The following is a 55508-nucleotide window of genomic DNA, read 5'->3' on the forward strand; positions in this document are numbered from 1 at the left end:
CGATCATGTCGTGCATGTCCGGGACCTCGTTGCGGAACATGAGCGTGCGCTCCACGCCCATGCCGAACGCGAACCCGGAGTACTCCTCCGGGTCCAGGCCCGCGGCGCGCAGCACGTTCGGGTGCACCATGCCGCAGCCGCCCCACTCGATCCAGCGGGGCCCGCCCTTGGCGCCGGGGTGCCAGATGTCCAGCTCGGCGCTGGGCTCGGTGAACGGGAAGAAGTTCGGGCGCAGGCGGATGGCCGCCTCGGCCCCGAACATCTGGCGGGCGAAGTACTCGAGGGTGCCGCGCAGGTGGGCCATGGTCAGGCCCTTGTCCACGGCCAGGCCCTCGAACTGGTGGAACACCGGGGTGTGCGTGGCGTCCAGCTCGTCCGTGCGGAACGTGCGGCCCGGGCACAGCACGTAGGTGGGGGCGCCCCGCTCGAGCAGGGAGCGCATCTGCACCGGGGAGGTGTGGGTGCGCAGCAGCAGGTGGGCCTCGGCCGGGGCCACGAAGAAGGTGTCCTGCATCTCGCGGGCCGGATGGTCCGGCGCGAAGTTGAGGGAGTCGAAGTTGAACCACTCGGACTCGAGTTCGGGGCCCTCCGCGATCTCCCAGCCCATGCCGACGAAGATCTCCGAGACGCGGTCCATCGTCAGCGAGAGCGGGTGACGGGCGCCGACGCGGCGGCGACGGACCGCGGTGGTCACGTCCACCGTCTCCTCGCGCAGGATCCGCGCGGCCTGCTCCGCCTCGAGCACCTCGGTGCGGGCGGCCAGGGCCTTGCCCAGGCGGCCGCGAGCGGCGCCCATGAGCTTGCCGGCCTCCGCCTTGCGCTCCTTGGGCAGAGCGCCGATCGCCTTGTTCGCGAGAGTCAGGGGGGCCCGGTCGCCGGTGTGGGCCAGGCGGGCGGCCTTGAGCTCATCGAGGTCGGCCGCGGCCTCGTACGCGGCGAGTGCGGCCTGCACGGCGGCCTCCACCGCCTCCGCGTCCACGGGGGAGATCTCCGCCACGGGCGCGGTGGGCTCCGCGCCGGTCTCGGGGCTGGGTGTCATCAGGGCAACGACCTTCGCATGGGGGACGGTGGGACGCCCGTCAGTCTAGTGTCCGCCCCGGGTCTGGTCGGCCTAGGTGTGATGTCCAGGGACGTTGTTGCGTGAATAGCTGACAGGCGAAGGCCTCCTGTTGCGAGAGTGGAGTTGTCGAGAAACCGCTCACGCGAACAGAAGGCCTTCATGCCCCACGCTAACGCCGCCCTGACCCCTCGCGCCCGCCTACGCCTGGCCAAGCTCATCGTCGAGGAGCACTGGCCGGTCGCCACCGCGGCCAAGATGTTCATGGTCTCCCCACCCACCGCACGCAAATGGGCCACACGCTTCCGGGCCGAGGGACCTGCAGGGATGGCAGACCGGTCCAGCCGGCCGTCCACGATGCCGACCAGAACACCGCCGGCGGTGGTGAAACAGATCGTGGCCGCCCGATGGCGCCGACGCCTGGGGCCGGCACAGATCGCTGGAGAACTCGGGATGCCGGCCTCCACCGTCCATGCCGTGCTCGTGCGCTGCCGGATCAACCGCCTCGCCCGTCTGGACCGGGTCACCGGCGAGCCGATCCGCCGCTACGAGCACCCCCACCCCGGCTCGCTGATCCACGTCGACGTCACCAAGTTCGGGCGCATCCCCGACGGGGGCGGACACCGATTCGTCGGGCGCCAGCAGGGCATGAAGCACCGCGCGGCGACCTCGGACCGCGAAGGAACCCGTGATGCCCGATACCAGCCCCGGCTCGGGGTGGGCTTTCTGCACACCGTGATCGATGATCACTCCCGCTTCGCCTATGTCGAGATGCACTCCGATGAACGCAGCCAGACGGCCATCGCGGTGTTGCGCCGCGCGGTCGCCCACTTCGCACGCCTGGGAGTGGAGGTGGAGCGGGTGCTCTCGGACAACGGCTCGGCCTACCGCTCGCATGCCTGGCGTGATGCCTGCACCGAGCTCGGGATCAAGCCCAAGCGGACTCGGCCCTACCGGCCGCAGACGAACGGGAAGATTGAGCGGTTCCATCGCACGCTCGCTGACGGGTGGGCCTACGCCCGGTTCTATAGCTCAGAGACGGAGCGCAGGGCCGCGTTGCCTGGATGGCTGCACTTCTACAATCATCATCGCGTCCACTCCGCGATCGGCGCCGCGCCTGCCACCCGGCTCAACAACCTCCCTGGACATCACACCTAGGCTGAGGCGCATGACCGCCCCGGACTCCCTCGACGGCACCGACCCGCTGCTGCGGGGCGTGGGCCTGGACGCGCAGACCCGCTGCGCCCATTACGCCACGGCGCGGGACGTCGTCGCCCTGCGCTTCGCCTGCTGCCCCGCGTACTGGTCCTGCCACCGCTGCCACGCGGAGCTCGCCGACCACCCGGCCGTGCCGGTGCCGGCCGGCGACTTCGACCGGCCGCACGTGCTGTGCGGGGTGTGCCGCACCGAGCTGAGCGTGACCGCCTACCTCGCCCTCGAGGCCACCGCCGATCCCGCGTGCCCGGCCTGCGGGGCGCCGTTCAACCCGGGCTGCGCCGCCCATGCCCCGCTCTACTTCGACGTCTCCGCGTCCGGGTCCCCCGCCGGTGACGCCGCTCCCGCGGCACAGCCATGACCGCGGCCCCCTCCCGGCCGACGCCTCCGGTGCACGTGCGGGCGCGCGGGCTGTGGAACCTGCTGAACCTGGCGACGCCGCTGGGGCTGGTGGGCGCCGTCGTCGCCGGCTGCGCGCTGCGGCCCGGACCGCACGGGCTGATCGAGGCCCGCGGCTGGACGCACCGGTTCCCGGGCGGGGCCGCGTTCACGGTCGGCGACGTCGTGTTCACCCGCCCCGGCCTGCGCATGACGCCCGCGCTGTGGCGGCACGAGGCCGGCCATGCGGACCAGTACGCCCTCCTGCTGGGCCTGCCCTTCCTGCCGGCGTACGCGCTGGCGGCGGCGTGGTCGACGTGGCGGACCGGGGATCCGGCGTCGCGCAACGTCTTCGAACGACGCGCGGGCCTGGCCCTGGGCGGCTACATCGAGCGGCCCGTGGTCCGCGGCCTGCGGCGCCGCCGCTGACGGGCACGGGTGGTCGCGCCGACGCGGACCCGGGGTCCGGGGTCAGTGCAGGGTGCCGCCGGGGACGTCGAGGTCGGGGCCGCCGGCCAGCGCCGTCAGGGCGGCCTCGGCCACCGCGCGCGCCAGGTCGGCCGCGGGCAGGGCCGGGGTGTCCGGCGTCGGGCGGTGCTCGGCGTCCCAGGGCACGTGGATGAAGCCGGCGGCCCGGGCGGTGCCGGGGGCGTCGAGGAGCGAGTACATGACGTGGTTGCACACGAACGCGCCCGCGGACAGGGACGGCTCCGCGGCGACGCCGGCCGCCCGGATCGCGGCGACGGCACGCTTGGCGGGCAGGGTGGCGAACAGGGCCGCGGGCCCGTCGGCGCGCACGGGCCGGTCCACGGGCTGCTCCCCCGCGTTGTCCGGGATCCGGGCGTCCTGCAGGTTCACGGCCACCCGCTCGACCCGGACGGCCGCCGTCCCGCCGGCCAGCCCGACGGCGATCGCCACCTCCGGCCGGACCCGATCGAGGGCCGCGGTCAGGGCCGGCCCGGCCGCGCCGAACGCGCACGGCAGCTCGACCGCCTCGGCCGTCACACCCCGGTCCGCCAGGACGCCCACGGCGTCCCGTGCGGCGGCGATCGACGGATTGTGGACGTCTCCGCCGAAGGGCTCGAAGCCCGTGAGCAGGACGCGGGCGGCCGGGGCGGGTGCACGGGAGGTCATGGCGACCACGGTAGGCGCGTCTCAACGCCCGCGCCACGCCCGGACTCGAACACGCTTGCGGGTCCGTTCGAACATGTGTTCTACTTCTGGCCATGCGATGGGAAGCGCAGACCCTGCGGTCCGAGGGCGGAGCCCAGCGGGCGACGGCCGGCACACCGGCCGGCTCCGCCGCCCTGCTGCCGCTCTCGGACCTGCAGCGGAGTGTCACCACCCCGGAGTTCGCGGGCGTCACCTTCCATGAGGTGCTCGCCAAGACCGCACTGAACTCGGTGCCGTCCGCCTCGGCCATGCCGTTCCGCTGGACCGTGAACCCGTACCGCGGCTGCACCCACGCCTGCCGGTACTGCTACGCCCGCAGCACCCACACCTTCCTCGAGCTCGATGCCGGGGCCGACTTCGACCGGCAGATCGTCGTGAAGGTCAACGTCGCCGAGGTGCTGCGCGCCGAGCTCGCCCGCCCCACGTGGGGCCGCGAGGCGGTGGCGTTGGGGACCAACACGGACCCGTACCAGCGGGCCGAGGGCCGCTACGCGCTGATGCCCGGGATCATCCGGGCCCTGGCGGATTCCGGCACCCCGTTCTCCGTGCTGACCAAGGGGACCCTGCTCGCGCGTGATGTGCCCCTGCTGCAGGCGGCCTCGCGCCAGGTGCCCGTGCAGGTCTCGCTGTCCCTGGCGATGCTCGATCCCGCCATCGCCGCCGCGGTCGAGCCGGGCACGCCCTCGCCGACCGCACGCCTGCGCCTGATCGAGCGGCTCGCCGCCGCGGGTGCGGACGTCACCGTCATGGCCATGCCTCTGCTGCCGTGGCTCACGGACGGGGACGGCGAGATCGATGCCCTCATGCGTGCGCTGGCGGACGCCGGAGCCGCGCGGGTCATGCCGGGCGCCCTGCACCTGCGGCCGGGCGCGAAGGAGTGGTACCTGGACTGGATCCGCCGCGAGCACCCGGATCTGCTGGCCGGCTACGAGCAGATGTACGCCCGGTCCGCCTACGCGCCCGAGTCGTACCGTCGCATGCTCACCCGGGTGGCCGGGGAGGCCGCCGCCCGGCACGGCCTGGCCCGCGGCGGCGCGCACGGCATCCGGCGCGAGGACGGTCCCCCGGCCCGGCGCACCCCGACGTCCCGGCCCTCCGCTCCGGCGGCGCAGCCCGCGCTGTTCTGACCCGTCCGCGGGGCGCGGCCGGCCGCGTGCCGGCTCAGCGCCCCGCCGAGAACGCCGTGGCGGCGCCGCGGACCACCTCGGCCACGATCGGCCGGTCCGCCGGGATCCAGTCCAGGTGCTGCACGCCCGGCCCGGCGAGCGGCAGCCACGCCAGCAGGTCGTGGTCCTGCAGGGCTCGGGGCGTCGCCCCCTCCTCCGCCAGGACGCCCCAGAACACCCGCATCCGGGCGCCGTTGGCCAGCTCCCACCCGTCGGGCTCCGGCGCCGCCACCTCGGGGCCGAGCCGCACGGCGACCCCGAGCTCCTCCCGACACTCCCGCAGCAGCGCCTCCTGGGCACCCTCCCCCGGCTCGACCTTGCCCCCGGGGAACTCCCAGAGTCCCCGCAGCGCGGCGGGCGCGCTGCGGCGGGCCGCCAGCAGGCGGGTCGGCGCGGCCGCATCGTCGAGCAGCGCGAGCCCCACGACCAGCCGCGGTCGCGCCCCGTCCCGGGGCGACGTCGTCGGGCTGGCGGCGGGCGCGGGGCGAACAGGTGTGGCGGAGGTCATGAGCCCAGGCTAGCGAGGCCCCCGCCCCCGCAGACCGGAGTCCGTAGGCTGAGTCGGTGCCCATCCCCACTCCCGCCGCCGACGGCGCCCACGACCGTTCCCCCCGTCCCCCGCGTCCGACGCGCCCGGACCCGTCCGTCCCGCCGACCGTGCCGACGGGCCCGGGCGCGCTGCTGGGCGGCCGGCGCGTGCGTCTGCTGCCGGCCATCCTCGCGCTGGCCCTGGGCAGCTTCGCGATCGGCACCACGGAGTTCGCGATGATGGGCCTGCTGCCGCAGGCGGTGGCCGACCTCGGCGTCGGTCTCGAGGCCGGCGGCGTGCTCATCTCCATGTACGCGCTGGGCGTCGTGATCGGCGCTCCCCTGCTGGCCGCGTCCTTCGCCCGCGTCGACCGGCGGGTCACGAGCATCGTGCTGATGCTGCTGTTCGTCGTGGGGCACGTGGCCGCGTTCCTCGCCCCGGACATGGGGAGCATGATGGCGGCCCGGTTCGTGTCGGGCCTGCCCCACGGCGCCTACTTCTCCGCGGCCGCCCTGGCCGCGGCGGACCTCGCCGGGCCCGCCCGCCGCGGCCAGGCCGTGGCGTGGGTGATGGCGGGGCTGTCCGTGGCCAACGTGCTGGGCGTGCCGGGCGCGACGGCGCTCGGGCAGGCCGTCGGCTGGCGCTGGATGTTCGTCATCGTGGCGGTCTGCGCGGCCCTGTGCGTCGGGGCGACCGCGTGGCTCGTCCCGTCCGTGCCGGCCCCCGCGGGCGCCTCGGTCGGCCGCGAGCTGCGCGGTCTGGCCTCCGGCCGCCTGTGGGCGACGGTGGCCGTGGGCGTGATCGGCTTCGCCGGCATGTTCGCGCTCTACACCTACATCGCGCCGCTGCTGACGGAGGTCGCGGGCCTCGAGGAACGGTGGGTCCCCGCCGTGCTGGCCCTCTACGGCGTCGGCATGGTGATCGGCACGCTCGTCAGCGGCGCCCTCACGGACCGGGACCCGGTGGGCACCCTGCGCCTGAGCTTCGGGCTCAGCGCGGTCTCGCTGGCCGCCGTCGCGTTGACGGCCCCGTGGGCGCCGGTGATGATCGTGTTCCTCTTCTGCGTGGCCGTCAGCGGCTCCGGGATCGCCCCGTCCCTGCAGGTGCTGCTCGTGGACTCCGCGCCCACCGCACCGCAGCTGGCCGGTTCGCTCAACCACTCCGCGCTGAACATGGCCAACGCGATGGGCGCGTGGGTCGGGGCGGCCGCGATCGGGGCCGGTGCGTCGCTGCGGACCCCGCCGCTGGTCGGTGCGGGCATCGCCCTGGCGGGTCTGGTGCTGGCGTTCCTCCTCGTGCGCCGCGACGTCGCGGCCCCACCCGGCGTCCGGGCTGACGACGGCGGCTCGCCCCGCTGAACGTCCCGAACCAGGCCGGGGCGAACCTCGTGACGGCGGAGAATCCCGAAAAAACCGGGGCGCCAGAGGTGGCCCCCTTGAAAGCCCCTTGCTACGTTCCTTCTCGTACGTCAGATTCGCAACCTGAAAGGAATCATCATCATGGGCTTCATTGCTTGGATCGTTCTCGGCCTCATCGCGGGCGCCATCGCCCGCCTCATCCTCCCGGGCCGCCAGGGCTCCGGCTGGCTGGGCGCCCTGATCACCGGCATCCTCGGCGCCCTCCTCGGCGGCTGGATCGGTCGCCTGATGGGCTTCAGCACCAACGACTCGTTCTTCGACCTCGCCACCTGGATCTTCGCGATCATCGGCGGCGTCATCGTGGCCTTCATCTGGCAGGCGATCACCGCTCGCCGCACCGGCACCCGTGCCTGAGTGAGCTGAGCGGCCCGGGTTCCACCCGGGAACACGCAGAAGGGGCGGGGATCCACTCGGATCCCCGCCCCTTCTGCGTGTCCGGACGGCTGGCGCCGCCTCGCACGCCCCGTCAGCCGGCGCGCCGTGCCCCCGCCATCGCGGACGAGTACAGGCACACCGTGGCGGCGGTCCCCACATTCAGGGACTCCGCGGCCCCGTACAGCGGCACCGCCACCCGGCGGTCCGCCAACGCGAGCTCGCCGTCGTCCAGGCCCTGGGCCTCGTTGCCGAACAGCCACGCGGTCGGCGCGGCGACCAGGCCGGGGGCGAGGGCGTCGAGCCGGTCCGCGCCGTAGCCGTCGGCGGCCCACACCTGCAGGCCTGCGGCCCGGGCTGCGGCCGCGGCCGCCTCTGCGGGGACGGCGGTGACCACGGGCAGGTGGAACAGCGACCCTGCGGTGGACCGGACCACCTTGGGGTTGAACGGGTCGACGGAGCCCGGCGTGAGGACCACCGCGTCCGCCCCGGCCGCGTCCGCGGCCCGGATGACCGTGCCGGCGTTCCCCGGGTCCTGCACGCGGCACAGCACGGCGGCCAGGCGCGCCTCCTCGAGGACCGCTTCGACGGTCTGCGGCTGCGGCATCCGCGCCACGGCGACGATGTCCTGCCCCGTCACGGCGTCGGCCATGGCGGTGAGCACCTCGTCGCTGGCCTCGCGCACCAGGACCCGCTCACCACCCGGCGTCGGGCGGTCTCGGACGCGCGCCACGAGCTCGGCCAGCGCGGGGTCCCGGTCCACGAGACCGACGGACACGTACACCTGGGTCAGCACCTGCCCCGCACGCCACTGCCCCGCGGCGGCCGCCGGCCCCTCCCCCAGGTGGGCGCGCAACGCCTCGCGGCAGGCCTGCGGCCCCTCGACGAGGAACGTGCCCGTCCGGCGTCGGGCGGAACGGCCCGCCAGGGCTGCCACCGCGCGCACGCGCTCGGCGCGGGGATGGGTCATCGGCTCGGCGTGCGGGGTCATGGGGTCTTTCTGGTCGGGGCTCGGCTGCGGGTGCGCAGACGCCGACGGGGCGGGCCTCGGTGGAGGACCCGCCCCGTCGGCGGTGGTGCTCACGCCTGGGGCGTGGTGGTGGGGCCCTCAGGGCCCCGGAGCCGGCTCAGCGGGAGGCGGCGGGGGCGTTCACGTCCGCGGGCAGCGCCTCGCGGGCGGTCTTCACCAGCACGGCGAAGGTCGCGGCGTCGGAGACGGCGATCTCGGCCAGCATGCGGCGGTCCACCTCGACACCGGCCAGCTTGAGACCCTGCATGAAGCGGTTGTAGGTCATGCCGTTGGCGCGGGCGGCCGCGTTGATGCGGGTGATCCACAGGCGACGGAAGTCACCCTTGCGCTTGTGGCGGTGCTGGTAGTTGTAGGTGAACGAGTGGAGCATCTGCTCCTTCGCCTTGCGGTACAGGCGAGACCGCTGGCCGCGGTAGCCGGAGGCGCGCTCCAGCATGGTCCGACGCTTCTTGTGGGCGTTCACTGCCCGCTTCACACGTGCCACGTGCGTACTCCAATCTGTGTGGTCCCCGGGGCGCGCACTGGCGCGTCACGGCCGAGGAGGAAGGGGTTCCGGCGAGGCCGGAGGGGGTGTCAGATGCCGAGCATCCGCTTGATCTGCTTGATGCTGCCCTTGGAGACGAGCTGGTCGCCCTTGAGACGGCGGGTCAGGCGCGAGGACTTGTGCTCCAGGTAGTGGCGGCGGTTCGCCTGCTGGCGCATGATCTTGCCGGAGCCGGTCACGCGGAAGCGCTTCTTGGCACCGCTGTGGGTCTTCATCTTCGGCATGGCTGCCGTTCTCCTTCACTCATCGCTGCCGTGCGCGGCGCGCACGGCAGTGCTGGTCACCCCGGTCCGTGCGGACCGGGCTGGTCTGTGGCGACCCCGGGGGGTCAGGCCCGAGGACCGGGCTTGGGGGCACCGCCGCGGGGGGCGGCGGGCTTGGGCGGGGCCGGCATCGGCTTGGCCGCCGGCTTCGGAGCCGACGACGGCGCGGCCGGCGTGGCGGCGGACCGCGGCTTCGGTGTCGCGGCCGGCGCAGCCGAGGACCGCGGCTTCGGCGTCGCGGCCGGCTTCGGGGCAGATGCGGGCGTGGCCCTGGTGGCCGGCTTCGCAGCCGGGGCCGGGGTCTTCGGCGCCTGCTTCGTCTCGGCCGGGGCCGCGGAGGCGTTCTCCTGCGTCCGGGCGGCCATGGCCTTCAGCTGCTCGGGGAACGCGTCCCCGATCGAGTTCCGCACCGGGGCGGAGTCGGACGCCGCCTTCTGCGCGGCGCGCTCCTTGGCCTCTCGGGCGGCCTGGTCGCGACGCGAACCGCCGCCCTGACGCTCGCGATGGCTCTCGGTCGAGTTCTTGCGCTGGTCCGCGCGCGCATCGGCCTTGGTGCGCAGCGGGGCGACCACCATCACCATGTTGCGGCCGTCCTGGCGCGGCTGCGACTCGACGGTGCCCAGCTCGGCGACGTCCTCGGCGAACTGCTGCAGCAGCTTGATGCCGAGTTCGGGACGCTGCTGCTCACGGCCGCGGAACTGGATGATGGCCTTGACCTTGTCGCCCTGGCTCAGGAACTTCTTGGCGTGGCCGGTCTTGGTCTCGTAGTCGTGCTTGTCGATCTTCAGGCGGAAGCGGACCTCCTTGAGGACCGTGTTCACCTGGTTCTTGCGCGACTCACGGGCCTTCACCGCGGCCTCGTACTTGTACTTGCCGAAATCCATCAGCTTGCACACCGGAGGCTTGGCCGTGGGGGCCACCTCCACGAGATCCAGGTCCGCCTCGGCGGCGAGCCGGAGGGCGTCCTCGACGCGGACGATGCCGACCTGTTCGCCGTTCGGGCCGACCAGGCGGACTTCCGGAACGCGGATACGCTCGTTGATGCGGGGATCGCTGATGGTGCTGCTCCTCTGTGCGAGACGACGGGTGATCCCGCGCCCACCGGAGGGGCCCTCGGAAACGAGGAAGGCCTCCCCTGCGCGGACGCAGACGGAGGCCTCGACACGGTCCCGCAGACGGGACCCTCGGTGCGGGCTGCGCGCCACGAAGCGGCGGTCCCGACCGGCGACCCGGCAACTCGGTCCGGGGCGAACCGGACATCCTGCTGACGCGGGTGGGAGAGAGGCCTCCACTTTGCTGCTCCTGGCCCGTGCATGCCCGCCCCGGGGTCACCGGATGACGAGGACGTGCGCGGACCACGAGTGGTCTGTGGGAAGCTTACCACCATGACAGACGAACGTCAGGCCCAGGACGCCACCCCCATGGACGCCCCCGCCGAGATCCGCGACATCCACGAGGTCCCCGCCGTCGAGGTCATCACGACCACCGCCGTGCATGTGATGACCGCCGCCGCCGTCAAATGCGGCCTGGCCGACTCCCCCGACGCCCGCGAGCTCATGGATCTCGACGAGGCCCGCAAGCTCATCACCGCCCTCGCCGGGCTGGTCACGGCCGCGGCGCCCGAGATCGGCAGCCAGCACGCCGGCCCGCTGCGCGACGGCCTGCGCTCGCTGCAGCTGGCGTTCCGCGAGGCCTCCCCGTTCCCGGACGCCCCGGGCAAGGGCCCCGGCGAGAAGTTCACCGGCCCGGTGAACTGAACCACGCCCCCGACGACGACGGCGCGCCCCCGACCGGGGACGCGCCGTCGTCGTCGGAGCCGGGCTCAGGCGTCCGTCGACGTCTCCGGGGCGGGGGCGAGATGCCGGGTGACCGGCGTCGTGAAGAGGGTGAGCAGCGCGACGCCGGAGACCGCGAGCAGCGGCCCACCCAGAGCAGCGGCGTCCACGCTGAAGAGCCACGAGGACAGGAGCACACCGAAGAGCTGGATCGCGACGGCGGCGCCGCGGCTCCACGCCCGACCGCGCAGCAGGGCGACGGCGGTCGCGAGGATCCACAGGGCGAGCAGCGCGTAGATGACGATCAGCATCACGCGGGCCCCGGCCGGGAGCACCCCGTCCGCCGCATGCACCACCGCGTCCACGGCGAGCCAGAGGAGCGCGCCCCCCTCGAGCACGAGCGCCGCGGCGACCACGAGGACGGCCACCGGCAGGCCCCGTCCGCGGCGGGGCGGGAGCGTCGTCGCGTCGGCGCCCGCCGACTCGGACGGGGCGACGGGGTCGGGGCGGCGGGACTGTGCCATGGGGCCTCTCCTGCGGGACGGCTGCGGGGACGGACGTGTCCCCCACGGTACGCCGGGCGGCGCGCGGACCACGTCCGCGACGGCGCCTCGGTCAGGGCATGGTGTGACGAAGGACTCGCCGTGCAGCGCGGTGATGCACCTCATTCACCTCTTGTTCACTCGTGAGGGCCGTGCGAGGATGGCACGCGAAAGATTTCCGGGGGCCGCGTTCGTACGAAGGCGGTCCCCGTTGCAATGACCAGGGTCGCCCTCCGTATCGGTCGTGCCGCGCGTCGTCCGCGCAGGCCCCCGCGCCCGCCGCCGGCGGAGGCCGTGACCACCGGCGCCCGCGGGCTCCGGCTCTTCCGACAGAAAGTGAGCGGACCGATGGATTGGCGCAGTAAAGCAGCGTGCCTGGACAAGGACCCGGAGCTGTTCTTCCCCGTGGGCAACACCGGCCCCGCCCTCCTGCAGATCGAGGAGGCGAAGGCGGTGTGCCGCTCGTGTGAGGTCGTGGACACGTGCCTGAAGTGGGCCATGGAGTCCGGCCAGGACTCGGGCGTCTGGGGCGGCATGAGCGAGGACGAGCGGCGCGCCATGAAGCGCCGCGCCGCGCGCGCCCGCCGCGCCTCCTGACCCACCCGAACCACCGGCCCCGTCGACCTCGTCGACGGGGCCGTCCTCAAGCCCGGCCGGGTTCACGTCAGGGGCAGTCGCAGCACGACGCGCGTGCCGCCGTCGTCGGACCGCTCCCAGCGCAGGGTGCCGCGCAGGTCCCCCTCCACGAGCGAGTGCACGATGCGCAGACCGAGCCCCGATCCCTCGCCCGCGCGGGGGGACTCCCCCGGCACCCATCCGTCGGGGGCGGCAGGGCCGCTGTCCGTCACGGACACGACCAGCACCGTTCCTGCGGGGGTCGACTCACGGTCGGCGTGCAGGCCCACGCAGCCACCGCCCGGCGCCGTGCCGTGCTCGACGGCGTTGGCCGCCAGCTCATTGAGCACCAGCGCCAGCGGCGTGGTCACGTGGGAGGGCAGTTCACCGAACTCACCCGTGACCGCGACCTGCAGCGGCCTCCCGTCCCCGGCCACCTCGACGGCCAGGCGGAACTGCCGCTGCAGCAGACCGTCCACGGGGACCTGGTCCTCGATCTCCTCGCTCAGCGTCTGGTGGACGAGGGCGATCGTGTCCACGCGCTGCATCGCCTGACGCAGCGCACGCTCCGCCTCGGGCGAGGACGTGCGCCGCGCCTGCATGCGCAGCAGCGATCCCACGGTCTGCAGGTTGTTCTTGACGCGGTGGTGGATCTCGCGGATGGTCGCGTCCTTGGTGAGCAGACGCTGCTCCTGGCGGCGCAGCTCGGTCACGTCGCGCAGCAGCAGCAGCGCCCCCTGCCAGCCGTCCGGACCGAGGAGGGGGACGGAGCGCACCGTCAGCGACACCCCGCCGGACTGCACCTCCCGACGTCCGGCACGCAGCCCGGTGAGCACGGCCCACGTCCCCTCGTCGGTGGGCACGCGGGCGGCGTCGGTGCTGGCCAGGACGTCGGTGAGCCGGTGCCCCTCGAGGGTTGAGGCGATGCCCAGCCGGCGCAGGGCGGAGACCGCGTTGGGACTGGTGAACTCGGCGACCGAGTCCGGCCCGAGCACGACGAGGCCGTCCCCCACCCGCGGCGTGCCGCCTGCCCAGAGGCCGGGGGGCTCCTCGGGCGCCGGCCAGCGGCCGTGCTGCATCATGTCCAGCAGGGTGCTGGCCGTCCGGCTGTAGTTCTCCTCGATCACCGAGCGCGCCGGCCGGCCGTTCGGGTCCGCGTGCGCGGAGACGACCGCGATGACCCTCCCGGCGCGGACCACCGGCCACAGACGCACCTGCAGCGTGCCTCCCGGGGCCTCGACGGGGCCGGCCCCCTCGGCCCGTTCCCCGCCGTGCCACGTCTGCCCGACGACGGCCCGCAGGTCCGCGCGGGCGCGCGAGCCCACGATGTCGCGGTGGAAGAGGGTGGGAGCGGTGAAGGGCCGGACCTGGGCGAGCGCGACGAACCCTCCGGCCTCGTCGCGGCGGGGCACGGGGCACCAGAGCACGAGGTCCGCGAGCGCCAGGTCTGCCACAAGCTGCCAGTCCCCCACGAGCCGCTGCAGCCAGGCGCGGTCCTCGTCCCCGATGTCGGGGTGCGACGTCAGGGGGTCCTGCGCGAGCGAACTGACCATGGGATCAGGGTACGGCGACGTGCCGGGCGGCCCGTGTCCGTGGCGTCGCGGGCGGTGTCGGAGGACGCGGCGGCGATGGCCTGCGGGGGCCGGGCGCGGTGCCGTCCGCGGCGGGCGGGGCGGGCGGGGACACCGGCCAGCGTGGCGAGGGCGCGACGCAGCGGGCTGTTCGGAGCGGCCTCGGCGAGCACCTGGCCGGCGAGCAGCGCGGGGTCCGCGGCGGCCGGGTCCCACGGCAGGAACGCCTCCAGCGGCGTGGCGGGCGAGGCGTAGCGGTTCCAGACGGCCTCGACCTGCGCGCGCGGGGCGACGCCGGCGGCCGCGGGCCGGAGCCGGTTGACAACGACGCGCAGCCGTGCCGCCGGAGCCATCTCCGCCAGTTCCTCGACCCCGCGGACCAGGCGGGGCAGCGCGACGGCGTCCGGCCCTCCGACCGCGATGACCTCGTCGGCCGCGGCGAGCGCCGCCCGGGTCGCACCGTTGCGCTGTGGGGCGGGCACGTCGAAGGACAGTTCCTCGTCCTGTTCGAGACCGAACCCGACGTCGACGACCACGCGGTCCCACCGTTCCCTGGCGGCCGCGATCAGCGCGGTGACGGCGGCGGGGCGCAGCTCCGGCCACCGGTCCACGCGGGTGAGTCCCGTCAGAACCGTCAGGTCCGCGCCGGCGACGCGGACGCGGACGCCCGCGGCCGCCAGGTCGGCGGCGCCCAGCCGGCCGTGGTCGGCCCGCCGCACGGCCCGCGCCACGCCGGCCGACTCCTCCGTCAGCCCCAGGTGCACACCGACGGCGGGGCCGTACGTGTCCAGGTCGATCAGCAGCGTGTTCCGGCCGGCCACGGCGTGCTCGGCGGCGAGGTTCACGGCGACGGTGGTGCGTCCCGGAGCGCCGGTGGGGCCCCACACCACGGTCACCAGGGACTCCCGCGCGGGTCCGGCCGGTTCGCCCTCCTCCGGAGAGGGTGCGGGGTCGGCTCCCTCGTCCGCGGTGGCGGGGCCGCCGCCGGGCGTGGCCGCGGCGGGGGCGGCACCCGGCCCGGCGTCGTTGGGCTCGTCGGCGTCGCGCCAGGGGTCCGTGAGGCCGGGCACCTCGTCCGCGCCGAGCGTCTCCAGGGTGATCGGCAGGTCGTCGAGGTCCTCGGCCTGATCCAGGGCGTGGTCGGCGTCCTCCCCGTGCGAGGTCGCGGGCCGGCGGCCCTCCGCGGCCGCGCTCGCGGACTCCACGACGACGGCCGCGATCTGCTCGGCGTCGGCGTCGGCGCGCACGCAGGGCACCCCCATGCCGCGGAGGCGACGCCGCTCGGCACGGACCTCGCTGAGGGCCGCCACGCCCACGGGTCGGGGCAGCCGGGCCGTCTCCTCGAGGAAGGCGGCGGTGAGGGACTCGGTGTCCCCGGCCACGAGGACCGCGTCCACGAGACCGGAGCGGGCGATCGCGAGCAGCTCGGCGAGGTCCTCGGCCCGGCGGAGGACCGTGATGTCCGTCTGGTGCCGCTCGAGCGGGCCGATGTGGTCCAGGCCCGGCTGGACGGTGGTGGCCAGGGCGATGCGCACGGTCAGCGCACCCCGTGGGCCGGCACGAGGGTGACCCGCGCGTCCTTGACCTTCGCGTCCACGATGCGCGGCAGGGTCTCCTCCGGTGCCAGCAGCTGCACCCGGGTGGTGCCCGAGCCGCCGAAGCCACTCTGCTCCGCCGTGACCTCGGAGATCTCGAGCGCCTCGGCCAGCCGGGCCGGGTCCGCATGGCCGCGGCCTCCCTCGGCGGGCATGGCCACCCAGACGTCCACGCGGTCCCCCACGCCCACGCCGGACGGCAGCGGCTCGTCCAGGGCCACCCCGACGGGACGACGGCCGTCCGGGTCCGCGTCCACCAGTGCCGCCGCCGGCAGCAGCTCGCCGGCCCGGACCGTCCCGGAGACCATCCGCCCCTCGGGCGCCGGAGCATCGGCGCTGAGGTACCGCTCGCCGGCCTCGCTGAGGTTCACCTCCACGGGCCGCAGGTCCCCGGCCGCGATGGGCGTTCCCGGGGGCAGGTCCTCCGCGGCCGTCCAGTACGCGGCGGTCCGCTGCGAGGAGGCGACCAGCGCCACGACGCCGGCGATCGAGGCGAGGACGAGCACGAGACCGACGAGGAGCCGGGGATCCCGCCAGCGGGGCCGGCGCAGACGGCCGCCCTCGGCGGACGCGGACATGGTCGTGGACACCGGATGTTCCCCCTTCGGACCGGCCTCTCGGGCCGCCGCGGCCCCGGCACCCCGTCGGTGTCGGCCCCTCCGCGCTGCGCCCAGGGTAACCGCCGCTGCCGTGGATCGCCGGATCCGCCGCGTGCGCTGTGGAAAAGTGTCGCCTCGGGGTGATCCCGGGGTTGAATGGGTCGACGTCGTGGGCCGACCGCGACCGTCCTGGACGCCTCGACCGAAGGAGCACCGTGCAGCGCTTTCTCACCCTGACCGATGTCGCGGAGACCCTGAACATCTCCGGTCAGGCCGCCCGCGCCCTGGTCCGCTCGGGTGAGTTGCAGGCCATCCAGGTCGGGGGCCGCGGCCAGTGGCGCATCGAGGTGTCCTGGCTCGAGGACTACGTGGAGCGTCAGAAGGAAGTGACTCGCGCCCGCGTCCGGGAATGGACCGAGGCGGACGCGAAGGCCCGCTGAGCCCACACGATCTGCTCAGGCAGGACGCAGCGCGGTCCGGACCGTCCCCAGCGCCCCGAACGGGATGATGAGCCGCCCGCGGACGGCCGCGGCCCGCCGGGCCTCATCCCGCGGGTGGCGGGCGATGTCGAGGTGATCGCCGCCGACCCGGTCCACGGTGCCCTCCGCCAGTGCCGCGCCGAGGCGCCCCGTCACTGCCACCGGCTGGCGCGTCCGCGCGATGCCGCGCAGCACCGTCCCCCAGCCGGCCGCAGCGAGCTCGGGCGCGAGAGCGGCCCGGGTCAGGTCGGCCTCCACGGCCGCCACGCAGTCCACCGCGACGATCGCCGATCCCGAGCCGTCGACGTGCACGCCGACCCAGCCCTGGCCCACCGTGTGCACCACTCCGTCCACGGCCTCGCCCCAGGCCAGGTGGAGCCGGACCTGCCGCCCGCGGGCTCCGCGCAGGCGGTCCGCCAGGGACAGCGCCATCCACTCCGCTCGGGTCAGCTCCGCGGCCTCGGCCACCGTCTCCTGCCATCCGAGGTCGACCCAGTGCGCCTCCAGGTCGTCGAAGAGTCCGTTCCACCGCATGCGCTCAGCATAGGAGGCTCAGCAGCCGTGCCGGGCATCGTCAAACATCATCAAACATCACTCTTGACACCCATCGGGCCGTGCAGTTCACTGTGGTCATCATCACCGGCCTGATCGCGGGATCCCGGCCGGACGAACGCACAGGAGGGGAATCCATGGAGCGCACGACATCACCGGCCGGCCCGGCCCCGACCCGGCCGGTCGACGCGGCGGACGCCGTCGGCCTCACCGTCCTGCTTCTGGCCGGACCCGGCCTGCTCGCCTGTGCCGCGGCGCTGCTGCAGACGGACCCCAGCGCGCCGGCGGCGGAACTGACCCGCGTGCTGGGCCTCGGTGCCGGTCTCGCGGGGCTCGGACTGCTCGCGTGGTGGGCGGTGGGCCTGCTCGGGCTGGCGCTTCTCGCGCTGGGGCGCCGTGCGGGTCGGCCGGCCTGGGCCCGCCTGGGCCGGAGCCTCACTCCCGCCCTGCTCGGACGCGTGGCCGGCGCCGTCGTCGGTGCCCAGCTGCTCGCGGCGCCGGCCGCGTGGGCGGACACGGCTCGTCCCGTGCCGGACGCCTCCTGGACCGTGGCCGCGTCCCCCGCGCACGCCACCGGCGTCGAGGCCCCGGCGCCGGACGCCGCGTGGACGCCCCGGCCCCCGGCGCCGGCCCCGCCGGGTGCCGGCACCGGCCGCGCAGATCCGGACCACCCCACCGTCACCGTCCGGCGCGGCGACTGCCTGTGGCACCTCGCCGCCGCCGAGCTCGGCCCGGACGCGACCCCCCGAGAGATCGACGCCCGGTGGCGCCGCTGGTACGAGGCCAACCGGCGAGTGATCGGCGACGACCCGCACCTGCTGCTGCCCGGCACCGTGCTGACCTCTCCCGTGTTCGCCCCGCACGCCGGCGTGGACGGACCACGGCCATGACATCCACGACCCTGCACTCCCCCGCTTCGCCTCGTCCTCAGGAGACCGCCATGACCGCCCTCGCCACCCGCCCCCGCACCGCTTCCGCCCGGCGCACCGCCGACACCCTCCTCCACGGGCCCGCCCACAGCCCCGCGGTCCTGCCCCGCGGGGAGGAGATCGCCCGGCGCGCCCGCACCGAACAGGGGCGCGAGGAGCTGCGCCGCGTCCGCTCGCTCGCCGCCGTGATCGCCGTCGCCTGCGTCGAGGTCGAGACGGGCCGCCGTGCCCTGCGGGACCTCTCCGCCTGGCTCTCGCCCGAGGTCCTGGACAAGTTGACCCGTCGCATGGAGCTGCTGGGCGCCGTCGCGCCGACCGGGCCCGGTCGACGACCCGCCGCGGCCGTCCCGCCCCGGGCGTCCGCGTCCGCACCCCGCCCGGTGGGCGCCCGCGTGTGCGAGGTCGCACCCGGCCGGGTGGAGGCCAGTGCGACGGTGCTGTGGGAGGGCCGGGCCCGGGCCTTCGCACTCCGACTCGAGCGGCGGCTCAGCCGGTGGAAGGTGACGTCGGTCGAGATCGGCTGAGCCGGATCGTCCCGTCGGACTGACGATCGAGGGCCCGGAGACCAGGAGGTCTGCGGGCCCTCGTCCTGCGTCGTCGCGGGATGCCGGTCAGCCGCGGCGGCCGCGGCGCTCCGCCTGACGGCGGGAGCGGCGGTTCGTGCCCGCCGCGACCGTGGCGCCGGAGTCCGTGCCACTGCGGGTGACCGCACTCTGCCCGTCCTCGGACGGACCGGTGAAACGCAGCTGCGCCGGGCGCTGCGGGGCGTCGATGCCCTCCACCGAGATCTGCGGGGCCATCGTCACGGCGCGGGCGTCCTGGACGCCGGGCAGCGACGTCGGCGCGGGGGCCGCACTGATCTGCGCCTGGAACAGCGTGCGCACGGCGTCCTCGCGGATGGCGGCGAGCATGTTCTGGAACATCGTGTAGCCCTCGCGCTGGTACTCCACGAGGGGCTCGCGCTGGGCCATCGCGCGCAGCCCGATGCCCTCCTTGAGGTAGTCCATCTCGTAGAGATGCTCCTGCCAGCGGCGCCCGATGGTGGCGAGCACCACGCGACGCTCCGCCTCCCGCAGCGCCTCAGATCCCACCTGCGCCTCCCGGTCCTCGTACGCCAGGAGCGCATCGGAAACGAGTTCGCGCTTGAGGACCTCGGCCTTGAGCCGGCCCCGGCCGCCGACCTCGTCGAGGACGTCCTCTTGCGAGATGCCCACGGGGTAGAGCTCTGCCAGGTCCCGCCACAGCTGGTCGAGGTCCCAGTCGGTGGCCTGGCCCTCCTCGGTGGCCGCGTCCACGATGTTCCCGACGGCGTCCTCCACGAAGCGGCGCACCCGGTCCTGCAGGTCCTCCCCCTCGAGGATCGAACGGCGGTCCGTGTAGATGGCCTCGCGCTGGCGGTTCATCACGTCGTCGTACTTGAGCACGTTCTTGCGCTGCTCGGCGTTGCGCCCCTCGACCTGCGCCTGCGCGTTCTGGATCGCCTTCGAGACGAAGCCGAACTCGAGCGCCATGTCGTCCGGGATCGACGGGCTGTTCATGATCCGCTGGGCCACACCCGGGTTGAAGTTGCGCATGAGCTCGTCCGTGAGGGAGAGGTAGAACCGGGACTCGCCCGGGTCGCCCTGACGGCCGGAACGACCGCGCAGCTGGTTGTCGATACGGCGCGAGTCGTGGCGCTCGGTGCCCACCACGTACAGGCCGCCGGCCTCGATGACCGCGCGGTGCGCGTCCTCCACGGCGGCCTCGGCCTGCGCCAGCACCTCGGGCCAGCGGGCCTCGTACGCCTCCGGGTCCTCGGCGGCGTCGAGGCCCAGCTCCTGCATGCGGGCCACCGCCGTGAACTCGGCGTTGCCGCCGAGCATGATGTCGGTGCCGCGGCCGGCCATGTTGGTGGCCACGGTGACGGCGCCCGGGCGGCCGGCCTGCGCCACGATGGCGGCCTCGCGCGCGTGGTTCTTCGCGTTCAGGACCTCATGGCGGACGCCGCGCTTGGCCAGCAGCGTGGAGAGGTACTCGGACTTCTCCACCGAGGTGGTGCCCACCAGGACCGGCTGGCCCTTCGCGTGCCGCTCGGCGATGTCGTCGACGACGGCGTCGAACTTGACCTTCTCGTTCTTGTACACCACGTCGTTGCGGTCCACGCGCTGCCGCTCCCGGTTCGGCGGGATCACGACGACGCCGAGGCCGTAGGTGGACGTGAACTCGGCGGCCTCCGTCTCGGCGGTGCCCGTCATGCCGGCGAGCTTCTCGTAGCCGCGGAAGTAGTTCTGCAGGGTCACCGTGGCCAGCGTCTGGTTCTCGGGCTTGACCTCGACGCCCTCCTTGGCCTCGATGGCCTGGTGGAGCCCCTCGTTGTAGCGGCGTCCCTTGAGCACGCGGCCCGTGTGCTCGTCGACGATCTGCACCTCGCCGTCGAGGACCACGTAGTCCTTGTCCCGCTTGAACAGCTCCTTGGCCTTGACCGCGTTGTTCAGGAACTGGATGAGCGTGGTGTTCTGCGTCTCGTACAGGTTCGTGATGCCGAGGTGGTCCTCGACCTTCTCGATGCCGGGACCGAGGATGCCGACGGTGCGCTTCTTGTGGTCCACCTCGTAGTCCGTGTCCGCCTCGAGTCGGCGCACCAGCCGGGCGAACTCGCCGTACCACCGGTTGGCCTCGCCCTGGGCGGGGCCGGAGATGATCAGCGGGGTGCGGGCCTCGTCGATGAGGATCGAGTCCACCTCGTCGACGATCGCGTAGTGGTGTTCACGCTGCACGAGCTCGTCGAGGGACCAGGCCATGTTGTCCCGGAGGAAGTCGAAGCCGAACTCGTTGTTCGTGCCGTAGGTGATGTCCGCGGCGTACTGCTCGCGCCGTACGGCCGGGGTCTGGCCCGCCACGATGACGCCCGTCTGCATGCCGAGGAAGCGGAACACGCGGCCCATGAGGTCGGCCTGGTACGAGGCGAGGAAGTCGTTGACCGTCACCACGTGCACGCCCCTGCCGGACAGCGCGTTGAGGTAGGCCGGAGCGGTGGCCACGAGGGTCTTGCCCTCGCCGGTCTTCATCTCCGCGATGTTGCCCTGGTGCAGCGCGATGCCGCCGAGCAGCTGGACGTCGTAGTGCCGCTGGCCGAGCGTGCGTCCCGCGGCCTCCCGGACCGCGGCGAACGCCTCCGGCAGGAGCAGGTCCAACGACTCGCCGTCCGCATGCCGGGCTCGGAGCGCGTCCGTCTCGGCGCGCAGCTCCGCGTCGCTGAGCGCCCGGAAGTCGTCCTCGAGGAGGTTCACGGCGTCCACCGTGGCCTGCATGCGCTTGAGGACGCGATTGTCCGAGATCTTCAGGACGCGGTCGATGATCGAAGGCACTGGTTCTCTGCTCCCTTGCGGTGTGGCCGGGGCGGGACGGGGTGCCCCTCGCGCTCGGCCGTGGCGCGGTCTCCGGGACAGTGTACGGGCCGAGTCCGGACGGGCCGCGGCGCCCGTCCCGGAGGGGAAGGGCGCCGCGGCGTCAGCAGGTCGTGGTCGACGTCGGCGGGGCGGTCAGTCCTCCCGCGCCTGGTAGGCCCGCTCCCCCTCGGAGGCGGAGACGTGATCCTGCGGGAGGGACTCGTCCAGGCGGATCACTCCGTAGCTCCAGCCCCGGCGGCGGTAGACCACGGAGGGCACGCCGGTCTCGGCGTTCTGGAAGAGGAAGAAGTCATGACCCACCAACTCCATCGCGTCCACGGCCTCGTCCACGCTCATGGGGGTCGCGGGGAACGCCTTCTGGCGGATGCGCACCGGGGTGCCCACCTCGGGGGCATCCTGCTCGGCGGCCTCCTCCGCGGCCAGCGCGGCACCCGACGGCGGCAGCGGCGGCACGAATCCGACCTCGCCCGCACCGCGGGAGGCGCCGAGCTTGCCGTGGCGGCGGTCCTTGCGGCGGTCGCGCATGCGCCGCAGGCGCTCGGTCAGTCGGGTGGCGGCCTGGTCGAAGGCTGCCAGCTTGTCGTCCGCGTCGGCCTCAGCCCGCACGACGTCCCGCGGGCCGCGGACCGTCAATTCCACGCGGACCGTCTCGTCCGAGTGCTTGTGGTGGGAGGCCTTCGTCACGCGGACCTCGAGCGTGTCGGCGCCCTCGGCGAGCGGCTGGAGGCGCTCGGTGCGCTCGACGACATGGTCGCGGAAGCTCTCCGGGAGCCTGAGGTTGCGGGCGATGTAGCTGACATCCATGGTCATGGCGTCCTCCTGGTCCGACTCTCACGGGTCCGGCCTCGGGAGGGGAGGTGCGCCTCGGTGTCGCGTCCGCAGGGCGGCGGCGGGTCCGAGGGGGCGACCTCCTTCCAGCCGTCGGCAGGACGGGAACCGTAGGGGCGATTCCGTGCCGTTCACCCTACCCGGGGGCCTGGCCGGGGGCCAGGCTCGGCGGGATCCCGCGGCGGGGCCACGGCCGCGAGCACGACGGCCCCGACAGGGTGCCCGCCGGCGCGGCGCACCGCCTCCGCGAGCGCGGCGAGGGTGGCGCCGGTGGTGAGGACGTCGTCCACGAGCAGGACGGGCGCGCGGGCCGGCAGCCGTCCGGCGACGACGCGCCAGTCCCGGGCCCGCCGGCGGCGCTGGCCCGCCCCGGCGCCCGCATGGGACGGGCCGCCACCCCGGAGCGTGCTCGCGCGGGGCAGCAGCCGAGCGCGGACGGCGTCGGAGACCAGCCACGGCGCCGGCAGCGCCCGGGTGAGCTCGACGAGCGGGTCGTAGCCGCGCCGTCGGAATCCGACCGCGCCGCCCGGGACCGGGACGAGCAGGGCGTGCGGTGCCCCGGGCAGGTCCGGCTCGAGGCGCGCCGCGGCGACGGTCCGGCAGAGGGCCTCGCCCAGCACGCCGCGCAGGTGCAGCGCGTGATGGTCCTTGAACGCGAGCACGGCGGCCGCCAGCGGTTCTGCGTAGCGACCGGCCGCCATCACCGGCAGGGGAGCGCCGCCGGGGCCCAAGGGCAGGGCCGGGGCGTCCTGCTCCGCCCGGAAGGGCAGGGACAGGGCGGCGGTCAGTCCCTCCGCGCAGGCCGGGCAGAGCCGGTGGCCCGGCGCCGCGCACACCGCGCACTCGGCGGGCAGGACCAGGTCGGCCAGGGCCCGACCGAGGGCGCTGAACGCCGACGCCGGGGACGGGGAGGACGGCGGGGAAGGCATGCGATGAGTCCACCGCACGCCACCGCCGTCCGGGCGCCGGGGCGGGCCGCTGTGCGGGACGGGGCGGCTGTGCAGGAATGGACGACGGGCGCCCGGCGCGGGCCCGGCTCAGTCCGGGAACGAGAGGTTTCGCACCCCGCGGTCGAGCTCCTGCGCCCGCCACGAGGAGCCCACCAGCAGGAACACGAACTCCTCCGTCTCCGCGTAATAGGCGCCGTCGTCGCCGGCGGAGATCCCCCGCAGACCGCCCAGCGGGTTGAGCTCCCGGACGGTGCCGTCGATCGAGACGATCCGCGGCACCACGCGCTCGTCCGGCTTCTCGGCGTACGCCGAGACGAGCAGGTTCGTGTCGCCGGCCCACTCCACCGAGTCCTCCGACCCGGAGGAGGGCAGCAGGATCGGCTCGGTCAGGGCGTTCGGCACCCCGTCCGAACCGCGCACGACGCCGGACACGCGCAGAGTGGTCCGCTGGCCGTCGTCGACGAGCATCGCGGCCCGGGCCCCGCTCCGGGACAACCGCAGGTCGACGATCCGCTCGCCGGGCCGCAGCCACGTGGCCGTCACGATGCGCTCCTGCCCGCCGGGCTGGGCCGAGACGGCGCGGATCCGCGAGGTCGTCCCCCGGTCGGCCGCCCACACCCAGCCCAGGAGGTCCAGCGACGGGACGGTGAGCCCGGTGCCGCGCAGCACCTCCCGCAGGGAGCCGTCCGTGCCGGCGATGTGGACCGCCGTCCGGTCACGGGTGACGAACGCGAATCGGCTGCGGTCGCCGGACATCGTCGGGCGGACCGGATCGAGCGCGGTGACGTCCGGGGCGCCGCCCACCGGCGTGACGCTGGTCCCCTGCACGTACACGAGTCCGCCCGTCGCCGTGTCGATGCCCACCTGGACCGATCCGACGGCGGGGTCGGTCTGGACCGGGGCGGGGCTGTCGTCTCCCGACGTGGACAGCTGGGCGCCGGCGACGGTCACCTCAACCTCCTTGACCGACTGGAGGCCCGTCAGGGTCAGCTTCAGCTGCTCCCGCATGCGGTGCCGCCGCTCGGAGTCGGCCCCTTCGGCGGCCGCCTGGGTGAGGTCGACGTGGGCCACGCCGTCGTCGTCGACGGGCACCGTGGGCGCGGCCAGGTCGGTGCCGGTGCGCAGCGGGAAGGCCGTGTCCACCGCACCGGCCAGATACGGTGCCGGCCCGCGCAGTAGCGCTCGCGTCACCGCGGTCACGGTGGTGCCCCGATTGACGAACCACCGCACGTCCGGCACGACGTAGCGCTTCGCGGTGTCGTAGAAGGCGAGCTCGTGCGGGGCGAACAGCTGTCCGAACTGCGCCTGGGAGAGCAGCGTGCCGTTCTCCGTGGACGTGATCCGCATGCCCTGCGGCCGTTTCTGCACCGTGACCGCCCAGGCCCGCGTGGTCCCCGGCGGCGCGACGGTCCGCAGGCCGTACTCGTCGATCTCCGAGTCGACCTCGACCTGGATCTGGTAGTCCCCGTCGCCGTCACCCCGGGTGATGCGCGGCTCCGCCGAGTACACGAGGGTGCGCTGCCCGGGCGTCCACTGGGTGGCCGCGGGCCCGTCGAGGAACTCGCGCGCCACCGCGTAGTCGTCCTGCGGGCTCGTCCCCGCGAGCAGGAAGCCCCGGATGGCCTCCTCCGCCGTGTCCGACTCGGCGGGTCCCGGCGGATGGAACTGCGGCGCGTCGGCGGCCGCGCTGGCCCCGTCGACCGGGTCGGCGCTGCGCACTTCGGAGCTCTGGGGGATCTGGGTGCAGCCGCTGAGGGCGAGCACCAGGGCGACGATCACCGCGAAGACGGCGACACGCGGCGGGCGGGGCGGCTGTGGATCCACGGTGGTCATCGGGCCTCCTCTGCCCCGTCGTCGCCGGTCCAGCCCCCGGCAGCCGTCCCGTCGGCGGGAGGGACCATGCGCACCGGCCGGGTCGGTGCGGTCAGGGCCTGCTCGGCCTGGCGCGCGGACGTCGGGGCGTCCGCGGCCGCCGCGGCGACGTCCGCGACCGTGCCGACGGCGTCGGCGTCCGCCTCCTGCGGGACGGGCCGGGACAGGTCATCGGCGTACCGGCGGTCCGCCGTGCTGTAGCGGGGCGGAATGGGCAGCACGGAGCGGCCGATCGGTTCGGGGGCCTCCGCGCCCTGCGCGGCCGGGCGCGGCGCCCGCGGCAGGGTCACCATGAAGGTGGACCCCTCCCCCAGCTCGCCCCACGCCTCGAGCCGGCCGCCGTGCAGCCGGGTGTCCTCGGTGGCGATCGCCAGACCCAGTCCGGACCCGCCGGTGGTGCGCTTGCGTGCGGGGTCGGCACGCCAGAACCGATCGAACACGCGCTGCACCTGCTCGGGGCTCATGCCGATGCCGTGGTCCACGACGGCGAACGTGACGGCGTCCTCGTCGGCCGCCACGAGCACGTCCACCGGCCGGCCCTCGGCGTGCTCGATCGCGTTGTTCACCAGGTTGCGCAGGATCCGTTCGATGCGCCGCGGGTCGACCCAGGCGACGTGGCCGTCGGCGCGGTCCCGGTCCATGGGCACCACGTACACGGGCACGCCGATCTGATCGGCCAACGGCTGAGAGGTGAGCACGACGTCGCGGGCCAGCTCGAGCATGTCCGTGGCCTCGAGGGCCGGGGTGGCGGCGCCGGCGTCGAACCGGGTGATCTCCAGCAGGTCCGCGAGCATGGCCTGGAAGCGATCCACCTGGTGGTAGAGCAGCTCGGTCGAGCGTCGATTGACCGGGTCGAAGTCCTCGCGCGAGCCGTACAGCACGTCGGCCGCCATCCGCACGGTCGTCAGCGGCGTGCGCAGCTCATGGGAGACGTCCGAGACGAACCGCTGCTGCATCTGGGACAGCTGGGCGAGCTGGCCGATCTGGTCCTGGATGCTGTCCGCCATCCGGTTGAAGGACGTGCCCAGGCGGGCCATCTCGTCCTCACCGTCGACCGGCATCCGCACGGCCAGGTTGCCGCTCGAGAGGGACTCGGCCGCCCGGGCTGCCTGCTGCACGGGCCGGGTCACCCGCCGCGAGACCCACCACGAGACCAGCACGTTGATCACCAGGAAGCCGACGCCGAACACCAGCAGCACACCGAGCACCGAGTCGAGCGAGCTCTGGACGTCGGCGAGGTCGTAGACGAGGTAGAGCCCGTAGGTGGCACCCGGGGGCAGCACCACCTGGGCGCCGAACACGAGGCCGGGCCGGGTGCCGCCGCCGGGGTCCGGCAGCGCCACGCTGACGTCGTACACGCCCGGCCCGGAGGCGACCGCGTCCTGCAGCTCCTGGGGGATCACCACCGGATCGAAACCGGCGGAGGAGATCGTCCCCACGTACGCGGACTCGGAGTCCGGCAGCGGGGCGAGGTGGTAGCGGCGGCGGATCGTGGTGCCCGAGTCCCCCTCGAGGGCACGCAGGGTCTGGGTCACCAGCACGTCCGTGCTCTGCGCGTCCGTGGCGGTGGTCTGCGCGAACGTCTCGCGCACCTGGCTCAGGCCACGGCGGGCCTCGGCCTGGACCTGCTCGTAGCGGGCCTCGAAGAGGGCCTGGGTGATCTGCTGCGTCAGGAACGCGGCGACCACGAGTCCCGCGAGGATCGAGAGCAGGGCCGCGAGCACCGCCGTGCGCAGCCGCAGGGACCGGCGCCACCGGCGGCGCAGCGCTCGCCACGCGGGGCCGGGGACCCACGACCGTGGGCGGCCGGCGGCGGGCTCGACCGGCTCGGCGCCGGCCTCGGCCGCCGGGGCCGCGCTCAGACCCGGGCCGGGCACAGTCATGCGCTCAGCCCTGGCCGGCCTTGTACCCGACGCCGCGGACGGTCAGCACGACGCACGGGTTCTCGGGATCCGGCTCGACCTTGGAGCGCAGGCGCTGGACGTGGACGTTCACGAGCCTGGTGTCGGCCTGGTGCCGGTAGCCCCAGACCTCCTCCAGCAGCATCTCGCGGGTGAAGACGTGGCGCGGCCGCCGGGCGAGGGCCACGAGGAGGTCGAACTCCAGCGGGGTGAGGGCGATGCCGACCCCGCCGCGGGTGACCTGGTGGCCCGCCACGTCGATCTCGAGGTCCCCGATGTGCAGGACCTCCGCCGGCTTGGCCTCCCCCTCACGCAGGCGGGCCCGGACGCGGGCCACGAGCTCGGCCGGCTTGAACGGCTTGGGCACGTAGTCGTCCGCACCCGACTCGAGGCCGCGCACGACGTCCGCCGTGTCCGACTTGGCCGTGAGCATCACGATCGGCACGTCCGACTCGGATCGGATGAGCCTGCAGACCTCGATGCCGTCGATGCCGGGGAGCATGAGGTCCAGCAGCACGAGATCGGGGCGCTCGCGGTGGAACGCGGGCAGTGCGGAGGTGCCGTCCGCGGCGAACGCCGGCTCGAAGCCGTCATTGCGCAGGACGATGCCGATCATCTCGGCCAGCGCCTCGTCGTCGTCCACCACCAGGATCTTGGCCTTGCCCATCCTGACCTCCTCGTCAGCGCTCCCCCCGGCGCCGCGAGCGGGACCGGCCCCGGGCACAGGAAATTTTCAGGATCAGCCCGATGATACCCGCCGGGCGGGCCCGTCCACGGCGGACGACGCCGGAGGTCGCCCCGGTCCGTCGGGGCGGCGGCTCAGCTGCGCAGCTCGGCAAGCCGTGCGGCCAGCTCCTCCGCGTCCCGCCGCAGAGTGCGGAGCACGGCGGGGTCGTGCGACCCCGCCGCCGTGAGGCCGACGTCGCCCACCCGTCCGGGGTCCACCCCCAGCCGGTCCCACGTGCGGACGACGTCGACCGGGCGCACGCCCGGTGCGGGGGCCAGGGTCAGCCCGCGCCCGACGTCGGCCCAGCCGGCCGCGGCCTCCCACGCCTCGCGGGTGCCGGGCGAACCGTCCGCGCCGTCGTCGAGGGGGCCCACGCCCACCACGAGCGAGACCGGGGCCGGGGCGGGCGCGTCCGCAGCTGCGTCAGGCCTGGGCAGGGACTCTCCCGTCAGCGCCGCCAGCGCGGCGGGCCCGGGCAGCTCGGCCCCCGGGGAGGCGGCCCGGCGGCCCGGCGCGAGCCACACCCGGGCGACATCGGGCAGGGCGGTGAGCCCGTCGAGGGCGGCGCGCCACAGCCCGCGGGCCTCCTCGCGCGGCAGCGACCGGACGGTGCGGTACCCGCTCGCGGTGGGCAGGGTCCCGGCGAGGACGGCCGCCGCCCACGGCTCGTCGACGACGACGCCGAGGCGGGCCGCCCCGGTGGCCCTTCGGAGGCGGGGCAGGGCGTCCTGCAGTCCCTCGAGATAGGACTCGGCGACGTCGCGGCGGGCGCCGTGGTCGCCGAGGACGCGCTCTCCCCCGGGCAGCCAGAGGCCGGCGAGCAGGCTGAGCGGGCCGCGCACCCGCACGGCCAGACGTTCGACGACGGCGCCCTCGTCCCCCGCGGTGTCCGCCCAGCGGTGTGCGTCCTCGCGCCAGAGGGAGACGGCGCGGCGTCGGTCACGGCCGGAGCCGGCGGCCCCGGGCGGGCTGACCCGCCAGCCGTGCGGCTGCAGGTCGACGGCCAGCTCCTGCAGAAGGGCGGCCGAGCGGCCGGTGGCGTCGGCGCCGGGTCCGCGATCGGGCAGCTCGGGGAGCACCGGCCAGTGGTCCGCGCCGAGCTCGCCGAGCGTGACGCGCTGCGCCTCGGCGACGTCGGTGCCGCGCCACGGCGTGCCGCCGAGGGCGACGGGGCCGGTGGCGCCGTCGTCGTGGGCGGCCTCAGTCATCCGCGTCCCCGGAGCCCGCCCCCGGCTCCGCCTCGGCGTCCGGCCGACCCTCGGCCGCCAGCGCGCGGTGGTGGCGGATGACCTCGGCGATGATGAAGTTCAGGAACTTCTCGGCGAACGCGGGCTCGAGGTCCGCCTCGAGCGCGAGCCGGTGCAGCCGCGCGATCTGGGCGGCCTCACGCCCGGGGTCCGAGGGCGGCAGGTCGTGCCGGGCCTTCAGCGCACCGACCCGCTGCGTGAACTTGAACCGCTCGGCCAGCAGGTAGACGAGCGAGGCGTCGATGTTGTCGATGCTGCCGCGGATCGCGAAGAGCTCGTCGAGGACCGCCGGGTCCGCGGTGCCGGGCAGCGAGCTGGCGTGGGGGTCGTAGTCCGGGCTCATGGCCGAAGCCTACGCATCCGCGGGGGCGGACAGCCGGGCATTGCGGGCGGTGTCGATGGTGGCCTGGCCGAGCACGCGGGTGCCCCGGTACAGGACGGCCGTCTGACCGGGAGCCACGCCGCGCAGGGGGCGCACCGGCTCGATCTCCCACCCCGGATGCCCCGCCGCGTCCGCGCGCTGGCGGGCGCGGGCCTCGACGATCTCGCCGTGGGCCCGGAACTGCAGCGCACAGTCGAACCAGGCACCCGTGCGGGCTTCGGGCACCGGGGCGCCGGCCCACGACGGTCGGATGCCGGTGATGCGGTCGACGTCGAGCAGCTCACGCCCGCCGACGACCACGGTGTTCTCCTTGGGCCGCACCTCGAGCACGAACCGGGGCTTGCCGTCGGGCGCGGGACGGCCGATGGCCAGGCCCTTGCGCTGGCCGACCGTGAACGCCTGGGCGCCCGCGTGGGTGCCGAGCTCCTGTCCCTCCGCGTCCACGATGGGGCCGGGGGCCAGGTCGATGCGCTCGGCCAGCCAGCCGCGGGTGTCGCCGTCGGGGATGAAGCAGATGTCGTGGGAGTCCGGCTTCGCCGCCACGGACAGGCCGCGCTCGGCCGCCTCGGCGCGCACGAGCTCCTTGGACGGCGTCTCCGCGAGCGGGAAGAGGCAGTGGGCGAGCTGATCCGCCGTCAGCACGCCGAGCACGTAGGACTGGTCCTTCGCGTCGTCCGCGGCGCGGTGCAGCTCCAGCGAGCCGTCCGGACCGGGCCGCACGGCGGCGTAGTGGCCGGTGCAGACGGCGTCGAAGCCCAGCTCGAGGGCCCGCTCGAGCAGCGCCGCGAACTTGATGCGCTCGTTGCAGCGCATGCACGGGTTGGGCGTGCGGCCGGCCTCGTACTCGGCCACGAAGTCGTCCACGACGTCCTCCGCGAACCGCTCGGAGAAGTCCCACGTGTAGAAGGGGATGCCGAGCCGCTCACACGCGCGCCACGCGTCCGAGGCGTCCTCGATGGTGCAGCAGCCGCGCGAGCCGGTGCGCAGCGTGCCGGGCATGCGGGACAGGGCCAGGTGGACGCCGACGACGTCGTGCCCGGCGTCCACGGCACGCGCCGCGGCGACGGCGGAGTCGACTCCCCCGGACATGGCGGCCAGGACCTTCACGGGCGGACTCCTCTCTCGACGGCGGACGGGCGGTCCAGTCTAGACGCCCGGCCCCAGCAGCGTCCGCAGCGCGTCGATGAGCGCAGCCGCCTCGGCCTGCGTCGTCGTCCGGCCGAGGGTGAACCGCTGGGTGGCCCGCGCGTCGGCCTCCGTCCGCCCCGGCAGGGCCGCGACCACGTGCGACGGCTCGGCCACCCCGGCGGTGCACGCCGACCCGGACGAGGTGTCCAGCCCGGCCATGTCGAAGGAGAACAGCAGCGCGTCCGCCGTCCGGCCCGGCACGGTGATGTGGACGTTGCCGGGCAGTCGGCGCGTCCCCGGCGGCAGCGGCTGCCCCGTCGCCGGGTCGAGGTCCCGCGGCCCGGTCAGGCGCACCCCGTCCAGGGCGTCGACGGCGGCGATCACCTCGTCCCGCAGCCCGCCCAGGCGGGCGGCCTCGGCGGGCTGCTCCGCGACGGCCTCCGCCACGGCGGCCGCGAGCGCGGCGGCCAGGGCCACCGAGACCGTGCCCGAGCGCAGGCGGCGTTCCTGGCCGCCGCCGTGCACCACGGCCTCCAGCGTGACGTCCCGGCGCACGAGCAGGGCGCCGACACCCACGGGGGCGCCGACCTTGTGCCCCGAGACGGCCAGGGTCGCGGCCCCGGACGCGGCGAAGTCCACGGGAACCGCCCCGAGGGCCTGGACGGCGTCGGTGTGCATCGGGACCCCGTGGTCGGCCGCGAGCCGGGCGGCCTCGGCCACGGGCTGGACCGTGCCGATCTCGTTGTTGGCCCACATCAGCGTGGCCAGGGCGGTCCGCTCGGGCGCGGTCGCCAGCGCGGCCCCCCATGCGGCGAGGTCGACCCGCCCGTCGTCGTCGACCGGGACGAGCACCGGCTCGGCGCCCTCGTGCGCGGCGAGCCAGTCCACCACGTCGAGGACCGCGTGGTGCTCGATGCCGGTCAGCACGATCCGGGTGCGCTCCGGCGCGGCCGCGCGGCGGGCCCGGTACAGCCCCTGGACGGCGAGGTTGTCCGCCTCGGTGCCCCCGGACGTGAGGATCACCTCGGTGGGGTGCGCCCCGAGCGCCGCGGCGATGCGCTCCCGCGCCTCCTCGAGGCACAGCTTGGCCCGGCGGCCCGAGGCGTGGAGGGAGGCCGGGTTGCCCGGCAGCGCGGCCGCCTCGGCCAGGGCCGCGAGCGCGGTGGGGCGCACCGTCGTGGTGGCGGCGTGGTCCAGGTGCACGCGGTCCGGGGTGGTCACCCGGCCAGTCTAGGAGCCGCGCCGGATGTGCCCCGGCTCAGTCCCGGGCGAGGAACCGCTCGACGTCGCGGGTCGGGCCCACCAGGAGGATCGTGTCCTCGGGCTCGAGGACGTAGTGACTCGGCGGGTAGAGCCACGTGCCGCGGCTGCGGACGGCGACCACGCGCATGCCCCGCTCCCCCGCGAGCCCGGTGGCTCGCAGGTCCCTGCCCAGCAGGCGCGACGGCGGCGTGGCCCGGACCATGGCCAGGCCCGGCTCGACCTCGACGAAGTCCTGGAAGGACGTGCTGACCAGGTGAGCCACGCGGCGGCCCATGTCCCGCTCCGGGTGGACCACGTGCTCCACGCCGAGCTGACGCAGGATCTCGCCGTGGCGGTCGTCGTTGGCCTTGGCCCAGAGCTGGTGCGTCCCGAACCGCCGCATCAGGGAGGCGGTGAGGATCGAGTCGGCGAGGTCGCCGCCGATGGCGACGACGACGTGGTCCATCTCGTGGACCGAGAGCTGGCGCATCGCCTCCTCGTCCGTGCTGTCCGCGCGGACGACGTGGGTCAGCCGGCCGTTGAGCGCCTGGACGGCCCCGGGATCGGCGTCGACCCCCAGCACGTGGCAGTCGGACTCCATGAGCTCGAGGGCGACCCCGGAGCCGAACCGGCCGAGCCCGAGGACGGCCACGGTGGGGCGGTCGCCCCGGCGGGGGGCGAACAGGGAACGGGTGAGATCAGCCAATGAGGGGCCTCTCCTTCGGGTACTCGAAGTGGCGGGTGCGGTCGGTCAGGGCCAGGCTGCCGGCGACGGTGGCGGGGCCGATGCGGCCGACGAACATGAGGAACATCAGGATGCCCTGCGCGGCCGGCGGCAGCTGGGCGGTGATGCCGGTGGACAGCCCCACCGTGCCGAACGCGGACACGCACTCGAACAGGATCTGGTCGGTCGTGAACGAGGACAGGCCCATGATCGCCATCGTGGCGACGGCGATCGCGGTCGCGGAGAGCATGATCACGGTGATCGCCTCGCGGTGCGTGGTCCGGGAGAGCCGGCGGCCGAACGCATGGACGGCGCCCTCCCCCCGGATCTCCGCGAGCACGATGAACAGCAGGACGCTGGCCGTCGTGATCTTCACGCCCGAGGCGGTGCCGGCGGGGCCACCGCCGATGAACATGAGCACGTCGGTGCCGAAGAGCGTCACGGGATGCATCTGCCCGTAGTCCAGGGTGTTGAAGCCGGCGGTGCGGGTCGTGACGGACTGGAAGAACGCCGCGAGCACGCGCGAGGCCGGGTCCAGACCGCCCAGGGTCCGCGGGTTGGACCACTCGAGGACGAGGTACAGGAGCGTGCCGCCCACCAGCAGCACCGCGGTGCCCGCGAGCACGAGCCGGACCGTGAGGTTCCACCGCTCGGGTCGGCGCAGGTCTCGCCGCAGGGTCAGCACGACCGGCAGGCCCAGGCCGCCCAAGATGATCGCCGCCGCGATCGGCAGGCAGATGAACGGGTCCGAGACGAAGCCCATGAGGTTGTCGCTGAACAGCGCGAACCCGGCGTTGTTGAACGCGGAGACCGCGTGGAAGACCCCCTGCCACAGCGCCTGGCCCGGGGACATCCCCACGCCCAGCCAGAAGCGCAGGCTCAGCAGCAGCGCCACCGAGGCCTCGACGGCCGTGGAGTACAGGATCAGGGTCCGCAACACCCGCGGCACGTCCCCGATCCCCTCGGCCCGGGTGGAGGCCGCGGCGTCGAGGCGCTGGGAGAGGCCGAGCCGCCGGAGGATCACCAGCCCCAGCAGCGACGTGAACGTCATGACGCCCAGGCCCCCGAGCTTGATGAGCGCGAGGATCACGACCTGGCCCAGGGGTGTCCAGAACGTCTGGGTGTCCACGACGCCGAGGCCCGTCACCGTGGTGGCGCTGGTCGCCGTGAACGCGGCCTCCAGCGGGGTGGGCGCGCGGCCCTGATACGAGGCGGGCAGCAGCAGTGCGCCGGTGCCCGTCACGATGACGACGAGGAAGGACCCGACCACGAGCTGGGTCGGACGGATGCGGGGCCGGCGCGGGCCGACCCGCGGCGACGAGGTGGATGCCACGGGAGGGAAACATAGTCCTCCCGGGGCGCACTGTCACCGTGCGGCGCCGGTGGTTGAATGGCCGGGTGCCGACCCCCTCCGTCCCCCTCGTCCACCCGGTGCACCGGTTCGCCCACCACGAGATCGACTTCCGCCGCCGGATCGTCACGATGGCCGTGGTCAACCGCACCCCGGACTCCTTCTACGACGACGGCGCCGGCGCCGTCCTGGAGGACGCCCTCGCCCAGGCCCACGCCGCGGCGGACGCCGGAGCCGAGTGGGTCGACGTCGGCGGCGTGCCGTTCGCGCCCGGCGCGGAGCTCGACCCGGCCGAGGAGGCGGCGCGAGTGGTCCCCCTGATCGCGGCCCTGCGGAGCGGGGACGGAGCCGGGTCCTCCGAGGCGTCGCGCCGGCTGATCCTCTCGGCGGACACGTTCCAGCCGGCCGTGGCCGAGGCGGCCCTGGCCGCGGGGGCGGACGTCGTCAACGACACCACGGGACTGTTCCACGCGGACCTGGGCCGGGTGGTGGCCGCCGCGGGCGCGCACCTCGTGGTCACCCACTCCCTCGCCCACGTGCGCGGACCCCGGGCCGTGGTCCCCCGGCCGACCTACGGCGACGTCGTCACGGAGGTCCGCGACCACCTGCGGCGCACCGTCGACCGGGCCGTGGCGCTCGGCGTCCCGGAGGAGAGGATCATCGTGGACCCCGGCCACGATCTGAACAAGAACACCCGGCACACCCTCGAGATCACGCGGCGGCTGGACGAGATCGCCGCCCTGGGGCTGCCCGTGCTGGCCGCGGTCTCGAACAAGGACTTCATCGGCGAGAGCCTGGACCGGCACCGGCACGAGCGCCTGCCCGGCTCGCTGGCCGCGGCCGCGGCCTGCGTGTACGGCGGCGCCCGGATCCTGCGCATGCACGACGCCGACGCCTCCGTCTCGGCGGCCCGCATGCTCGAGTGCGTGTTCGGCTGGCGTCAGCCGGCGCGCCTGGTCCACAACATGGGTCAGGAGAACCCGCCGCCGGATCGCAGCACCCTGACCGAACACCGCGCCCGACGCGGGGTGCGGGCATGAGACGGCTGGCCGAGACCGGCCCCGGCCTGGATGACGACGCCCTCCGCGCGGCCCTCGCGGCCCCGGCGGCCGAGGACACCGGCCCCGGAGCCTGGGTCCGCGTCGTGTTCATCGCCTCCGCCGACGGCGCGGCCACCCTGGACGGCCGTGCCGGCGGGCTCGGCTCCCCCGCGGACCAGCGGCTGCTCTCGCTGTCCCGGCACGACGCCGACGTCGTGCTCGTGGGGGCCGGGACCATCCGGGCCGAGGGCTACGAGGGAGCGCTGCTGTCCGAGGAGGACCGGCGTCGACGCGCGGAGGCCGGCGGGCCCGCGGACCCGCCCGTGGCCGTGGTCAGCGGCAGCCTGGACCTGGACCCGGAGTCCGCGTTCTTCACGGCCGCCCCGGTGCGCCCCTGGATCCTCACGTCCCGGGCCGCCCTCGCGGCTGAGCCGGAGCGGGCGACGGCGCTGGCCGCGCGCGCGGACGTGCTGGCGGTCGGCCAGGAGCACGTGGACCCCCAGACCGTGGTGGGGACCCTGCACGCGCGCGGCGCCCGCGTCGTCCACTGCGAGGGCGGACCGCGCCTGTTCGGCAGCCTCGCGGCGGCCGGCCTCGTGGACGAGGTGCACCTCACCGTGGCGCCGCTGCTGGCCGGACCCGCTCCCGGCCGCGTCCTGACCGGGGAGGACGGCCCCGGCCTCCCCTCCCGGCTGCAGCTGGTCCAGGTGCTCCACGACGACGGCATGCTGTTCCTGCGCCTGCACCACGAGGGGCACGCCTCCCCCGGCCCGGACCCCACGCCGTGAGCGCGGCCGAGGAGCACCGCACCGCCTACGAGGTCCTGGGCGTGCCCCGCGACGCGACGGCCGAGGAGGTCCGGCGGGCCTACCGCCGCGCGGCCCGGGCCGCGCACCCCGACGTCGGTGGCGACCCCGCCGCCTTCCGGGCCGTGACGCGGGCGTGGGACCTGCTCGGCGATGCCGAGGCCCGGCGCCGGTACGACCTCTCGCTGCCCGGACCCGACGTCGCCCGAGCCCGCGACCCCCGCGCGCGGGCCGGATCAGGGCGGGTGAGACCGTCGGGACCGTCCGGACCCGGCGGACGTGCCGCCCGCCCCGTGCGCTACGAGCCCCCGCCCGGCGAGGCGGAGGCCGACCCGACCGTGCTGGACCTGCCGCGATCGAGCCAACGCGTCCACGGGGCACCGCGGCCGCGCGGGATCCTGCCGGACGAGCACCGAGTCCTGCGGCAGGCCCGCACCCTCGACGTGCTGCTGCGCCACGTGGCGGACGCGCTCCCGGCCGCCCGGGTCCTGACCGGGCTGCGGCTGGACGGGCGCTGGGGACGGCACCTCGACGTGGACCACGCGGTGCTGTGCGGCCACCGCCTGGCGCTGATCGGCTCCGTCATGGTCCCGGAGGGGACCTACACCTGGGACGGGTCGGACCTGCGCTCCCGGGGCCGTCCCGTGGCCCCGCCGCTGCTCGGCCCCGCGATGATGGCGTGGCAGCAGGCCCTGCCCCAGGTCACCGTCGGCGGCTTCGTGCACGTGATGACGGACCGCGACGCGCGGCACGCACCCGTGATCCGCCGCACCCGCGGCGCCGAGGCGCCGGAGGCGCAGGCCGACCTGCTCACCGCCCCGCCCGCGCCCGGGATCGCGTTCGCGCGCGAGGTCGCGCTCTTCCTGGGCACCGGCACGGACCCGGACCTCGTGGACCGACGCGCGCTCGGCGCGCTGGTCGACCGGCTCCACTGAGGCACCCCCGCCCGGCGGCGCCCCACTAGGCTGAGCGGGTGCCCGACTCCCCCACCCCACCCCGCCCGAACCCGCACGAGGGCGCCGACCGCGCCCCGGCGCCCGGCACCCCCGGCTTCCGGATCCTGCTGCTCACCCCCGAGATCCCCGGCAACACCGGCAACGCGATCCGGCTCGCCGCCCTCACGGGGGCCGAGCTGCACCTCGTGGAGCCGCTCGGCTTCGGGTTCGAGGACGCCCACCTGCGCCGCGCCGGGCTGGACTACCACGACCTCGCGGTGGTGACGGTGCACCCGGACCTCGACGCGGCGCTCGCAGCCCTCGCCCCCGCCCGCGTGCTGGCCTTCACCGCGCGCGGGTCCGTGCGGCACGACCGGGTCGCCTACCGGTCCGGAGACGTGCTGCTCTTCGGCCGCGAGTCCACCGGCCTGCCGGAGGAGGTGCTGGCCGACCCGCGGGTCACCGAGACCGTCTGCCTGCCCATGCAGCCGGCCCGTCGGTCCCTGAACCTGGCGAACGCCGTCTCCATCGCGGTGTACGAGGCCTGGCGCCAGCACGACTTCGCCGGGTCCGCTGCCCACCCCGATTCCCTAGACTGAGGCCACCATGCAGACTCCTGACGCGTCCGAGCCCCACGCCGACCGCCCCGACGACGCCGGCCAGCCCGCCCTGGACACCCTCCTGCGCCGCAGCGCCGAGGGCGATCGGGCGGCCTTCTCCGCGTTCTACGACGCCACGGTCCCGTGGGTGCACGGCCTGGCCGAGGCGATGTTCGGCCCCGGCGACGACGCCGCCGCGGCCACCGTCCGCACCTACCTGACCGCGTGGGAGGAGGCGTCCGAGGCCGGCCTCGACCTGAGCGAGCAGGACGACGCGACCCACCGCGAACGCCAGGTGTTCACGTGGCTCGAGGTCCTCGCCCACCGCGTGATGACCTCGCTGCGGCGCGCGAGCGGCCCCGCGCGCGCCGCGGGTGTGGACCGGTCCGGCCCGGCCGGCCCCGCCGCGCTGCCGGAGGACCTCGTGGACCGGGTGGACCCGGACGCGTTCGAGGCCGTGCGACTGGCGTGGCTGGGCGGCTGCACCGACCGGGAGGTCGCCGATCGGCTGGGTCTGCCGGCCGACCGGGCCCGCACCCTCCTGCGTGACGGCGTGCGGCAGGTCGTCGCGGCCCGCCGCGACCTCACGCAGGACGCCGCCCGGCCGTCCGCGCCGGCCCCGACGACCGGCCCGGCACTCGGCGCGGGCGTGCGCGAGGACGTCGACGCCGGCCGCACACTCGAGCTGGCCGACCTCGCGGCCGTGCACGCCCTCGACACGGCCGGGCACACCGCGGCGTTCTCCGCCGTGCAGCGGCGGGGCGGCGAGCTGGCCCGGTGGCGCTCCCGGGTGGACGGGGCGCGCCAGGCGGTGGCCTGGGCGTTCCGCTCCGTGACGGCCGAGCCGCCGTCGGCCCTGCTCGACGAGGTCCTGCGCCGCCTGCCCGCCCAGGACGTGGGCATGGACCTGATCGGCGACGAGTCCACCCCCGCCGGCCCGCCGCGGGACCGCCTGCGCTGGCTCAAGGTGACGGCGCTCGTGCTGCTCGCGGCCCTCGTGCTCGGCGTCGGCGGGTGGACGGTGTGGAGTCAGTTCACGCGGCCGGGCATCGTGCACCGCATCGACCAGTCGAAGGACCTGTTCACGACCTCGGAGTACCCGGCCCAGGACGGCGGGACCGTCCAGGCGTTCCTGTCTCGGGAGCAGAACAGCGGCTACCTGATGATTAGCGGGATGCCGCAGCTGTCGGAGGGTCAGTCCTACCAGCTGTGGCTCTACCCCTCGGACGGCACGGCCCCGGCCTCGCTCGGCACGTTCGACGCCAACGGCTTCGGCGACCCGGTGACCTTCCGGGGGCTGGACCGCTTCGCGGCGATGGGCATCTCCGTGGAGCCCAGCTCGGGCTCCGAGGTGCCGACGTCGGAGCCCGTCGTCGGCGTGGACCTCGACCCCACCGCGCAGACCGGCCCGCGCTACGGCGGGCGGCCGAGCAACAACTGAGTCCCCGGAGCGGAGGGGCCGACGACGCATCGCGTCGTCGGCCCTTCCCCTGTGGGGGCGGTTCAGAACCCGGCGATGGTGCTCGGACCGTTGACCGTGACCAGGTGGAACGCCTCGGCGTGGCCCGGCCCGGCGGCCGGGCCGGCGGCGTGCCGGTGGTGCTCGGCCATCTGGGCGAGCACGTGCCGCCGCATCGCGTCGACGTCCGGGTGCTGGGAGAGGTGGGCGTCGAGGGCGCGCAGCTTCTGCTCCGCCAGGCCCGTGACGTCCACGACCGTGTTCCGGCGTGCGGCGGGGGCGGCGTACAGCAGCAGGTTCCGGATCTTGAACGCCGCCAGCCCCTCCGCCGCGAGCTCCGGGTACGCGTACGGGTTCTCGACCGCCGGGTACGCGGCGCGCACCACGGCCTCGCCGCAGGCGAGGTGGTCCGGGTGGGCGGCCTGCATCCGCTCCCAGTCCCGCTCCGGGTGGGTGCTGAGGACGACGTCCGGGCGGACGCGGCGCATCAGCGCCACGAGCTTGCGGCGCACGCCGTGGTCCGGCTCGAGGTGTCCGTCGCGCTCGCCGAGGAAGTGGACCTCGGCGGCACCGACGACGGCGGCGGCCGCGCGCTGTTCGGCGTGCCGGCGGGCGGTCATCGCCTCGGGGCCCTCCGAGTCGAAGCCGCCGGCGTCCCCGTCCGTCACGATGCACAGCTCGATGTGCAGCCCGGCCGCGCGGAAGCCGGCCAGGGTGGCGGCGGCCCCGAAGTCGAGGTCGTCCGGGTGGGCGCCGACGGCCAGCACCCGGCGCCAGCCGTGGTGGGCGGCGAGCGCGGCGGGGGTGGTGAGCGTGGTGGTCACGAGCGGGTGTCCTCCGTGAACGTCACCTCGGTCTTCTGCTCCGCGCCGTCGCGGAGGTAGGTGACGTCCACCGACTCTCCCACGCGGTGCTCGCGGACGACGGCGGTGAGGGACTCGGAGTCGATCACCGCGCGGTCGCCGACGGCGGTGATCACGTCGCCCTCCTTCAGCCCGGCCGCGTCGGCCGCCGACCCTCCCACGACCTGCTGGACGCGGGCGCCGTCGCTGAACACGGTCTGAGCGTTCTCGCCGCCGCCCTGCACCTCGGCGGGCTCCGGGGTGACGCTGACGCCGAGCATGGCGTGCGTGGCCTCGCCGTGGTCGATCAGGTCCTGCGCGATCCGCTGGGCGTAGTCCACGGGGATGGCGAAGCCGACCCCGATGTTGCCCGCCTCGCTCTGGTCCTGGCCGGCCGAGGCGATCGCGACGTTCACGCCCACGAGGCGGCCCTCGGCGTCGACGAGCGCTCCCCCGGAGTTGCCGGGGTTGATGGCGGCGTCGGTCTGCAGCACGTTGATGTACACCTCGCCCTGGGTGCCCTGCGGGGTGCCGGGCAGCTGGAAACGGTACTGATCGGTGCCGGAGGACGAGCCGGAGCTCTCGCCCTGCGACGGGGGCGCCTCGGAGGACGCCACCGCGATGGTCCGGTCCAGGGTGGAGATGATCCCGTCGGTCACGGTGTTCGGCAGGCCCAGGGGGGCGCCGATGGCCACGGTCTCGTCCCCGACCTTCAAGTCCCCGGACCGGCCGATCTGGATGGGGGTGAGGTCCGGGGCGTCGATCTTGATGACGGCCAGGTCGGACAGCGGGTCGGTGCCCACGACGGTGGCCGCGTAGACCTCCCCGTCCGAGGTGCGCACCGTCAGCTCGGCGTCGTTGGCCTGGCCGCCGAGGGTGACCACGTGGGTGTTCGTGAGGATGTGCCCCTCCGTGTCCAGGATCGACCCGGAGCCGGAGCCGGAGGCGGAGGCCGACGTCGCGGAGATGGTCACCACGGAGGGCAGCGCCGTCTTCGCGGCGTTCCCGACGGCGGTGTCCGCCACGGGCTGTCCCCCGGCCTCGGCCGAGGTGCCCGTCGCCGACGAGGACGCGGAGCTCGCGGCCTCGGACGCGGCCGCGCCGCCGTCCTCGGCGACCGCGCAGCCGGAGAGCCCCACCACGAGCACGGCCGCGGCGAGCAGGCCCGCCCCGGCACGGGCGCGGGCCTGGGGGCGGGGACGCGCGACGGGGCGGTCCGTCGGCACGGGGGGCTGGGTGGGGGCTGCGGTCTGGTCCACGGGGTCCTCGCTTCGGGTCGGGCCCCGGGCGGTCGACACGGCCGCCCGTCGTCTTGCGGACGCGCGCCCCGGGGCGCGTCCATGCTGACGTGCATGGCTGAACGCCGCCTGGACGTCGGCCGAACATCCGCTCCTCCGACGGTCCCGGCCGCGCGGGATCCCTGGTGCCCGATTCCCACGCCGCCCTACACTCAACCCCAGGATCCGGCGGGTCCGCCCGGTGCGGCGGCTCGCCTCAGCCGTCGAAGGAGACCCCGCATGACCGTGTCCGCCCGCCCCGCCGATGTCGGCCGTCTGGCGCGTGCCGTGACCGCCGCGGGCCTGGGAGGCGTGGGCCTCCTGGTGGCGGCGCCCGCCGCGCACGCCGTGGCGGTGCCGCCGGGCGTGTACGTGGTGGACGAGGCCGGCGTGCTCTCGACCTCGGATGAGCAGCGGCTGACCCAGGAGATCCAGGACCTGCGTCGGGACACCGGGCAGGGGCTGTACGTCGTCTACGTGGATGAGTTCAGCACGGACGCCCAGACGCTGGCCCAGGACGTGGCGCGCCAGCGCGGGCTCGGGACGAACGACTCGGTCCTGGCGATCGCGGTCGAGGAGCGTGCCTATGGGCTGGACAGCGGCGGGGACGCGGACCTGCAGAACCAGGTGACGCGGACCTACGTGGGTCCGGAGCTGTCCAAGATCGGCACGGACCCCGGCTCGGCCGACTGGCTCGCGGCGGGCACCGCCGCGGTGCAGGGGCTCGACGACGCCGCCGACGGCACGCTCGACGGCACGGGGGCCAGCGGGGCCGAGTACGACCCGGCCGGCGCCCTGCCGGCCGGCACCACGGGCGGCGGGAGCACGGCCCAGAGCGACTCCGACGGCGGTGGGGCCCTGACGGCGGTCCTCGGCGCGGGCGCGGTGGCCGCGGCCGTGGGCGGCGGCGTGCTCGTGGCCCGCAGTCGGAGGCGCACGCAGGGCGGCGGGGTCGAACGGGGCCGCACCGAGGAGGCCCGCCGCGATCCCCTCGACGAGCTCAGCGTGGAGCAGCTGCGCACCCAGGCCGGCTCGAAGCTCGTGGCCGCGGACGACGCCATCCGCTCCTCGGAGCAGGAGCTGGGCTTCGCCGAGGCGTCCTATGGGGAGAAGTCCGTGGCGACGTTCCGCGAGGACATCGACCAGGCCAAGGAGCACATGCGGGCCTCGTTCCAGCTCCAGCACCAGCTCGACGACGAGATCCCGGACACCGAGGCCGAGCAGCGTGCCTGGCTCAAGGAGATCATCCAGCGCAGCGAGGCCGTGGGTGCGTCCCTGGCGGCGCACAAGAAGGAGTTCGACTCCCTGCGCGACCTCGAGAACCAGGTGCCCGAGGCCGTCGAGCGCGTCGACGCCCGCCTGCCCGAGGCCCGGTCCCGGGTGCAGGACGCCGAGTCGGCGATCGCCGCGCTGCGCGGCCAGTACGCGGAGTCCGCTCTCGCCGAGGTCGCGGACAACGCGGCGCAGGCCCGAGAGCGGCTCGAGTTCGTGGAGACCGCCGTCGCGAAGTCGCGGAGCGCGTGGGACGCCCAGGACCGCTCCACGGCGGCGCTGGCCGTGCGTGCCGCCGAGGAGGCGCTCAGCCAGGTGGACACGCTCACGGAGGCGGTGGGCAAGGCCGAGGGATCCCTGCGGGCCATGTTGAGCAACCTGCAGACGGGCCTCGCCCAGTCCGAGCAGGACGTGGCCGAGGCCGAGGCGCTGGTGGCCAACGGGTCGCACCCCGAGCTGGCCGGCCCGGTGGCGGGGATGAAGACCGCCGTGAACGCGGTGCGCCAGGCCCTCGCGGCCGGCCGCCCGGACCCCCTGGAGCTGCTCCACCAGCTCGAGGCCGCGCACCGCCAGCTCAACACCCCGCTGGCCGGCGTCCGCGACGCTCGCGAGCAGGCCCGCCAGGCCTCCCAGGTGCTCACCTCCACGATCGCCCAGGCACAGGCGCAGATCGACGGCACGGCCGACTTCATCGGCGCCCGGCGCGGTGCGGTGGGCTCGGAGGCCCGGACCCGGCTCGCGGAGGCCGACCACACGCTGCGTTCGGCGATCAGCCTCGGCCGCACCGACCCCGTGGCCGCCCTCCAGCAGGCACAGCGCGCCTCCCAGCTGGCCGAGCGCGCGAGCGAGCTGGCCCGCGCGGACGTCGAGGGCTTCGGCTACGGCCCCGGCATGGGCGGCATGTACGGCGCACGCCCGCGCGCCGGAGTGGGCGGCAGCTTCGGCGGCGGCCTCGGCGGGGCACTGCTCGGCGGCATCCTGATGAACTCGATCCTGAACAGCGGCCACGGCGACAGCTGGGGCGGCGGCGGCTTCGGCGGGTTCGACGGCGGCGGCCTCGGCGGCGGCGACTTCGGCGACATCTCCGGCGGCGGCTTCTGACCGCCGCCCCATGAACTCCGGCGCCCCGGGCGCCGGCCCGGCCCGCACGCGCGGGACGGGGTGGACGCAGGCCGACGGTCTGCGCTGACGTGAAAGACCGACGAAAGGCAGACACCATGGTCAAGCAGTCCATCTTCGGCCGCATCAGCACGCTGGCGAAGGCCAACATCAACGCGATGCTGGACAAGGCCGAGGACCCCCAGAAGATGCTGGACCAGATGGTCCGCGACTACACGAACAACATCGCGGAGGCCGAGGCCGCCGTCGCCCAGACCATCGGCAACCTGCGGATGATCGAGGACGACTACCGCGAGGACCAGGACGCGTCCCGCAGCTGGGGCCAGAAGGCGCTGGCCGCCTCCCAGAAGGCCGACGACTTCCGCACCAAGGGCGACACCGCCTCGGCGGACAAGTTCGACAACCTCGCCAAGGTGGCCATCGAGCGCCAGATGGACTTCGAGCGCCAGGCGAAGTCCGCGGAGCCGACCATCGCCTCGCAGCGCGAGATCGTGGAGCGCCTGAAGACCGGTCTGGACCAGATGAAGGTCAAGCGACAGCAGCTGGTCGCCAAGCGCGACGAGCTGACCGCCCGCGCCAAGTCCGCCCACGCCCAGTCCGCGGTGGCCGACGCCGTGAAGTCGATCGACCTGCTGGACCCGACCTCCGAGGTCTCCCGCTTCGAGGAGAAGGTCCGTCGCGAGGAGGCCCGCGTGCGCGGCCAGCAGGAGATCGCCGCCTCCTCCCTCGACGCCCAGTTCGAGTCCCTCGAGGACCTCGGCGAGAAGACCGAGGTGGAGGCCCGTCTCGCCGCCCTCAAGGCCGGCGGCGCCGGCCAGGCCGCCCTGACCTCGGGCGACGGCGACGCCGATGAGACCCTCACCCTCGACTACGCGGCCGAGGGGACCGCCGAGGAGACCGGCACCGCCCGCGGCTGACCCCGCCCCGCCCCACGGCCCGTCGCCCGGCCCACGCCGGTGCGGCGGGCCGTCCTCATGTGCCCCGGCCCGGTGCTCCTCCCGGTTGCGCCCCGGCCCCCGCGCGCCTTTGGTAGTGTCCCGGGGTCCCTCGGCACGCTCCGTGGGGCTCCCCCGTCTCCGCACAGAGGAAGATCCCCATGCAAGAGCAGTTCACGGCCTGGTCCGTGCTGGTCGACGCCGGCCTCATCGGCGCGCTCCTGGCCGTGGGCACGCTGGCCCGTGCCGTCATCACGCCCCTCCAGACCCTCATGATCCCGGCCTCCGTCATCGCCGGCATCCTGGGCCTGGCCCTCGGCCCGAACGGCCTGGGCTGGCTGCCGTTCAGCTCCCAGCTGGGCACGTACGGCTCGATCCTGATCGTCATCGTGTTCGTGTGCATCGCGCTCACCGACGACTTCGACGTCCGCAAGATCGGCCGCCCCGTGGGTGCGTTCGCGTCCTACGGCGTGCTGATCTACGCCTCCCAGGTGGCTATCGGCGCCCTCGTCACGTTGGTCCTCCTGCAGCCGCTGTTCGACGCGCCCGACTCGTTCGCCGCCCTGCTGTTCGCCGGCTGGGCGGGCGGCTTCGGCTCCGCGGCCGCCGTGGGCCAGGCGTACGCGGCCAACGGCGATGCGACCGTCACCTCGCTGGCCTACACCTCGGCCACGGTCGGCATGATCGTCGGCGTGGTGGGCGGCATCATCCAGGCCAAGATCGGCGCGCAGCGCGGCCACGCGCAGGAGTTCGCGGGCCTGACCTCCATCCCGGAAGAGCTGCGCACCGGGGTGTTGAACCAGGTGGAGGAACGCCCGGTCATCGGCCGGCACACCTTCTCGGCGGCCTCGGTGGAGTCCCTGGCCTTCCAGATCGGCGTCGTCGCGATGATCGCGGCGGCCGCGCACGGCGTCGTCTCCTGGATCACGGCCGCGTGGCCGAGCGTCGTGGGTGAGGACGGACCCCAGCTGATCATCCCCGCGTTCGCGATCGCGTTCCTCCTCGGCCTGATCGCCCGCGTCCTGTTCCAGGCCACGAAGACGGCGAAGTTCCTCGACCCGGGCTCGCTGAACTCGGTGTCCGGCACCGCCACGGACATCCTCATCGTCTGCGGCATCGCCGCGATCGCCCCGACCGTGGTCGTGGACTACTGGCAGCCGCTGCTGCTCCTGTTCGTGATCGGCCTCGCGCTGGCCCTGTTCCTGGGGATCGTCGTGGCGCCGCGCGTCATGACCGACGCGTGGTTCGAGAAGCAGCTGTTCACGTGGGGCTGGGCCACCGGCGCCGTCGCCACGGGCGTGGCCATGCTGCGCATCGTGGACCCGAAGCTGAAGTCCGGGACCATGGAGCAGTTCGGGGTGGCGTACATCCCGGTGGTGCCCGTGGAGATCGCGGCGGTGTCCTTCGTGCCGCTGCTGCTCATCGCGGGCCTGTCCTGGGCCGTCGTCGGCATCTGGGGCGCCATCGCGGTCGCCGCGATCATCGCGGCCGTCTGGCTGCGCCGCACCGATCCGGGCCGCCGCACGCCGGCCCAGCAGGCGGTCCGGGCCTCGAGCCGCTGACGCTCCCCCCCGATCGTCCGAGGGCGGTCGGCTCGCCCGCCGGCACCGTGCCGGCGGGCCGGGGCGACCGGGCCCGGACATGCGAGAAGGCCCCCAGCAGATGCTGGGGGCCTTCTCCTTCTCGTTGCGGGGGCAGGATTTGAACCTGCGACCTCCGGGTTATGAGCCCGGCGAGCTACCGAACTGCTCCACCCCGCGGCGACTCCTAGAACTATACATACCTGTTCCGATGAGTTCAAATCGGCGTCAGCACCCCGCCATCCGGCGGCCATGCGGCGGCCACCTGCCCCGAGACGACAGCGGCCCCGACCACGCGCGGTGCGTGGCCGGGGCTGCCGTCGACGGTCCGGCGGGCCCGGCCCGCCGGCGCCGGCTCAGCCGCTCGGCGTCGGGCTGGGGCTCGACGACGGCGCGGGGCTCGCCTCGCCCTCGGCCGGGGCCTGGTCCTGGGCAGGCGCGTCACCGCCCAGGGCGTCGTCGGCGGCGGTGGCACGCTTCAGGGCCTCGTTGAGACGCTTCTGCTGCTCGCCGTAGCCGGCCCAGTCGCCCTCGGCCAGACGCTCCTGGCCCTGGACCAGGGCGTCCTGAGCCTCCTCGAGGGCCGCCGAGAGCTCCTCCTCGACCGTGCCCGGAGCCGTCGGCTTCTCGCCCGGTGAGGGCGCCTCCGCCTGGTTCTCCTCCGGGGTGACCGCGCCCGAGTCGCCGTCGAACACCTGGTCCAGGGCCTCCTGGAGGGTGTCCGCGAAGCCGACCTTGTCGCCGAAGGAGACGAGCACCTTGCGCAGCGTCGGGTAGGTGGTGCCGCCCGAGGAGCGGACGTACACCGGCTGGACGTAGAGGATGCCGCCGGCCACCGGCAGGGTGATCATGTTGCCGTTGAGCACCTCGGACGCGCCCTGGCGCAGCAGGTTCAGCTCCCGCGAGACGTCCGCGTTCGAGTCGAAGTTCGCCTGCGCCTGGCCAGGGCCGGGCACCGTGGTGGACCGCGGCAGCTCGAGCAGTCGGAGCTTCCCGTAGCCCTCGGCCTTCACGCCGTCCTCCCCCGAGCCGGCGTCGCCGGTGGCGGAGAGGAAGCCGTAGAGCACGTTGCGCTGCTGGGCACCGTCCGTGATCTGCGGGATGTAGCTGCTGGTGAGGGAGAACGCCGGCTCGTCCTGGCCGGGCATCTGCAGCGTCATGTAGTACGGCGGCTGCTTGACGTCCTCCTCGCGCGTGGGGTCCGAGGGCACGGACCACGCGTCGTTGTTCTCGTAGAAGTCGTCCGCATCGGTCACGTGGTAGCGGCCGAGCAGCTCGCGCTGGACCTTGAACATGTCCTCCGGGTAGCGGACGTGGTCCATGAGTCCGGCGCTCATCTCCGAGTACGGGCGCAGCGAGGACGGGTACACGTTCTGCCAGGCCCGCAGCAGCGGATCCTGGTCGTCCCACGCGTAGAGGGACACCGAGCCGTCGTACGCGTCCACCGTCGCCTTCACCGAGTTGCGGATGTAGTTCACCCGGCCCTGCAGCGCCGGGTTCTGGCCCTGGCTCAGGGAGTCCACCGTGACCTCGCCCAGCTGCTGGGCGGTGGAGTACGGGAACTGGTCCGAGGTCGTGTAGGCGTCCACGATCCACTGCACGCGGCCATCGACGATCGCCGGGTAGGGGGCGGTGTCCACCGTCAGGTAGGGCGCGACCTTGCGGACGCGCTCGGCCGGGTCGCGGTCGTAGAGGATCTGCGAGGCCTCGTTCACGTCCGAGGACAGCACCAGCTCGGGCGAGCCGAACTTCACCGCGTATGCGAGCCGGTTGAACAGGTTGCCCACCGAGGGGCCGCCGTCGCCGGAGAAGGTGTACGCCGTGTCCTCCTGGGAGTCGGCCGTCTGCGGCCGGTCGCGTTCGACGGCCGGCGCGCCCTCGGGCGCACCCACCACCGAGTACGAGGGCGAGTTGTGCCCGAAGTAGATGCGCGGCTCGTAGTCCTGGTCGGAGGCCAGCGGCCCGCGCGTCGGGATCTCGGAGAGCAGCCACTGGGGCCGGCCGCCGGCCGCGACCTCGGAGGCGTCGGCCACGACCATGCCGTAGCCGTGCGTGTAGATGGTGTGGCGGTTCACCCACGACTGGGAGTCGTCCACGTTGACGTCACGGGCCGCCAGGATGGTGTCCCGCGTCTGGCCGTCCACCTCGTAGCGGTCCACGTGCAGGGTGGTGGGGAACGAGTAGTACGGACGGAACTGCTGGAGCTGCCCGAAGGTCTGGGAGATCAGGTTCGGGTCCATGAGACGGACGTTGGCCGTGTTGGCCTCCTCGCCCGCCAGGGCCCCGGCCTCGGTGTCCGTGGCGCCCTCGTAGTTCGTCACCTCGACGTCGTCCAGGCCGTACGCCTCGCGCGTCATGGCGATGTTCCGCTCGATGTACTGGGATTCGAGCGTGCGCTCGGACGGCTTCACCTGGTACTCCTGCACGATGAAGGGGTACGCCGTGCCCACCACGAGCGCCGTGATGACCAGGACCGCGGTGCCGATCAGCGACAGCCGCCACCGGCCCGAGACCACCGTCCACACGAACAGGCCGGCCACGATCGCGGCGGTGACCGCCAGGATCGCCGACGTCGGGATGACCGCGTTCACGTCGGTGTAGAGCGCGCCGGCCCAGTTGCCGGTCTGCGACTGCGTGGTGCGGTAGCGGTTGAGCCAGAAGTTGACGCCCTGCAGCAGCAGGAACACGGCCAGGGTGATGCCGATGTGGGCGCGCGCCGCCGGGGTGATCCGCACGCCGCCGCCCTCCTCCACGCGCACCGCGCCGTACAGGTAGTGCACGAGCAGACCGGTGATGCCGGAGACCAGGACCACCGAGATCAGGTACCCGACCACGAGCGTCAGGAACGGCAGGGTGGCCATGAAGAACATGAGGTCCAGGCCGAACTCCGGGTCCGCCTGGCCGTAGGGCACCTGGTTCAGGAACAGCAGGACTGTGTTCCACCCGTTCATCGCGGTGGAGCCGGCGAACACGCCGAGCACGAGCGGGACACCCAGGAACACCAGGCGCCGGATGGGCTCCAGCTGGCGCTGGGCCTGGCTGAGCGAGTCCCGCGCGGCCGCGGACGCGTCCGCGGGGCGGTGGCGCCAGGCCGTGCGGATCGCCAGCCACACGGCGAGGGCCATCCCGAGCCCGGCGATCAGGAACAGCGCGGCCTTGGCGACGACCTCGGTCCAGAAGACCTCGGTGAAGCCCAGCTGCGCGAACCACAGCACGTCCGTGTAGACGTTCGTGAAAACCACGAACAGCCCCACGAGCACGGCCACCGCGATGATGGTCAGCACGAGCGCGCTCGGCCGGCCCGGCCGGCCCCTGCCGCGCGCGGCGGAGGACCCGCCCCCGCCGAACGGGCCGCCGGGGCCGCGGTCGCCGTCGTCGCCCGGGCCGCGCGGGGCGCCGCCGAAGGGGCCGAACGCCCCGAACGGGCCGGACTGGCCCCCGGCGGTCCCGCCGCCGTCACGGGGCGGGCCGCCGAACGGTCCGCCGCCTCCCTGTCCGAAGCTCACTGCTCTGTCCTCTTCCCTCCCGCGTCCGCGGGGCTCTGCTCCGGTCCGGGGCGCTGCGCCCCGGACATGTCGTCCGGTCTGGTGGTCTGGTGGTCCTGGTGTGCGTCGGCTCAGCCGCACGTCCGGGCGGCGGCCGGGCTCTCCCCCCGGGCCACCGCCTGGACGATGTCGCGGGCCTGGCCCAGCGTGTCCACGGGGTACACCGTCAGACCCTCGGGCACACGGCCGGCCAGCTCCTCGCAGTTCGCCGTGGGGGCGAGGAACGTCGTGGCCCCCGCCTCGGCGGCGCCGCGCACCTTCTGCGGGATCCCGCCGATGGGACCCACGACACCGTCCCCCGTGATCGTGCCCGTTCCGGCGATCGGGGCGCCCCCCGTCATCGCCCCCGGGGTCAGCCGCTCGATCACGGTGAGCGCGAACATCAGACCCGCCGAGGGCCCGCCGATGTCCGGCACGGTCAGCTCGACGTCCACCGGGACGTCGTAGACGGTCTCGATCAGGGCCCCCATCTGCCAGGGCTGGGGCGCGCCCTCGGTAGCGGCCGCCACGGGCACCGCGAGGTCCTGTTCGGCGCCGTCGCGGCGGACCGTCAGCGTGACCGGGTCGGGCCCCGCGGCCCCGACGGCGGCGCGCACGGCCTCCAGGTCGGCCACGGGCCGTCCCTCCGCGGCGATCACCTCGTCCCCGGCCCGCAGGACACCCTCGGCGGGCCCGCCGGACACGAGCTGCTGCACGACGAGCCGCTGGGGCACCTCCCGGCCGAGCTCGTGCAGGGCCGCGGCGGTCGCGGTCTGCTGGGAGTCCGACATGGCCGCCGAATTGGCCTCGCCGACCTCGTCGGAGGTGACGCCGGTGGGGTACATCAGTTCGCGCGGGACCACGTCCACGGCGGGGTCCGTCACGCCGCGGCCGAGGTCGAGCAGGGAGGTGGTGCCGATGGGCGGGCCCCCGACCATCACGGTGGTCATGTCCAGGGTCCCCTCACCCGGGTCCGCCTCGCCGCCCTCGACGCGCAGCACGGGTCGACCCTCGCGTTCGCCCAGCAGGTCCACGGCGGGGCCGGGGCCCTCGAGGATGTAGGGGGTGGGGGCCAGCAGGGCCAGCCCAGCGCTGCCCAGGGCGAGCCACCCGGAGAAGGGCACGCGGGCGGCGCGGATGGTCCTCGAGGGCACTGCGCGCACGCGACACCGTCTTTCCTGGGGGTCCTGATCGGGCCGTCCTCGCCGCCGGGCACGGGCCGCGCGGCGACGGTCACACCAGTCTACGTGGGGCCGAGACCCCCGCCTGCCCCGCGCGACGCCGTGCGCCATGGGCGAACCGCGCCGCCGCGAGGTCGGGAGGGCGGGCGTGCCGCGCCGACGCGGATACGCTGGAGACATGAGCAACGACGCGCGCACGCCCGGATCCGACGACGGCCGCGACCCCCTGGAGGAGATGCTGCGGCAGCTCTTCGGCGGCCAGGGCCCCGACCCGGACGAAGTCCGACGCGCCATGGAGGGCCTGGGCGGCCCCGGCGGGGTGCCCTTCGACCCGTCCCAGCTGAATCCGGCCATGATGCAGCAGGCCATGGCCCAGTTCCAGGCGATGATGAGCTCCGGCTCCGGCTCGGACGGCCCCGTGAACTGGACTCTGGCGAAGCAGGCCGCCCGGCAGGCCGTGGCCGGCGAGGACCCGGCCGTCGGCTCGTTCGCGCGACGCGAGGTGGACGAGGCGCTGCGGCTGGCCGAGCTGTGGCTCGACGGCGTCACGCAGACCGAGCCCGTCGGCAGCGTCGGCGTGGCCTGGTCCCGTGCCGAGTGGGTCGAGGCGACCATGGACCAGTGGCGCCGGCTCACCGAGCCCGTGGCCGTCTCGATGTCCCGCGCGATGTCCGCGGCCATCGAGCAGCAGCTGCCGGGCCAGCTCCCCGAGGGCATGGACGCCTCCCTGCTCGGCGGGCTGCAGCCCATGCTGAAGAACATGGGCGGCACGATGTTCGGCCTGCAGCTCGGCGGCGCCGTGGGCGCCCTGGGCAAGGAGGTGCTCTCGGGCACGGACATCGGCCTGCCCGTCGCCGGCCACCGCCTCGCCCTCGTCCCCGTGAACATCGAGGAGTTCGGCGACGGGCTCTCGGTGCCGGACGACCAGATCCGCATCTACCTGGCCCTGCGCGAGGCCGCACGCATGCGCCTGTTCCTGCACTCGCCGTGGCTCGAGCGGGACCTGTACGCCGCCGTCGAGCAGTATGCCGCGGGCATCCGCCTGGACATCGAGGGCATCGAGCGGGCCGCGCAGTCGGTGGACCCGATGGACCCCGGTTCCCTGCAGGCCGTGTTCGACGGCGCGTCCTTCATCGCCGCCCCGGACGCCACCCAGCAGGCCGCGCTGGACCAGCTGGAGCTGCTCGTCGCCCTCGTGGAGGGCTGGGTGGACGTGGTGGTCGCCGAGGCCGCGCGTCCGCTCGAGTCGGCGGCCGCCCTGCGCGAGACCATGAACCGCCGCCGCGCCTCGGGTGGCCCGGCCGAACAGGCCTTCGCCGCCCTCGTGGGCCTCGAGCTGCGCCCGCGCCGCCTGCGCGAGGCCGCCGCGTTCTGGGAGCACGTCACGGCCGAGCACGGCACGGAGTACCGCGAGGAGATCTGGCGCCACCCCGAGCGTCAGCCCACGGCGGAGGACCTCGAGGACCCCGCCGGGTACGCCGGGCGCCGCTCCGCCGCGGACGCCAGCACCGAGTCCCTCGACGACGAGCTGCGCAAGCTCCTCGAGGGCGGCTTCGGCGACGCGCCGCGCGAGGGCTGAGCCTCTTTCAGCACGACGGCGGCGGGCGGTCCGGCACCTCGGGTGCGGGCCGCCCGCCGCCGTGTCAGTCCGCGTCCTCGTCCTCCGCCCACCGGTCCGGCGCCGTGCGACCGCGGCCCTCGGCGAAGGTGACCCCCTCGAGGAAAGCCATCGCCTCGGCGTAGCGCGGGTACCGGTCCACGAGGCGCCGGAAGGCCGGGCCGTGACCGGACTCCAGCAGGTGGGCCAGCTCGTGGACGAGCACCGCCGCCACCACCCAGTCCGGCATGCCGCGCAGCTGCGTCGAGAGCCGGATGGTGCCGCGGGCCGGCGTGCACGAGCCCCAGCGGCGGCGCTGCCGGGCCGACCACGTGACCGAGACCGGACGGGCCCGCCCGCCCAGGTGCGCCGCCGAGAGACGTCCCGCCCAGGCCAGGAGCGCGTCGTCGGAGCGGGTGTCGGCGGGGCGGCCGTCCGGGTCGGCCGCGGGCTGCCCCGTCCCGCCGCGTGCGCCCACCTTCGCGACCATCCGGCCGATCCACTCGCGCTCCTGCGCGGCCGAGAGCCGGGCGGGGACGTTGACCTGCAGGCGGCCGTCGCGCCATGCCGCCGAGACGGTGCGGGTGCGGGCCGTGGAGCGCACGAGCCGCACGGGCGTGCCCTCCCAGTCCAGGTCGGTGCTCTCACGGGCGGGACCGCGGTGGGCGGCCGGGACGGCGCGCGGAGGGAGGCCGGGGGCGGACGGGGCAGGGCGCATCCGGCCATTGTCCGGCATGGGCCGCCGGCTGTGGACAATCCGGCGCGGTCCGGGCGTGCCCTGGCAGGGTGGGAGGCACCGAGCCGAGAGGAGAGCCGTGCGCACCGTCGCCGAGACCATCACCACCGTCCCTCATGACGCCGCCGCGTCAGCGCTGGAGCCGGGGGCGTGGGCCCCGCCGACCGACGTCCACGTGGCGGGCCTCGACGCGGTGGGCGCGGCGATCGCCCACGCACTGGCGGGGGCCGGGGCGCTGCGCCTGGCCCTGTGGGATCCGCGGCCCGTCGACGCCGCGGACCTGGGGACCGGCCTGCTGCCCGGGGACCTCGGTCGGCCCCGGGCGAGTGCGCTCGAGCGCCGGCTGGGCGATGTGGCCCCCGGGCTGCGCCTCTACGCGCACCACGGCCCGGTGCCGGTGCTCGTGGGGCAGGCGACGGTGGCGGTGGGGTCCGTGCTCGACGCGGACCTGGCCGCGCAGGCCCTGGCCGCCGACCACCCGCTGCTGCCGGTCACGGTGGGGCCGACGGCGGTCACGGTCGGACCGTGGTGCGCCCCCGGGGTGCGCGGGTGCCCGCTGTGCCGATGGCCCGCGGACCCGGCGGGCGTCCCCGGTGCCTCGACGGCGCCCGGCCCGTCGGCGCACCGGGGACAGGTGGACGGGCTCGCGGCGCTGCGGGCCGCCGTGCTGACCGTGGACGCGCTGCGGACCGGACCGGCCCCCGGCGTGCTGCGGGCCGATCGGGTGACGGGACGCACGCGCCGGGTGCGGGTTCGCCCCCGGCCCGGCTGCGCCTGCGACCCGGATGCGCTCGGCTGGGCGTTCTGAGGGGGTCGGCGCCGTCGGCGGAACGGGGCGCGGGTCCGCGGCTCAGGCCGTCGGGGTGCCGTGCAGCAGCTCGAGCAGCTCCGGTCCGTGCTTCTCCAGCTTGGCCTTGCCGAGGCCGGGCACCCTCAGGAGCTCTGCCGGGGTCTTCGGCATGGCCTCGGCGATGGCCACGAGGGTGGCGTCCGTGAACACCACGAACGCGGGCATCCGCATCTCGGCGGCCGTGCGGGTGCGCCAGTCGCGCAGCTCCTCGAGCACCGCCTCGTCGTAGGTGGCGGGGCAGTCCAGGCAACGGCCGACCTTGCGCTCGGCTCCCGTCTCGAGGGGCTTGCCGCACGTGCGGCACACGGCGACCTTCGCGCCCCGGCGCCGCGGCGCCGTCGGACCGGCCGCGGCACCACGGGCCGGGGCGTGCTCGCGTGTGCCGCCGAGGGTCGGGTCGATGGCCCACAGGAACCGGGAGGGCCGCCGGGTGGAGCGCCCGCCCGTGCCCCGCGAGAGCGTCCACGTCAGCGACAGGTGCTGGCGGGCACGCGTGATGCCCACGTAGAGCAGGCGCCGTTCCTCGTCCACCTCGGCCTGGGTCTCCGCGAAGGAGATCGGCATGAGCCCCTCGGACAGGCCCACGAGGAACACCGCGTCCCACTCGAGGCCCTTGGCCGAGTGCAGCGAGGCCAGGGTGATGCCCTGCACCGTCGGCGCGTGCTGGTGCTGGGCACGCTCGTCGAGCTCGGCCACGAGCTCGGTCAACGTGAACTCGGCCCCGCGCGTCGTGGCGAGCTGGTCGGCGAGGTTGACGAGTGCGTGCAGGGACTCCCACCGTTCACGGGCCGCGCCGGAGGCCGCCGGCGGTTCGGCGGAGTAGCCGAGCGAGGAGAGCACGTCCCGCACCCGGTCCGTGACGTCGTCGCCCGTCAGGTCCTGGGCGGCGCGGGCGGCGGCCCGCAGCTGCAGGATGCCGTCGCGCACCTCGCGCCGGGAGAAGAACCGCTCGCCGCCGCGCAGCTGGTAGCCGATGCCCGCCGAGGACAGCGCCGTCTCGAAGGCCTGGGACTGGCCGTTGGTGCGGAACAGGACGGCGATCTCGGAGGCCGGCACGCCGTCGTCGATCAGCGCCGCGATCCGGTCCGCGACCCAGCCGGCCTCGGCCTCGTCGTCGGTGCACTCCGCGAACACGAGGTCGGGACCGGCCGGCCGCTGGGAGACGAGCTCGAGGGGGTCGGGCCAACGCGGCATCGTCCGGTCCCGCTCCCCCGCCTTGGTGCGGTCCGCCAGCAGGCGGTTGGCCGCCTCCACGATCTGCGGGCTGGACCGGTAGTCACGCACGAGCCGGACCACCGTGGCCGCGGGGTACCGCTCACGGAAGTCGGTGAGGAAGCGGGAGGTCGCGCCCGTGAACGAGTAGATCGTCTGGGAGGCGTCGCCGACGACGCACAGGTCGCCGCGGTCGCCGAGCCAGAGGTCGAGCAGGCGGTGCTGCAGGGGCGAGACGTCCTGGTACTCGTCGACCACGAACACCCGGTACTGGTCCCGGATCGTGGCCGCGATCTGCGGCTCGGTGGACAGGATCCCCACGAGGATCAGCAGCACGTCCTCGAAGTCGATCATGTTCCGCGCCGTCTTGGCCTCCTCGTAGCCCGTGTAGAGACGGGCGACGGTGGTGGCGGTCCAGCCGGCGGGCATCTCCCGCTCCTTCGCGGCCTCCGCGTAGCCCTCGGGGGCGTGCAGGGAGACCTTGGCCCATTCGATCTCGCCGGCGAGGTCGCGCAGGCCGGCCCGGTCCACGGTCATCCGCATGCGCTGGGCGACCTCGGTGAGCAGGCGCACCTTGTTCTCGATCAGCGAGGGCATGGGGCCGCCCACGGCCTGGGGCCAGAAGTACTGCAGCTGGCGCAGGGCCGCCGAGTGGAAGGTGCGGGCCTGGACGCCGGCCACGCCGAGGTCGCGCAGACGGGTGCGCATCTCCGCGGCGGCGCGCGCCGTGAAGGTGAGGGCGAGGGTCCGGTGCGGGTCGAAGACGCCGGAGGCGACGCCGTAGGCGATGCGGTGCGTGATGGCGCGGGTCTTGCCGGTGCCGGCACCGGCCAGGATGCAGACGGGCCCGTGCAGGGCCGTGGCAGCCCGGCGCTGCTCCGGGTCGAGGCCGCGGAGGATCTCGTCGGGAGTGCTCATGCGGGACGAGTCCTCCTAGGTGATCAGGGTCTGCGCATCGGGCAGCGTCCCACCGTACCAATCCTCGATGAGTGCCCGCGCGA

Annotated in this window: 52 protein-coding genes and 1 tRNA gene (2 of these 53 cut by a window edge); 21 read left to right on the forward strand and 32 right to left on the reverse strand. The window is 74.7% G+C overall.

The annotated features are described in order from the left end of the window. On the reverse strand, positions 1–1039 hold the 5' portion of the coding sequence (gene pheS / locus AC3RKA_RS07050; RefSeq protein WP_012750956.1) for a phenylalanine--tRNA ligase subunit alpha. The gene continues 44 nt to the left of window position 1, outside the view; only the first 1039 of its 1083 coding nucleotides appear in the window; its start codon is at positions 1037–1039; its stop codon lies off the left edge, out of view. A 180-nt stretch (positions 1040–1219) separates the two neighbouring features. Between pheS and AC3RKA_RS07055 the strand changes: the two genes are divergently transcribed. The 3 genes from AC3RKA_RS07055 to AC3RKA_RS07065 are packed head-to-tail and all read left to right on the forward strand — an operon-like array spanning position 1220 to position 3079. Continuing rightward, complete coding sequence (locus AC3RKA_RS07055; RefSeq protein ID WP_081091226.1) at positions 1220–2215, forward strand: IS481 family transposase; 996 nt, start codon at positions 1220–1222, stop codon at positions 2213–2215. 10 nt (positions 2216–2225) lie between these two features. Then, positions 2226–2633, forward strand: coding sequence for a CHY zinc finger protein (locus AC3RKA_RS07060; RefSeq protein WP_049158435.1), 408 nt, complete (start codon positions 2226–2228; stop codon positions 2631–2633). Then, positions 2630–3079: a hypothetical protein gene (locus tag AC3RKA_RS07065; RefSeq protein ID WP_049158434.1), complete on the forward strand. Its 450-nt coding sequence runs from the start codon at positions 2630–2632 to the stop codon at positions 3077–3079. The genes AC3RKA_RS07060 and AC3RKA_RS07065 overlap by 4 nt, the downstream gene beginning before the upstream one ends. 42 nt (positions 3080–3121) lie before the next feature. On the opposite strand, the gene AC3RKA_RS07070 is transcribed toward AC3RKA_RS07065, so the two are convergent. Then, positions 3122–3784 (reverse strand): pyroglutamyl-peptidase I, encoded by a 663-nt coding sequence (locus AC3RKA_RS07070; RefSeq protein ID WP_049158439.1) that lies wholly within the window; start codon positions 3782–3784, stop codon positions 3122–3124. A 92-nt stretch (positions 3785–3876) separates the two neighbouring features. Between AC3RKA_RS07070 and AC3RKA_RS07075 the strand changes: the two genes are divergently transcribed. Continuing rightward, complete coding sequence (locus AC3RKA_RS07075; protein WP_060974026.1) at positions 3877–4950, forward strand: Rv2578c family radical SAM protein; 1074 nt, start codon at positions 3877–3879, stop codon at positions 4948–4950. 34 nt (positions 4951–4984) lie between these two features. On the opposite strand, the gene AC3RKA_RS07080 is transcribed toward AC3RKA_RS07075, so the two are convergent. Further along, a complete protein-coding gene (locus AC3RKA_RS07080; RefSeq protein ID WP_489727032.1) occupies positions 4985–5497 on the reverse strand; it encodes a (deoxy)nucleoside triphosphate pyrophosphohydrolase in 513 nt (170 codons plus the stop codon). 56 nt (positions 5498–5553) lie between these two features. On the opposite strand from AC3RKA_RS07080, the gene AC3RKA_RS07085 reads away from it, so the two are divergent. Beyond that, positions 5554–6876 carry an MFS transporter gene (locus tag AC3RKA_RS07085; RefSeq protein WP_049158431.1) on the forward strand — a complete coding sequence of 441 codons (1323 nt, stop codon included), beginning with the start codon at positions 5554–5556 and terminating at the stop codon, positions 6874–6876. A gap of 141 nt (positions 6877–7017) precedes the next feature. Then, positions 7018–7290 carry a GlsB/YeaQ/YmgE family stress response membrane protein gene (locus tag AC3RKA_RS07090; protein ID WP_002853694.1) on the forward strand — a complete coding sequence of 91 codons (273 nt, stop codon included), beginning with the start codon at positions 7018–7020 and terminating at the stop codon, positions 7288–7290. Between the two features lie 112 nt (positions 7291–7402). Here AC3RKA_RS07090 and AC3RKA_RS07095 read toward each other — a convergent pair whose 3' ends face one another. The 4 genes from AC3RKA_RS07095 to infC all read right to left on the reverse strand — a co-directional run bounded on the left by AC3RKA_RS07095 (position 7403) and on the right by infC (position 10350). Further along, positions 7403–8299, reverse strand: coding sequence for a TrmH family RNA methyltransferase (locus AC3RKA_RS07095; RefSeq protein WP_049158430.1), 897 nt, complete (start codon positions 8297–8299; stop codon positions 7403–7405). Between the two features lie 136 nt (positions 8300–8435). After that, positions 8436–8822 carry a 50S ribosomal protein L20 gene (gene rplT / locus AC3RKA_RS07100; protein WP_002853696.1) on the reverse strand — a complete coding sequence of 129 codons (387 nt, stop codon included), beginning with the start codon at positions 8820–8822 and terminating at the stop codon, positions 8436–8438. A gap of 89 nt (positions 8823–8911) precedes the next feature. After that, positions 8912–9106, reverse strand: a complete 195-nt coding sequence (gene rpmI / locus AC3RKA_RS07105) for a 50S ribosomal protein L35 (protein WP_002853699.1) — start codon at positions 9104–9106, stop codon at positions 8912–8914. A 104-nt stretch (positions 9107–9210) separates the two neighbouring features. After that, positions 9211–10350: a translation initiation factor IF-3 gene (gene infC / locus AC3RKA_RS07110; protein WP_239668437.1), complete on the reverse strand. Its 1140-nt coding sequence runs from the start codon at positions 10348–10350 to the stop codon at positions 9211–9213. Positions 10351–10530: 180 nt separating this feature from the next. Between infC and AC3RKA_RS07115 the strand changes: the two genes are divergently transcribed. Continuing rightward, entirely contained in the window at positions 10531–10902 is a 372-nt protein-coding gene (locus tag AC3RKA_RS07115) for a DUF1844 domain-containing protein (protein WP_049158429.1), read from the forward strand. 65 nt (positions 10903–10967) lie between these two features. Here AC3RKA_RS07115 and AC3RKA_RS07120 read toward each other — a convergent pair whose 3' ends face one another. Next, the gene (locus AC3RKA_RS07120) at positions 10968–11444 is read right to left on the reverse strand and encodes a hypothetical protein (RefSeq protein WP_065573425.1); all 477 of its coding nucleotides are present in this window, start codon (positions 11442–11444) and stop codon (positions 10968–10970) included. Between the two features lie 366 nt (positions 11445–11810). Between AC3RKA_RS07120 and AC3RKA_RS07125 the strand changes: the two genes are divergently transcribed. Next, positions 11811–12059: a WhiB family transcriptional regulator gene (locus AC3RKA_RS07125; RefSeq protein WP_002854852.1), complete on the forward strand. Its 249-nt coding sequence runs from the start codon at positions 11811–11813 to the stop codon at positions 12057–12059. A gap of 62 nt (positions 12060–12121) precedes the next feature. On the opposite strand, the gene AC3RKA_RS07130 is transcribed toward AC3RKA_RS07125, so the two are convergent. The 3 genes from AC3RKA_RS07130 to AC3RKA_RS07140 are packed head-to-tail and all read right to left on the reverse strand — an operon-like array spanning position 12122 to position 15833. Continuing rightward, on the reverse strand, positions 12122–13630 hold the full coding sequence (locus AC3RKA_RS07130; RefSeq protein WP_049160263.1) for a sensor histidine kinase: 1509 nt from the start codon (positions 13628–13630) through the stop codon (positions 12122–12124). Beyond that, positions 13600–15183, reverse strand: a complete 1584-nt coding sequence (locus AC3RKA_RS07135) for a P-loop NTPase family protein (protein WP_002854856.1) — start codon at positions 15181–15183, stop codon at positions 13600–13602. The genes AC3RKA_RS07130 and AC3RKA_RS07135 overlap by 31 nt, the downstream gene beginning before the upstream one ends. Positions 15184–15185: 2 nt before the next feature. Beyond that, positions 15186–15833 (reverse strand): CpaB family protein, encoded by a 648-nt coding sequence (locus AC3RKA_RS07140; protein ID WP_002854857.1) that lies wholly within the window; start codon positions 15831–15833, stop codon positions 15186–15188. A 224-nt stretch (positions 15834–16057) separates the two neighbouring features. On the opposite strand from AC3RKA_RS07140, the gene AC3RKA_RS07145 reads away from it, so the two are divergent. Then, on the forward strand, positions 16058–16282 hold the full coding sequence (locus AC3RKA_RS07145; protein ID WP_002854861.1) for a helix-turn-helix domain-containing protein: 225 nt from the start codon (positions 16058–16060) through the stop codon (positions 16280–16282). A 15-nt stretch (positions 16283–16297) separates the two neighbouring features. Here the strand turns inward: AC3RKA_RS07145 and AC3RKA_RS07150 are convergent, their stop codons facing one another. Continuing rightward, positions 16298–16855: a hypothetical protein gene (locus AC3RKA_RS07150; RefSeq protein WP_002854862.1), complete on the reverse strand. Its 558-nt coding sequence runs from the start codon at positions 16853–16855 to the stop codon at positions 16298–16300. A gap of 155 nt (positions 16856–17010) precedes the next feature. Here AC3RKA_RS07150 and AC3RKA_RS07155 point away from each other — a divergent pair, with 155 nt between their 5' ends. Together AC3RKA_RS07155 and AC3RKA_RS07160 are read left to right on the forward strand one after the other, a co-directional pair. After that, positions 17011–17763, forward strand: coding sequence for a LysM peptidoglycan-binding domain-containing protein (locus tag AC3RKA_RS07155; RefSeq protein ID WP_002854864.1), 753 nt, complete (start codon positions 17011–17013; stop codon positions 17761–17763). Positions 17764–17813: 50 nt separating this feature from the next. Further along, positions 17814–18326 carry an Rv3235 family protein gene (locus tag AC3RKA_RS07160; RefSeq protein WP_036334342.1) on the forward strand — a complete coding sequence of 171 codons (513 nt, stop codon included), beginning with the start codon at positions 17814–17816 and terminating at the stop codon, positions 18324–18326. 87 nt (positions 18327–18413) lie between these two features. On the opposite strand, the gene secA is transcribed toward AC3RKA_RS07160, so the two are convergent. From secA to AC3RKA_RS07220, 12 genes are all read right to left on the reverse strand, one after another. After that, positions 18414–21149, reverse strand: a complete 2736-nt coding sequence (gene secA, locus AC3RKA_RS07165; RefSeq protein ID WP_145032872.1) for a preprotein translocase subunit SecA — start codon at positions 21147–21149, stop codon at positions 18414–18416. A 174-nt stretch (positions 21150–21323) separates the two neighbouring features. Continuing rightward, positions 21324–22001 (reverse strand): ribosome hibernation-promoting factor, HPF/YfiA family, encoded by a 678-nt coding sequence (hpf, locus tag AC3RKA_RS07170; RefSeq protein WP_002854870.1) that lies wholly within the window; start codon positions 21999–22001, stop codon positions 21324–21326. Between the two features lie 149 nt (positions 22002–22150). Continuing rightward, a complete protein-coding gene (locus AC3RKA_RS07175) occupies positions 22151–22948 on the reverse strand; it encodes a ComF family protein (RefSeq protein ID WP_049158897.1) in 798 nt (265 codons plus the stop codon). A gap of 108 nt (positions 22949–23056) precedes the next feature. Then, positions 23057–24802: an LpqB family beta-propeller domain-containing protein gene (locus tag AC3RKA_RS07180; RefSeq protein ID WP_489727033.1), complete on the reverse strand. Its 1746-nt coding sequence runs from the start codon at positions 24800–24802 to the stop codon at positions 23057–23059. Then, positions 24799–26724: an MtrAB system histidine kinase MtrB gene (gene mtrB / locus AC3RKA_RS07185; protein WP_489727034.1), complete on the reverse strand. Its 1926-nt coding sequence runs from the start codon at positions 26722–26724 to the stop codon at positions 24799–24801. Before mtrB ends, AC3RKA_RS07180 begins: the two co-directional genes overlap by 4 nt. A 4-nt stretch (positions 26725–26728) precedes the next feature. Further along, on the reverse strand, positions 26729–27409 hold the full coding sequence (gene mtrA, locus AC3RKA_RS07190; RefSeq protein ID WP_060775403.1) for an MtrAB system response regulator MtrA: 681 nt from the start codon (positions 27407–27409) through the stop codon (positions 26729–26731). A 152-nt stretch (positions 27410–27561) separates the two neighbouring features. Next, complete coding sequence (locus AC3RKA_RS07195) at positions 27562–28677, reverse strand: hypothetical protein (RefSeq protein WP_489727035.1); 1116 nt, start codon at positions 28675–28677, stop codon at positions 27562–27564. Then, positions 28670–29059 (reverse strand): chorismate mutase, encoded by a 390-nt coding sequence (locus AC3RKA_RS07200; RefSeq protein WP_002854878.1) that lies wholly within the window; start codon positions 29057–29059, stop codon positions 28670–28672. The genes AC3RKA_RS07195 and AC3RKA_RS07200 overlap by 8 nt, the downstream gene beginning before the upstream one ends. 9 nt (positions 29060–29068) lie before the next feature. Then, positions 29069–30205, reverse strand: a complete 1137-nt coding sequence (gene mnmA, locus AC3RKA_RS07205; protein WP_431794366.1) for a tRNA 2-thiouridine(34) synthase MnmA — start codon at positions 30203–30205, stop codon at positions 29069–29071. Between the two features lie 39 nt (positions 30206–30244). Continuing rightward, the gene (locus tag AC3RKA_RS07210; RefSeq protein WP_206480903.1) at positions 30245–31447 is read right to left on the reverse strand and encodes an aminotransferase class V-fold PLP-dependent enzyme; all 1203 of its coding nucleotides are present in this window, start codon (positions 31445–31447) and stop codon (positions 30245–30247) included. A gap of 37 nt (positions 31448–31484) precedes the next feature. After that, positions 31485–32174 (reverse strand): potassium channel family protein, encoded by a 690-nt coding sequence (locus AC3RKA_RS07215; protein WP_002854886.1) that lies wholly within the window; start codon positions 32172–32174, stop codon positions 31485–31487. Further along, positions 32167–33525 carry a TrkH family potassium uptake protein gene (locus AC3RKA_RS07220; protein WP_489727036.1) on the reverse strand — a complete coding sequence of 453 codons (1359 nt, stop codon included), beginning with the start codon at positions 33523–33525 and terminating at the stop codon, positions 32167–32169. The genes AC3RKA_RS07215 and AC3RKA_RS07220 overlap by 8 nt, the downstream gene beginning before the upstream one ends. 65 nt (positions 33526–33590) lie before the next feature. On the opposite strand from AC3RKA_RS07220, the gene folP reads away from it, so the two are divergent. From folP to AC3RKA_RS07245, 5 genes are read left to right on the forward strand one after another with little or no spacing between them, the layout of a single operon-like run. Further along, on the forward strand, positions 33591–34583 hold the full coding sequence (folP, locus tag AC3RKA_RS07225) for a dihydropteroate synthase (RefSeq protein ID WP_065573437.1): 993 nt from the start codon (positions 33591–33593) through the stop codon (positions 34581–34583). Continuing rightward, entirely contained in the window at positions 34580–35371 is a 792-nt protein-coding gene (locus AC3RKA_RS07230) for a pyrimidine reductase family protein (RefSeq protein ID WP_489727037.1), read from the forward strand. The genes folP and AC3RKA_RS07230 overlap by 4 nt, the downstream gene beginning before the upstream one ends. Beyond that, positions 35368–36324 (forward strand): J domain-containing protein, encoded by a 957-nt coding sequence (locus AC3RKA_RS07235; protein WP_363739232.1) that lies wholly within the window; start codon positions 35368–35370, stop codon positions 36322–36324. Before AC3RKA_RS07230 ends, AC3RKA_RS07235 begins: the two co-directional genes overlap by 4 nt. Positions 36325–36362: 38 nt before the next feature. Next, the gene (locus tag AC3RKA_RS07240) at positions 36363–36923 is read left to right on the forward strand and encodes a tRNA (cytidine(34)-2'-O)-methyltransferase (protein WP_002854896.1); all 561 of its coding nucleotides are present in this window, start codon (positions 36363–36365) and stop codon (positions 36921–36923) included. A 7-nt stretch (positions 36924–36930) separates the two neighbouring features. Continuing rightward, positions 36931–38364: an anti-sigma factor gene (locus tag AC3RKA_RS07245; RefSeq protein WP_002854898.1), complete on the forward strand. Its 1434-nt coding sequence runs from the start codon at positions 36931–36933 to the stop codon at positions 38362–38364. 62 nt (positions 38365–38426) lie between these two features. Here the strand turns inward: AC3RKA_RS07245 and AC3RKA_RS07250 are convergent, their stop codons facing one another. Both AC3RKA_RS07250 and AC3RKA_RS07255 read right to left on the reverse strand, forming a co-directional pair. Next, positions 38427–39206 carry a PIG-L deacetylase family protein gene (locus tag AC3RKA_RS07250; RefSeq protein WP_489727038.1) on the reverse strand — a complete coding sequence of 260 codons (780 nt, stop codon included), beginning with the start codon at positions 39204–39206 and terminating at the stop codon, positions 38427–38429. Beyond that, complete coding sequence (locus tag AC3RKA_RS07255) at positions 39203–40483, reverse strand: S1C family serine protease (RefSeq protein ID WP_489727039.1); 1281 nt, start codon at positions 40481–40483, stop codon at positions 39203–39205. Before AC3RKA_RS07255 ends, AC3RKA_RS07250 begins: the two co-directional genes overlap by 4 nt. 258 nt (positions 40484–40741) lie before the next feature. On the opposite strand from AC3RKA_RS07255, the gene AC3RKA_RS07260 reads away from it, so the two are divergent. The 3 genes from AC3RKA_RS07260 to AC3RKA_RS07270 all read left to right on the forward strand — a co-directional run bounded on the left by AC3RKA_RS07260 (position 40742) and on the right by AC3RKA_RS07270 (position 45389). After that, positions 40742–42874: a TPM domain-containing protein gene (locus AC3RKA_RS07260; protein ID WP_489727040.1), complete on the forward strand. Its 2133-nt coding sequence runs from the start codon at positions 40742–40744 to the stop codon at positions 42872–42874. A gap of 116 nt (positions 42875–42990) precedes the next feature. Next, the gene (locus AC3RKA_RS07265; protein WP_049161342.1) at positions 42991–43809 is read left to right on the forward strand and encodes a PspA/IM30 family protein; all 819 of its coding nucleotides are present in this window, start codon (positions 42991–42993) and stop codon (positions 43807–43809) included. Between the two features lie 179 nt (positions 43810–43988). Continuing rightward, positions 43989–45389: a sodium/glutamate symporter gene (locus tag AC3RKA_RS07270; protein ID WP_336265106.1), complete on the forward strand. Its 1401-nt coding sequence runs from the start codon at positions 43989–43991 to the stop codon at positions 45387–45389. A gap of 124 nt (positions 45390–45513) precedes the next feature. On the opposite strand, the gene AC3RKA_RS07275 is transcribed toward AC3RKA_RS07270, so the two are convergent. From AC3RKA_RS07275 to AC3RKA_RS07285, 3 genes are all read right to left on the reverse strand, one after another. Further along, positions 45514–45587: transfer RNA gene (locus tag AC3RKA_RS07275), tRNA-Met, on the reverse strand. Positions 45588–45763: 176 nt separating this feature from the next. Next, the gene (locus AC3RKA_RS07280; RefSeq protein WP_489727041.1) at positions 45764–48913 is read right to left on the reverse strand and encodes a UPF0182 family membrane protein; all 3150 of its coding nucleotides are present in this window, start codon (positions 48911–48913) and stop codon (positions 45764–45766) included. A 110-nt stretch (positions 48914–49023) separates the two neighbouring features. Then, positions 49024–50094 carry a YlbL family protein gene (locus tag AC3RKA_RS07285; protein ID WP_223246438.1) on the reverse strand — a complete coding sequence of 357 codons (1071 nt, stop codon included), beginning with the start codon at positions 50092–50094 and terminating at the stop codon, positions 49024–49026. A gap of 196 nt (positions 50095–50290) precedes the next feature. Here AC3RKA_RS07285 and AC3RKA_RS07290 point away from each other — a divergent pair, with 196 nt between their 5' ends. Then, the gene (locus tag AC3RKA_RS07290; protein ID WP_060774604.1) at positions 50291–51691 is read left to right on the forward strand and encodes a zinc-dependent metalloprotease; all 1401 of its coding nucleotides are present in this window, start codon (positions 50291–50293) and stop codon (positions 51689–51691) included. A 64-nt stretch (positions 51692–51755) separates the two neighbouring features. Here AC3RKA_RS07290 and AC3RKA_RS07295 read toward each other — a convergent pair whose 3' ends face one another. Further along, complete coding sequence (locus AC3RKA_RS07295; protein ID WP_489727042.1) at positions 51756–52427, reverse strand: M48 metallopeptidase family protein; 672 nt, start codon at positions 52425–52427, stop codon at positions 51756–51758. 97 nt (positions 52428–52524) lie between these two features. On the opposite strand from AC3RKA_RS07295, the gene AC3RKA_RS07300 reads away from it, so the two are divergent. After that, positions 52525–53253 (forward strand): ThiF family adenylyltransferase, encoded by a 729-nt coding sequence (locus AC3RKA_RS07300; protein ID WP_489727043.1) that lies wholly within the window; start codon positions 52525–52527, stop codon positions 53251–53253. A 42-nt stretch (positions 53254–53295) separates the two neighbouring features. Here the strand turns inward: AC3RKA_RS07300 and AC3RKA_RS07305 are convergent, their stop codons facing one another. Both AC3RKA_RS07305 and nudC read right to left on the reverse strand, forming a co-directional pair. Then, positions 53296–55425 carry an ATP-dependent DNA helicase UvrD2 gene (locus AC3RKA_RS07305; protein ID WP_049158309.1) on the reverse strand — a complete coding sequence of 710 codons (2130 nt, stop codon included), beginning with the start codon at positions 55423–55425 and terminating at the stop codon, positions 53296–53298. A 15-nt stretch (positions 55426–55440) separates the two neighbouring features. Continuing rightward, positions 55441–55508, reverse strand: partial view of an NAD(+) diphosphatase gene (gene nudC / locus AC3RKA_RS07310; protein WP_396831511.1) — the 3' end only. Its footprint extends 922 nt past the window's final position; the window shows 68 of its 990 coding nt (coding positions 923–990); its start codon lies off the right edge, out of view — the gene reads right to left on this strand; its stop codon occupies positions 55441–55443.

This window comes from Micrococcus sp. iso_229 (assembly GCF_058072725.1).

What these genes read in the sequence shown, in the direction of transcription:
- hpf (WP_002854870.1), bottom strand. Translation starts at nt 22,001, where the DNA reads ATGACCATGGATGTCAGCTACATCGCCCGCAACCTCAGGCTCCCGGAG.
- mtrA (WP_060775403.1), bottom strand. Translation starts at nt 27,409, where the DNA reads ATGGGCAAGGCCAAGATCCTGGTGGTGGACGACGACGAGGCGCTGGCC.
- AC3RKA_RS07245 (WP_002854898.1), top strand. Translation starts at nt 36,931, where the DNA reads ATGCAGACTCCTGACGCGTCCGAGCCCCACGCCGACCGCCCCGACGAC.
- AC3RKA_RS07075 (WP_060974026.1), top strand. Translation starts at nt 3,877, where the DNA reads ATGCGATGGGAAGCGCAGACCCTGCGGTCCGAGGGCGGAGCCCAGCGG.
- AC3RKA_RS07260 (WP_489727040.1), top strand. Translation starts at nt 40,742, where the DNA reads ATGACCGTGTCCGCCCGCCCCGCCGATGTCGGCCGTCTGGCGCGTGCC.
- AC3RKA_RS07115 (WP_049158429.1), top strand. Translation starts at nt 10,531, where the DNA reads ATGACAGACGAACGTCAGGCCCAGGACGCCACCCCCATGGACGCCCCC.
- AC3RKA_RS07125 (WP_002854852.1), top strand. Translation starts at nt 11,811, where the DNA reads ATGGATTGGCGCAGTAAAGCAGCGTGCCTGGACAAGGACCCGGAGCTG.
- AC3RKA_RS07305 (WP_049158309.1), bottom strand. Translation starts at nt 55,425, where the DNA reads ATGAGCACTCCCGACGAGATCCTCCGCGGCCTCGACCCGGAGCAGCGC.
- AC3RKA_RS07065 (WP_049158434.1), top strand. Translation starts at nt 2,630, where the DNA reads ATGACCGCGGCCCCCTCCCGGCCGACGCCTCCGGTGCACGTGCGGGCG.
- AC3RKA_RS07195 (WP_489727035.1), bottom strand. Translation starts at nt 28,677, where the DNA reads ATGACTGAGGCCGCCCACGACGACGGCGCCACCGGCCCCGTCGCCCTC.
- AC3RKA_RS07060 (WP_049158435.1), top strand. Translation starts at nt 2,226, where the DNA reads ATGACCGCCCCGGACTCCCTCGACGGCACCGACCCGCTGCTGCGGGGC.
- AC3RKA_RS07120 (WP_065573425.1), bottom strand. Translation starts at nt 11,444, where the DNA reads ATGGCACAGTCCCGCCGCCCCGACCCCGTCGCCCCGTCCGAGTCGGCG.
- AC3RKA_RS07155 (WP_002854864.1), top strand. Translation starts at nt 17,011, where the DNA reads ATGGAGCGCACGACATCACCGGCCGGCCCGGCCCCGACCCGGCCGGTC.
- mtrB (WP_489727034.1), bottom strand. Translation starts at nt 26,724, where the DNA reads ATGACTGTGCCCGGCCCGGGTCTGAGCGCGGCCCCGGCGGCCGAGGCC.
- AC3RKA_RS07290 (WP_060774604.1), top strand. Translation starts at nt 50,291, where the DNA reads ATGAGCAACGACGCGCGCACGCCCGGATCCGACGACGGCCGCGACCCC.
- rpmI (WP_002853699.1), bottom strand. Translation starts at nt 9,106, where the DNA reads ATGCCGAAGATGAAGACCCACAGCGGTGCCAAGAAGCGCTTCCGCGTG.
- AC3RKA_RS07175 (WP_049158897.1), bottom strand. Translation starts at nt 22,948, where the DNA reads ATGCCTTCCCCGCCGTCCTCCCCGTCCCCGGCGTCGGCGTTCAGCGCC.
- AC3RKA_RS07265 (WP_049161342.1), top strand. Translation starts at nt 42,991, where the DNA reads ATGGTCAAGCAGTCCATCTTCGGCCGCATCAGCACGCTGGCGAAGGCC.
- AC3RKA_RS07055 (WP_081091226.1), top strand. Translation starts at nt 1,220, where the DNA reads ATGCCCCACGCTAACGCCGCCCTGACCCCTCGCGCCCGCCTACGCCTG.
- AC3RKA_RS07090 (WP_002853694.1), top strand. Translation starts at nt 7,018, where the DNA reads ATGGGCTTCATTGCTTGGATCGTTCTCGGCCTCATCGCGGGCGCCATC.
- AC3RKA_RS07130 (WP_049160263.1), bottom strand. Translation starts at nt 13,630, where the DNA reads ATGGTCAGTTCGCTCGCGCAGGACCCCCTGACGTCGCACCCCGACATC.
- AC3RKA_RS07270 (WP_336265106.1), top strand. Translation starts at nt 43,989, where the DNA reads ATGCAAGAGCAGTTCACGGCCTGGTCCGTGCTGGTCGACGCCGGCCTC.
- AC3RKA_RS07230 (WP_489727037.1), top strand. Translation starts at nt 34,580, where the DNA reads ATGAGACGGCTGGCCGAGACCGGCCCCGGCCTGGATGACGACGCCCTC.
- AC3RKA_RS07095 (WP_049158430.1), bottom strand. Translation starts at nt 8,299, where the DNA reads ATGACCCCGCACGCCGAGCCGATGACCCATCCCCGCGCCGAGCGCGTG.
- AC3RKA_RS07070 (WP_049158439.1), bottom strand. Translation starts at nt 3,784, where the DNA reads ATGACCTCCCGTGCACCCGCCCCGGCCGCCCGCGTCCTGCTCACGGGC.
- AC3RKA_RS07150 (WP_002854862.1), bottom strand. Translation starts at nt 16,855, where the DNA reads ATGCGGTGGAACGGACTCTTCGACGACCTGGAGGCGCACTGGGTCGAC.
- AC3RKA_RS07295 (WP_489727042.1), bottom strand. Translation starts at nt 52,427, where the DNA reads ATGCGCCCTGCCCCGTCCGCCCCCGGCCTCCCTCCGCGCGCCGTCCCG.
- AC3RKA_RS07180 (WP_489727033.1), bottom strand. Translation starts at nt 24,802, where the DNA reads ATGACCACCGTGGATCCACAGCCGCCCCGCCCGCCGCGTGTCGCCGTC.
- AC3RKA_RS07080 (WP_489727032.1), bottom strand. Translation starts at nt 5,497, where the DNA reads ATGACCTCCGCCACACCTGTTCGCCCCGCGCCCGCCGCCAGCCCGACG.
- AC3RKA_RS07160 (WP_036334342.1), top strand. Translation starts at nt 17,814, where the DNA reads ATGACCGCCCTCGCCACCCGCCCCCGCACCGCTTCCGCCCGGCGCACC.
- AC3RKA_RS07200 (WP_002854878.1), bottom strand. Translation starts at nt 29,059, where the DNA reads ATGAGCCCGGACTACGACCCCCACGCCAGCTCGCTGCCCGGCACCGCG.